Source organism: Pseudoalteromonas sp. NFXS53, assembly GCF_056629255.1.
In genome coordinates, this window is the sequence record NZ_JBWVBR010000001.1 from 576,712 (window position 1) to 634,382 (window position 57,671).

Below are 57,671 nucleotides of genomic sequence, written 5' to 3' on the forward strand. Positions count from 1 at the left end.
AATAGAAGTCATTAATGAACGTGTTATTTCTTCGGTAGGTGCTGAACTATTATATGAAATTTAAGTGTAAAAACTGTCAAGCTATTTTGGGTGAGAATAGTCATTTCTGTCCTTTGTGTGGGCAAAGTACTAAGTCTACAAGGCAACCATTAATCCCGTTTATAAAAGAAGCTGTGCATGAGTTATTGGATATTGATGGTAGACTGTCACGTACACTTAAAACACTGTTAATTAAACCTGGTTTAGCATCACATGAGTATGATCAGGGTATGCGAGCTAAATATACGCCGCCATTAAGGCTTTACTTGGTTGTTAGTTTGATATTCTTTCTACTATTTTCGACATTTCAGAATTTTTTTTTAGATTCTAAAGAGGACTCGTCTTCATCAATAGATCTTTACTCTAAAGCTATGTTTATTTTGTTTCCATTGTTCGCATTTTATATGAAAGCGTTCTACCCACATAGTTATATGGTGAGTAATATTGTGTTCTCTTTGCATATTCATACAGTGAGTTACTTAGCTTTAATTATTATGGGTCCATTCGAGATGTTAGACGAACAATATCCATGGCTTATAATGATTCAAGCACCAATATTGCTGTATTTTATTTGGTATTTTGTTATAGCTGTTAAAACAATGTATCAGGCCTCATGGCCTATAACAATTTTAAAATCAAGCGCTCTTTACTTGGTTTATATCGCAAGTATGGGTTTGATGTTCGATGTGATTTTAGCAAATCTTAATTTCTCTAAGTAATAGTTACTTAATCACTCCGCTCTTTGTTTTTCAGTTAGCTGAAAGGTGTTAGACACTGCTTTATGAATAATGCCCGAGCAAGTATTTTACATTGATTTTCTTTTAGCTATTATCCGGAGGATGTTTTTAACGTCATAAACTAGCCAAATCCCATTCCAAACTTACTTACTGAATAATGTCTATACACAAGTTACTTGAATGATGAAAACCACACCATTTTTTCAGTAATATCGATAAAATCACACTTACAATCTGGGTAAGCTTACAACAAAAGTACTTAAGTCGATGTAATTGAATTCAATACTTTAAGACAATAACTTTGAACTAATTGCATCTCCTTACAATTATTAAAAAAGTAGAATTGTTATAGTTATTAATTGTTAATATGGAATTTTATGATTAGTCATGTAATGGTAGGTTCGAATGATATTGAAAAGTCAAAGTATTTTTATGATGCCATTTTGTCCCAAATTGGTTATCAAGAAGGGGTAATTGATTCAAAGGGGCGGTGTTTGTATTTGGGACAGGACTCTTCTTTTGGTATTACTAATCCAATAAATAAACAACCAGCAACCCATGGTAACGGAATGACAATCGGTTTTAAGGCCAGTAGTTCTCGCGAAGTTGATAAATGGTATGCTGCAGGGTTGCTTCATGGTGGTCACCCATGTAATGAGCCGCCTTCTTCGCATTATAGTTTTGGCAAAGAAATTTACACTGCTTATTTAAAAGATCCCTACGGAAATAAGTTATGTGCTGTTTATATTTCTAAGTACTTTTCGTGATTTTCATGTAAAACCTAAGTGTTGATATTACTGATAGGTGATATAAAAGTAGCTCTATATATTTTTATATGCTTGAGTTTCCATGTTTTAGCAAATGATGATGGTCTGTAACATAGAATTCCTAAAGAGATTGGCAGCGGCATTTTAGCAAAATAAAAAGGCCAGCTTCATTCTTGAAGCTGGCCTTTGTTTTGTAGCACACTTTCTTATGACAATAATTACAGTAGCAAATTTACTTCTTATTTTTTTGTTTCTCAGTACATGGTTTTTTACTTGAAGTACAACAAATGCAACAAGTGCCTTAGATGTACTTTAAGTAGCGCCTTCCTAAAGCGACTTGAACGAACTATCAAAGTTTTTGTAAAACCAGAAATAGATGCAATTTACAATCATTAATAGAATTACAAGACACTAACTATTGGAGTAGTAAAATGATGAAAAAATATTTTTTTCTTGTGATAGCGACACTTTTCCTAAGTTCAGGTGTCAATGCTGAACCAAAATTACTTTATCATCAGAACAATGAGGCGAAGGCTGTAAAAGGATCTGTTAGTAATCTAATTCAAGCGATTAGGTCAGGTAAACAAATCAGAATTTATATGAACTTGGGGTTTGTAGAGCATTCTATGGACGCTGGTTTCATAAGTATTATTGATGATAATGTTTATGCGCAAATAGATGCAATTCAGTCACAGCGGCCAAATAAATCAGATGGAACAATAACACTTCGCCCATATGCGAAACATGTTGGTTTTTACTCTACACTTAGCCCTTATGAAATAAAGTGGTTTGCTCTTAAATAATCATAGTGTTTGATGCTAATAAGGGGGGGCAGCATTAAACACTATATTTATTTTAAATTCAGTTGATAAACAATAACTACTGTAGCTATTTTTTAATAAACTCCAATATTTTTTCTACCACATACTCAGACTTTAATATTCGACTATGCCCTAGCCCTCGAGTAGAAATGAGCTTTGTGTTTATACATGAATTATTTAACTGCAAAGCATTTGTGTAAGAAAGAACTTTGTCTTCTTCATCATGGATAAGAAGCATGGGAGAAGAAACCTGACTCATATGCGCGTCTATTTTTAATTCAGAGTGAGAGAACTTAACTTCTTTTTCCACATTATTTAGAAAAAGATTTCGGCATTTCTTTCCTACACTCAATGTTGTACAAAATTCATTTAAGATATGTTTAAAATCACTCGGTGCTGCTATTGAGATTAGTTTACCTAAATTTGAATTTTTTGAAGCAACATGGAGTATTGCCCCTGCTCCCATTGAGTGTCCTATCGAGGCAACTAATGGTGTCTTTATGTGTGCTAGGCATGATTGTATAGATTGTATGAACTGCCCCGGGTTAGATGACTTACTCAAAGACATCCCATACCCTTTTGGCTGAACTAAATATACTGAATATCCATGTGTAAGTAAGCCTTTTAATATTTGGGAAAACTGATCCCCGCTGCCATCCCAACCATGTACTAATAAGACTGACTGTTCAAGTGTGCCATGCCAATAAGATATTGTAGTCTCATTGTCAACGAATACTGTTGATGTGGGGTGGGGGAGTTTTTTGAAAGGGTAACTGTTTTTTCTCACTGTAAATAAAAGCTTTACTAGTGAGCTTGAACATTTGCTTGGTAATACTCGACTCCAAATTGCAAATACCGATTTCATAGCAACTAGTTTGACGTTCATACAATTCATCTTTGATTAATAGTTGAGTAACACTACAAAAGTAAGAACATTTAAGTGTTGCTAATCGTTCAATATTTATGTGCAAACGTACCTAGATACATTATTTTAGTTTATATTTAAAAGTCTCGCAAAACTTTAGCTTTGTTGGATGTGCTTATAATGGTGATTTCCATTTAGCTTGAGAATCTCAGGCAGACTACCTTATCTCTTCTCAGTGACTTAAAAAATTGTCACTTTTTAATTTTGCCACTCAACTTGAGATTTTTTACTCACTTTGGCACTAAAACTGAGATTTATTTAAATGATTTTAACGAGGCTCTTTTAAAAGTGTTTTAATTGGCGTTGTACTAAATTGGGTGGAGTTACATGTTTGCTGACCAAGGTCAATAGTTTTGGCTCTATTTGCGTTAATTGTTGTTCTGTGAATTTGTACTATAATTAATTGTCCCAAAGCTAGAGAGGTCGGGACATTGAAGAAGAATCAATTTACATTAATTATTGAGTCGTTATCTAAGCTAACACACAACCAGAAGCGATTGCTACATCACCATGTTGTCGAAGACCTCAAACGTGGTGATACTGATAACCTAATCAATGAATGTAAAGGTGACGATGTTATATGCCCTCACTGTGGCAATGAAGAAATTGGTAAATGGGGGATGGCGGCTGGCTTGCAACGGTTCATATGCAAAAGCTCCGTATGTGGCAAAACTTTCAATGCCCTTACCAAAACTCCACTTGCTCGACTTAGAAAGCGTGAGCTTTGGGCTAAAAACCTAGAGTACATGTTAGATGGTTTGCCAATTAAACGAGTGGCTGAACTATTAGAAGTTGCAGAGACTACTGCTTTTCGTTGGCGACACCGATTCTTAAAAGCTCCAGCACAGCGTAAACCATCAGAAGTGGCAGGTATTATTGAAGCCGATGAAATGTTCTTCATGGAGAGCTTTAAAGGTAATCAGACAATATATGACCGAAAACCTAGAAAGCGTGGCGGTATGGGCGATAGAAGAACGGTAGACGATAAGATCCCTGTATTGATCGTAGTTGACAGAAGTGGTGGTTTAACTGACTTTGTACTCGAAGAACACTCAAGCAACGAGATTCATAAAGCAATGAGGCCAATAGTCAATCATGACAGTATATTGTGCTGTGATGGCGCACATGCCTGCCGATCATTTGCGAAGGAAGAGAACATTCAGCACTATCGCACGATTGTAAGCCAAGGTGAGCGTGTGATCGGTGGTCAGTTCCATATACAGAATGTAAATGGCTACATGAGTCGTTTACGGGGCTGGATGCGCAGATTTAATGGTGTTGGCACAGAATACCTCCCAAATTACTTGGGTTGGATGAGAATGATGGATAGCAAGAAAGATAAGTACAAAGAGGTAAGGCTTGCATACTTAATTGACGAAAATCTTGCTTATGGCCTCGTTGCCTAGATTTATATTTATTTGATTATGAAGGCGATTTTGTTACATTAATGTGTACTTACATATTGATAATAAAAATACTAAGGAAGGAAAAAATGAAAAAGAGAATCGCAATATTAAGCTCAATATTAGGGTTGCAGTTTTCTGCTGTAGCTCAAGCTAATAACTATGCTGACGTTAAGCTTACTCACCTAGATCCAGAAAAGTCTGCTGCTACATGGGTTAGAACTAAACAAGTCACTCCTAGATACCCTATGGATCTAGCTATGAAAGGTATAGCTGGTTGTGGTGTCTTTAAGCTGACCGTAGATGAAGACGGTAAATCACAAGATATAGAATTAGTTTCGTCTATTCCTAAGAAAGTTATTTTCAAACCTGCTAAAAAGGTCATAAAAAAGTGGCGCTGGGAGAATGTATCAGGCCAGCCAAACCAAGCTGAAGAAAAGGTAATACGCTTAGATTTTTGTATGGGCGGAAGTTCTGAAGAAGAAGCAAAAGCTAGGTGTGCTGAACAAGCAAAACTTCAATGTGAATAATATTTAAAATACTTTCCAAAATAGCGTGGAAATAATCAGTAATTTCCACGTTTTCCCCCACAAAAGGAATTATTCAACACTTAACGCAAATAGAGCCATAGTTTTTAACATACTTGTGCCTGGCTAATTTAGAGAAAAGGTTAATTAATTAGAGGTTCTTTAATATGTAGTTGTTTCTATCGTTTTTTCTTAAAAGCACTTTTAATGAATAGACAGGTGCTAGAATTAACACAAGGAGCATTCGAGGTTGCTATTTTTTAATTTTACTTCCTCATTAGTTAAGGGGACTGTATGAATATCCTTTTCCTATGCACTGCTAATATCCAACGTAGCAAGACTGCTGAGGAGCTTTTTAGTGCGGCAGATAAATTAAACGTTTATCGCTCAGCAGGACTCAGCAAAAAATATGTAAAAAAAGCCGGCTCAACTCTTTGTACTGAAGAGATGCTGAAATGGGCAGATGAAATCTACGTGTTTGAAGCAATGCATATTGAACGGATTAGGGAATATACTGGTGATATATACCTTCACAAAATAGCTAATCTCGAAATCGAAGACAGTTACCAATATTTTCAGCGCGAATTGGTTTTACTGCTATTAGAGCGGTTGCCTTTTGAACATACGCCGCCCGTATGCCCAAACCTTTCATTACTTCATGAATAAATCCGCGCTACTATAACTGTGCACATGCAACTTTGGTTTCTTCATACTCTAGGTTTTAGTGTTGCATCATTTATAGGTTTTAGTGTTACATCATTTATAAAGATAACTTATCAGCGGTTTTGTCATCTGACACCTTAATAATTGGATTATATTCTATTAAAAAAGTGCCTTGTTTTGTAACTCCCCCCAAAAATGAAACAGTTTGTAAGTAGAATTGTAACTCCCCAAAAAATGAAACAGTTCATAAGTAGAATTTTCCATTAACTAAAATAGGAAAGTTTACGATGAGAAAAAGCAAATTCACTGAAACCCAAATTGTCAGCATGATCAAAGAAGCCGAGTCTGGTGTTCCCGTCCCTGAAGTGTGCCGTAAATATGGTATTGGCCAGAGTAGCTTTTATAAGTGGCGTTCAAAATATGGGGGTATGGAAGCTTCAGATGTTAAACGCCTTAAAGAACTTGAAGAAGAAAATCGTAGGCTAAAAGATATGTTTGCTACGCTGAGCTTAAAGCACTCGATGCTTGAGGATATCATCGCAAAAAAGCTGTAAAAACAAGTAGGCGCAGAGCTTAGGTTGAGCATTTGAGGGCTCAATTTAACGTTAGCGTCGCATTTGCTTGTGAAGTGGCAGGGCTAAGCCGCTCAGTTTTTTATTACAAGCATAAACGGCCGTCAGATGATGAAGTTATCGACGCACTACTTACGTTGGTTGAGCGCCATCAAAGATGGGGGCTGCCCAAGCTATTTAAAAGGCTTCGCAATAAAGGCAAACCATGGAATAAGAAACGTGTTGAGCGAGTTTACAACATGCTAAAACTTAACTTGAGACGTAAGGGAAAGCGCCGTGTACCAACAAGAACACCTGAACCATTAAGTGCACCAAAGCAACATAATGAATCTTGGTCAATGGACTTTATGAGTGATGCATTAAGCTACGGACATCGTTTTAGAACATTGAATGTCCTTGATGACTTCAATCGACAAGCATTAGCGATTGAAGTAGATACCAGTTTAACCGCTGAAAGAGTGATTAGGACATTGCAACAAATCATCGCTTGGCGTTGTAAACCGAAACAAATTAGAGTAGATAACGGTCCTGAGTTTACTTCCACTGCGCTTGAAACTTGGGCGATGGAAAATAACATCAAGTTGGAGTTTATAAAACCTGGCAGCCCTTATCAAAATGGTTTTGTGGAAAGGTTTAACCGAAGTTACCGTGAAGAAGTGCTAGATTTATACTTGTTTGAATCACTACAAGAAGTACGTGAAATCACAGATGAGTGGTTAGATATCTATAATTACGAACGGCCTCATGATTCACTTGGTGATATGACACCAATTAGTTATCTTGAGGCTGCATAAAATTCTACAAAAAGGCTGTACTAAATTGGGTGGAGTTACAGTTTGATTAAAGCAGATCAATATTCAACTTACGCATTTATTCACCCTGCATCCATATTGAGTAATTTCTTTAGCTTATCAATTGTTTATTCTGGCAGATTTGGAGGTAAATTGATTTCAAGGTCTATGCCTAATTGCTCTAATAGATTCAGAACCCGGCCAATTTCCACTGTCTCTTTTCCATTTTCAAATTGGCTAATACAGGTTAAGCCATTTCCTGATAATAGCCCTGCAGTTTTTTGATCGAGCGATTGACTTTGTTTTACAAGCTTAGATACAGCTCCTAGCTGCTTTATATTTCTCACTTTAAATTGAACTTGCATTAGAATTATCTTATTTATGCGAACGCATAAAAAAGGTTTACGATGAAAATAATTCTCAGTATTTATATGAACGCATAAATGTAAAACCCAATGTTTAATTTTAGTGGAATATAGAACGGTAATTTAGGCAATTCGTTTAGGTTGGCTTGATTTTGCCTTTGTAGAGTGAAGGTGAGGTTCTCTAGTGGATTTTGCTTAATTAATTTAGCATTAAATTGGGCATTGTAAGTGATTATGAGAAACCTATTATAGGTTTTTCATAATAGGTTTTTCATAACCAATGCAAAGGGTTGAAAATTATGAATGTTTTACTAATTTAGTCTAGTTGAGAGATGGTTAAACCTTCGAGTTTTCTCTTTCATCAATCAAATTTCCGAGGTTTACAACAGTCGGTCTACCATAATAATTGGTATCAATATGATATGTGTTACCTATCCAAATGGGCATTTGCGTTGAGTTATGTCCATGAATCGAAAAATTAACCCCAATATTGCTTCTGAGATTTAAATAATTCACGGCTCCAAAGTAAAGACTCTACAGTACCCTCTGATTTTTCAGGTGGGGATGACCAGTTCCAACTAGGTGGTAATGTATGTGACAATCCAATCTCTATACCTCTGTATTCCAGTGTATAGAGAGCGAACTGTCTAAAAATAGGTTACAGACTGAGTCTAATTTTGCCTTATCAACATCATGATGCCATGCTCCACCATTTGAATTCCAAAGGCGCATAGCAGTCTCATCCTGAGAGATAATTGATTCGAGCATAAGGTGTTCGTGATTACCTAATATAAAATCGGCATTAATATCTGAAAGATATTGAATCAATTGGATTGACTCACTTCCGAGGTCAATCATATCGCCTAGGCATATGAGGTGGTCAACATGTTCAACAAAGCCTTTTCTACTTAATGCTTTTTGGAGTCCAGATAAACTTCCATCCAAATTACCAACGACAAAGACATTCTTAACTGAGTCAATAGCTAGATTTTTTTGAACTGTAACTTTCTTGATTGAATTAGCACCAATTTTCAACATTTTGTAATGCCCAAAGCCTAAAACAGAAAGCTAATTTTAGCATTATCTCATCAGCAATATTGATATCAGATTCTTTTGCAAAAAAAACACTGTAATAAATGCGTATATGAAAGTTAAAGCTCTTCGAAAGCTGGGGGAGGTACACTAATACTTAATAGTAAAAGACGGAATAGTAATTACATAGCCATCAATGAGTCTTACCTTGAGGGTCTATAGGAGCATCTGCAACCGCGTTAAAGTTTTAAGGTGCATGTAAACATAAACGCAAATAATAGATTTAGGTACGTTTGCGCATAAAAATTGAACGATTGGCAACGCTTAAATGTTTTTACTCTTGTAATGTTACCAGGGTACTTGAAGTAAAGGTTTACTGGCAGGGTTAACAAATGCTTGAGGGTTGGTATGAAAAATACAACACAAAATTATGGCTTAATTGCTAAGGGTCTACATTGGATTTCAGCAGTAGTGGTAATTGGTATGTTTGCATCTGGTTGGTGGATGGTAGAACTGAACTATTACAGTGACTGGTATAGGACTGCGCCATTCATTCACAAAAGTGTAGGTGTACTTTTAATGTTTTTAACCATCGCACGACTATTTTGGAAGGCAAGCAATATTAGCCCAGATGCACTTGGAAACCAGTTTGAACAGATAATAGCAAAATTAGCTCATGTAACCTTATACCTCTTAATTTTAGTGATTTGTACTAGCGGATATTTGATTTCAACAGCAGACGGTCGAGGCATAGAAGTATTTAATTGGTTTGTGTTACCAAGTTTAGGTGAATTATTTAAAGAACAAGCTGATATTGCAGGGCTCGTTCACAAATTTAGTGCTTACGCTTTGATGTCGCTTGTTTTATTGCATGCTTTGGCTGCCCTCAAACATCACTTTATAGATAAAGATACAACACTCAAACGCATGCTTTAATGAATTTTGTCTTAAGTAAGTATTAGTAATCACTTAAGCATATTGAATATTTTTAACAGGAGAGAACGATGAAAAAACTATTAATTACCGCAGCCATCTTAGGTGCGCTATCGACTTCAGCAAACGCCGCAGAGTATATAATTGACACTAAAGGTGCACATGCTTTTATTAATTTTAAAACATCGCATTTAGGCGTATCTTGGTTAACGGGTCGTTTCAATACTTTTGAAGGCTCTTTTAACTACGATGGTAAAAGTTATGACAATGCAAAAATTGAAGTGAATATTGATACTACCAGTATCGACTCAAATCATGCAGAGCGAGATAAGCACCTTCGCAGTGATGACTTTTTAAATGTTGGTAAATTTCCGACTGCGAAATTTGTGAGTAGTAAAATTACTGATAAAGGCAATGGCAAACTAGAAGTAAAAGGTGCATTTACACTGCATGGAACAACGAAGAATATTGTAATTGATGCACAAAAAATTGGTGAAGGAAAAGATCCTTGGGGTGGTTACCGAGCTGGATTTTCTGGTACCACTGAGATCCGTTTAGCTGATTATGGTATGAAAGAAGTGCTTGGTCCAACAACGGTAATGCTTGACTTACATGTTGAAGGAATTCGCAAGTAATCAGGTGAATATTATTGTTAGCGTTCAGTTTTAATCTCAGTGGTGTGTAATGTCTAGAAAGCAAAATGTATTTTTCATCTCTCATGGTGGTGGCCCAATGCCATTATTAGGCGACCCTAGCCATAAAGATATGATAAAAACATTAACTCAATTGGCTGGTAATATTGACAAGCCAAGCGCTATTTTGTTGATAAGCGCCCACTGGGAGGAAGCTGCGCCAACAATTACATCGGCAAAGTTACCAGAGTTAATATATGACTATCGCGGCTTTCCTGAGTCAGCCTATAAAATTGAATACCCTTGCATTGGTTCCCCGAAACTGGCGCTTGAAGTGGCTAATGCGTTAAAGCAAGCCGGCATCGAAAATCACCTTGATGCTCAAAGGGGGGGGGACCACGGTATGTTTATTCCTTAAAAATTATGTTTCCTGAAGCTGATATTCCTTGTGTGCAATTATCTTTGGCGAATAGTTTAGACCCTAGTTTGCATTTACATATTGGAAAAGCTTTACGATTATTACAGTGTGAGAATCTACTAGTCGTTGGTTCAGGGTTTTCTTTCCATAACATGCCAGCTTTTTTTCTCGCAATGTTGAAGCTGTTAATGAAAAAAACTTAGCATTTGAAACTTGGCTGAGAGATATATTAAGTAACAAAGCGCTTGTCGAGACACAGCGCATTGACCAACTTACACAATGGACACTCGCACCTTATGCGAGATTTTGCCATCCAAGAGAAGAACACTTGCTACCCTTGCATGTCTGTTATGGTTTGGCAAATAGTGTTGCTGACGAACAGTTTAGTGTTAAGATTCTGAATCGGCATTCAACTATGTTCGCTTGGTATAAGTGACTGACGAGTTTAGAAGCACTTCTTGTCGTTAGGTACTAGCACCCGATAAATAGATGCAAATACCGAACAAGCTTAAGACCGCATTTTGTAATTATTTCAAACGCTTGCTTACACCTCCCATACTGGATGATTTAGGTTTGTGGTGTAGAATCGTCCCCTGTAATGATGAAACTATTTAGTTATATGGTTTTCTAAATGGTCTAATAAATATTTAGCAAGCGCCTTGGCTGCAGGGGATTGTGCTGTTCTTGAAGGTGTCAGTAAACTCAATTGTGCTCTACCTGAAGTCCACTGAGGAAGAACTCGGATAAGGGTGCCTATATTAATCTCAGCTCTGCAGGTATAGGCTGGTAAACTAACAATCCCAAGTCCTTCAACCGCCGCTTTTTTTAAAGTGCTCATATCATCACTACTAAAGGTTGGAGAAAATGGAACCTCGACTATTTTTCCATTAGTGTTTGTTAAATTCCATTTCTCAAGGCTAGACTGCCACCCTACCTTAAGTCCTTGGAGCATATTTAGATCTTTAGGAGTTTGGGGGACTAAAGTGTTCTTGAAATATGAAGGGCTAGCATATAAACACCATGAAAAAGTTGAAAGGTGTCGTTGAATAATACTCGAGTCTGGAAGGCTTTCCATATGGCCTCTTATTACCATATCCGCACCAGACGAAATTAAGTCTACGTTCTGATTTGAGACATGTTCAATTACTTCAATATTAGGGTGCTTTTTAATAAATTCTATTAAAAGCTCTTTAATGGCGAACTGAGCAACACCAAGTGAGCAACTTATTATTACTTTACCACTTAGGGAGCCTTTTATGTTTGAAATAGCTGTCTCTGTTGCTTCCATTTCATCTAATACAGCTCTTGCATGACTATAAAATACTTTTCCTGTTTCAGTTACACTGAATTGACGTGATGTTCTTTGAATAAGTTTGAGGTCGAGCCTTTCTTCTAGTTTTGATACGTGGCGACTTAAACGGGACTTAGGCATATTTAACGACCTTGAGGCCTGTGTAAACCCTCCCTTTTCAACAACGTGAACAAAATAGTAGTAGTCATTAAGATCTATCATTTTTAATACTCAATCATAAATAATCGTTTCAAATATAGAACGAAGCATTCAATTTTTCGATCTTTTTTAAAAAGATGTGGTGTGTAAAATATGAACAGGTCAAGAGTTCGCAGCCAAAATGAAAAAGTTATTCACGTTAAGGTATATAGTTATAAAAACCTCATCTTGGACAGCGAATAATCCTTAAATATCTATTAGGCTAATTGTTGATTTTGTTGGGGGAGATATGATTCCAAGTAAATTCGAAGCTTATGCGTTTTCATTTGTTATGTCATTTATGATGTCTGGAGTAATGTCACTAACATTATTAGGTTTTAAATTATCTAGCTTGAGCAAGGCACTTCTTGCTTGGCCACAAGCTTGGTTAGTCGCAATGATTGTGGCTTTTCCGTTCAGCTTAATTGTAGTCCCTCTGACTAAATTGTTTATTTCCAAAATAGTTAAGAATGACCTTTAAATTGAAACTCATTTATGTAGTTATCTAGTAAAAATATCTATCAAAGTAAGAGAGGAAGTCTAATGAATCATTTAGAAGAATTTAATAAAGCTTGGGTGTCTAATGAAAATATCCAGATTGAATTAGATCCTATTAATATAAATAAAATCTTGGATGAGAAATATAAAACTGAGCCTAGTTTTAGGATGACAAAATCTCTTTTATGGGACATGGAAGTCAGGAAAGCTGCTAGGCCAGATATTTTCATACCTTCAGTAATTAAAGGTGGTTCTGCTGCGGCATGGAATAGAACAAAGAAAGGAGATATAGAAACATTAATTAGAGTCTCTGAGCAGCGTTTATGGCTGAATGAAGAACAATTTGGGGTTGTAATAGAAAATGTATCTATCGATCATCAAAACCAGATCATTACTTTTATTGGTGAGGTGGCGATCACTTCTGAAGAAGGTGAGCTTTTATCTTCAGGAACTATACAGCCAATTTTTCATGTTCAGCATGGTGTAGTTGGGAATGAAAATGAACCATTAAATACCTGGAAAATTGTACATTTGTCATCACAAGACAAAGAGGCTCTTCAAGAACGATTTGAGATTATGAATAACGATCCATGGTTGCCAGAGTATGTGGAAATCTACATCAAGAAGATTATAGGTGCAAATTTAGAAAGAGTTTACTAAAGTTGAACGCCTTGCAATGAATTGTGTTCAAAATGTGAAAAGAAGCACTCATAAAAAGTGTAGAGTTTTATCAGTAGTTGAGGGTCAACTTTATGAAAAAATTTACAGCATACTTTTTAATTACTTTGGTTTCATGTGGCCTGTGGGGAGCGCTTCGTTTTACAATGCTTTTTGAAGGTTGGCTTCTAACCCCTTGGGCAGAGCATCAGGATTATCATACTTTTTCAAAACGTTTAGAATCAGAAGTAGATAGAAACTTTAAAGGAAATGCAGTTTATGCAATTATTGAAGATGGTGAAATTGTAGGTAAGCACTATGTTTCTAAAGGAAACCCTGTTAATGACAAGTCTGTATTTGGGGTCGCTTCAATAGGCAAGTTGGTCACTTCAATAGCTGTATTACGTCTGGTTGAAAAAGGGGGGATAGACTTGGATACTCCTGTGTCTGAGTATACAGAAAGTTGGACACTACCTGACAGTAAATTTAATAATCAAGTTACGCTGAGAAGGTTGCTCAGTCATACTGCTGGTATTGAAGATGGCTTGGGCCATAACGGCTTTCCTCAAGGTCAGCCTATACAGCCTTTAGTCGAGCACCTTACACTTGCTGCTGATGCAGATCCAGGAGTTCGCGCAAGAGTAGTTGTAACAAATCAGCCAGGCGAGTCATGGTCATATTCTGGCGGTAGTTATAACTTAATACAACTAATAATCGAAGATGTCACACAAACTAGCTTTCAAAATGCATTACATGACTTAGTTTTTGAACCTCTTGAACTAGAAAATACTTATTTCCAAGTTCGCCCTGATGATCCTTTACTTGCTGATTACTTTGGTGAAGGAATGAAGTTAGTAGAATACCCTAATTATACATCTTTGGCTGCAACAGGGTTGTATACAAACTTACAAGATATGCACAAAATTCTTTTAGCAAGTTTGTTCAATCAACCAAACATAACTAGCTCTTATGAGTTCCTAAGCCAAGATAGTCTTGAGGTAATGAGGACACCACAAGCATATGTTAGTGGACAAGCAATTTGGGCTGCGGGGCCGATGTTATTTGCTCCTACTGAAGATGGCTTTATTGTTGGTCATGGTGGAAAATCACCATATTTAAATGCAACGGTTCGTTTTGACCAAAGCAATGGTGATGGTTTTATTATGTTTCAGACAGGTAATGAAGAAGCGTTTTCTTCTGATATGGCAACACAATGGACACTCTGGAAAACAGGTAAACCGGATATCTATTTAGTGAAAAACAGAATTGAGTTAGTCATACGTGATACTCTTTTTGGCTCGATTTTGATTTCATTAATAGTAATTGTTTTTGCTATTGTGAAAGTAAAGTTTGAGAAGAAAAGAAGAGTTAAGTAAATCTAATTGTTCTAATAAAGAAGTCTCTATTATTTCACATTTACCAGTAACTTTGTAAATGTTGAGTTTTTTTGGCTATATTTTATTAATCAGAAAGATGTTGGTTGATTGATATGCCAAGTACTAAAAAAGAGTTTGTGAATACCGTGGTTGATACCGTAATTAATTGTGAATTATCAAAAAACCAAGCGATTGCAGATAATATCAAAGAAAATATATTTAAAGAAAACACTGTTGATTACTTTATCTATTGCTTGAACTCAATTGGTGCTTGTTTTTGGGTTGATGATTATGTGAATAAAAGTATTCACTTTCTTTCGCCAAAATTATTTGAAATATTGGGTTACGATAGTGATGAAGTTCCATCTACTTTTGAAGCTTTTTTTTCAATAATCCACCCAGACGATAGAGACAATGTTACCGAAAAGTTCACTGATTACATAAATGGTCATCGCGAAAATTATGACGCTGAGTTTAGATTAAAAAGGAAAGCTGGAGGTTGGTTATGGACAGAAAGTCTTGGTTTCGTTTCAAAGTCTGAAGATGGAAAGCCGATAGAAATGACAGGTATAACAATTGATATTTCTAAGCGCAAAGAGCTGGAAAATCTTCTACACAAGACAAATAGTGAGTTGGAGAGAAAAAATAAGCTATTGGAGCATTTGTCTTTTACAGATAAGTTAACGGGGTTGTTCAATAGAGCAAAAATAGATTTGGTTCTTGATGAGTTAGTTAACTCTGAAGAAGTTAATAATTTTGGTGTTGCTCTTATAGACATTGATAATTTTAAAGGTATCAATGATAACTTTGGTCATCTAACAGGAGATAATGTACTTAAGCAGTTTGCTCAGATTATTTCTAAAAATGTTCCAAAAGATTCAGTTGTTGGGCGATGGGGAGGAGAAGAGTTCATTGCGATTTTCAACAACTTAAAGAAGGAGGAATTGATTCTGTTCGCTGAAAATTTGAGAGAACAAATATGTGAATCTGAATTTGAGGATGTTGGAAAAGTAACGGTATCCATAGGTTCTTCAATTCATAAAAATAACGAGGAGCTTAGAGAGCTTTTTCACAGAACTGATTTAGCACTCTACGAAGCTAAAAGAAACGGCAAAAACAGGGTAGAGTTCTCCTAGTGAGTATGAATATGTTTATTCTTATAAGGTAGTGATAAGTTACAATCTCGAAATTTCCATTGACTGTATTCTGAAATTACTAGGTACATTTTTTAAAGCTTATAACCTACAAAAATAATATAAATTTTATTTGTTATTCATTCTTTTTATTTATCATAGAGTTAGCGCTTTGGTGAGTAGCTTCACCCTACCTATTCTTGGAGTCGATAACTATGAGTTAGCCATAGAAAAGTTCTAATTGAATTACTCCCTCAAAAATTATAAACCTTATGTTACTGTCAATTGACTTAAGAATTTGGCTCTACTTGTAATCACTATTTTCAAGACTTGTCTCAATTTTTTCACTTTTGCTTGTATACAACAAACAACCACTGAAATTGATTACTTATATTTGTATCTTTTTAAGGTATTCTGAACGATCGGTACAATAGTTTAAACGTTGAGCAAAAATACCTTATCTAAAAGTTGCTACTTTTAATTTAACAAATTAACTAAAAGGTATAAGTCATGAGTACAGAAATCAAAACTATTTTGGTAATTGGAGCTACAGGCAAAACCGGTAGACGAGTATACGAAAAACTTTCTAATCAAGGTTTCGAGGTAAAAGGAGCAAGTAGAAACGGTGAAGTTCATTTTGATTGGAACGCGCCAGATACTTGGAGTGAATCTCTTACTAATGTAGATTCAGTTTATCTGACTTATTATCCTGATTTAGCCTTACCACAAGCCCCAAATGATATTTCACAATTTTGCTCACTTGCTAAGTCAAAAGGAGTAAAACATATAACTTTATTGTCAGGCCGTGGGGAGCCGGCAGCACAAGTCTGTGAAGAGATTGTTCAAAACTCGGGATTGAGTAACACTGTTGTTAGAGCAAGTTGGTTTAATCAAAATTTTAGTGAGGGCATGTTCAGAGAGTTTATCGAAGCAGGCACAATCGCTTTACCTGTTGGCTCTGTAGGTGAACCATTTATTGATGTTGATGACATTAGTGATGTAGTTGTAGCTTCCCTAATAGATGAAAAACATAATGGTAATTTATACGAAGTCACAGGCCCAGAGTTGTTAAGCTTCCAGCAATTAGCAGACCAATTCACAGAGGTTCTAAAAAAGCCTGTAAACTTTATACAAGTCACTTTAGAAGAGTTTGTCGCAACTCTTAGTAACAATAATGTTGACCCAAAGGCAATTGAAATGCTTACTTATTTATTTACTGAAGTATTAGATGGAAGAAATGAGTTCATTTGCAATGGTGTAGATGAAGCCCTTGGTCGACCTGCAAAGTCATTCAAGGAGTTTATTGTAAGTAACATTGATGCATTTCAAGAGGGTTAAGAGATGCCTTCTTCTATTGCTATAGCTGAAGCATTGCTTCAGCTAACGATGATAATCATGATCGGCTTGTACTTTATATTTAGTAATACTGTGATGAATGTATTATCTAATAATAATAACGGAGCTGAGACAATGGTTTCGATAAACAAAGATATTTTAAACCCTACATTTCTTTTATGCTTTGTAATATCTGGTTTGGCAGGGGTGTATTTTTTTTATTTTCATGAAGGTCTGCAATCACTTTCTGGTGGAGTATTTTTTGTAGGAACCACATTAGTCACTATTTTTTTTAATGTTCCGCTAAATGATAAACTTAAAGATGCTGAACCTGAAAAGCTTGATGCTGTTTGGAGTGAGTATCTAAATAAATGGGTCTTTTGGAATCATATCAGGACAGCTAGTGGTGTTTTATCAGGTTTGTTAATGTCTTTTTAGAGTCTTTGTTACATTTTGGAACGTAAACTTTATTGTCAAAAACCATACACTTCGCTAATCTTTATTGAAAGAATGTAAACTTTGGGTAGAGAGTATGGGTTTTGACTATAAAAGCAGAATGTCTACGGTGATTGATGATACCCCTATAGGGAAGCTGTTGGATAACTTGCGCATGGAAAGTGCTTTTTTTACTCAGTCTAGCTTGGCATCACCATGGGGTATCCATATACCAGCTCTTCATTCCTGCATGATGTTTCATATTGTTGTGGACGGACACGCATCTTTCTCAATAGGCAATGATAGAATTGATTTAGAGCCTGGAGATTTCATCCTTTTTCCAAAAGGTGAGGGTCATAAATTAGGCGATGGAGCATGTACACACTTTACTCATCTATCTGATTTACCGATTAAGGCTATAACTTCTAGGTATGAAGTGCTTAACTTTGGTGGAAATGGCGATAAAACCACAATGGTATGCGGTGCTCTTTTGTTTCAACACCCACTTTCTATTAAGCTTTTGGGTATTTTACCCACCTATATATTAATTAAAAAAGCTCAACAACCTACTATAGATATTTTCGATAATCTAAGTGGACTTCTTGAAAGTGAAACTCAAAATGTTGATGTTGGAGCAGAAGCTGTTATTTCTCGTTTAGCTGATATATTGGTTATAAATGCGATGAGACAGTATTTAAAAGGTTTGAATGATGAGCAGATTGGTTGGCTTGGTGCGTTAAGCGATGACCGGATTGGTAAGGCTCTTAACCTGATTCATGAGCAGCCTGAATATCACTGGTCACTTGAAGAGCTAGCACTCAAAGTAGGAATGTCTAGGACTAGTTTCTCTCAATACTTTAAGAAACTAGTTGGAAATACTTTGATGGAATATTTAACTGAATGGAGGATGTCTTTAGCTTATTCTAAACTTCAACTAACAAAAGACTCTTTATTATCTATTTCTTTAGATGTTGGTTATCAGTCAGAAGCTGCATTTTCAAGGGCCTTCAAAAAAGCTATAGGGAAGACTCCTATCGAAGTTAGGAAGTCGTACCAAGGAGTAAGTTAAAAAAATAACTTAGGAATTAAATATATTTTTTAAGAGTTAAAAACCTTTTAGTACACATGATTATAGAACGAAGTTTTAAATAACTTTTTACTACTAAAAGTTTACCGCACTTATACACTGAAGGGTTTCATATCTCTTTTTGTAACAGACTTAACGTTTTGGTGAGTGTTAACTCATCAGGAGCTAATAGAGTTCCATACTGGGAGAAATTCTCTTTTAATGGAATAGATGAAACAATAAAAAAAAGCGTTTCAGTATTTTTGTTGTTAACGAAAGGAATGAGTTTTTCATTTTTTTTGGTTCCAATAGTTAAAGACTCACCAGTTTTTAGTTGATAGTTTGTGTTGTGCTCGGGCTTTATTTCAAGTTCACCTGAAATTACGTAGGCCCAAATATTTTTAGCCGCTTCTTGTTGGAATTTGAAACAGTGGCCTGCATTTAAGGTGACTTCGAGTATATCTAAAGGAAAATAGTGGCACTGTACCCCGTTAAAATTTCTATAACTTCCAAAGATCACTCTTAATCTCAAGCCATCCTCCATGAAGGACGGTATTGATTTTGAAGCTAGATGATAAACACTAGGAGTATGGCCTTTATGTATGTTTGGCGTATTTATGAAAAATTGTATTCCATGTGCTTGTGAGCCTTTATAAGTACTCTCTTTATAAACTAGACCTTTACCTGCCTCAATAAGCAGCACATCACCAGCGGATATGATTACTTTGTTATGAAATGAATCAGAATAGATTTTGCTTGCAGAACTGTCTTCTAGTAATACCGATATTAAAAGCACTCCAGAAGTCATCTTATAATCATATGGGTTTTCGGTAAAAACATAGTGATCTACAAAAACTAATGGATCAAAGCCCATATGAAAGTTGGTATGACGAAATGAGAAAAGTTTATAAGAGTCCCCAATAATGATTTTAGCACCAAAGGTTTTAAAAAAATGTGTAGATTCATTCGTATCTAAAATATCTTTACTCATTTGTAAGTAAACTCTAAGGAAGTGAGTTTGGAATGGTTGTAAAGAATATATTCAAACAAATTCATTTGAATATTAAATTCCATTTTTTGAACTTTATGCAATAACTTTTGTACTTTTAGTGAGCCCTCATAACAAACAAAATTAGTGTACTCAATTTCTGTATCTGTGGATGTTGAAGTCTTAATTTGTCGAAAACATCTTTAACTGCACTATGGGTCATAACAAATGAACGCTCAGATAAGTAACCCCTCTAAATTTAATCGAGAATAACTTTGTAATTTCAAATAATTTTATGTGTGGGGTTAATATGAATAAATTATTGTGTAGCTTGGCTTTTGTTCTAGGTGTTTCTTCTAGTTCAATCGTACTTGCAGAAGATATGTTAGATTCTAGTGCGGTTGAACGAATAGTTTCATTGCAAAAGAGCTCCTCACTTAATCTTAATAACTTGAAAGGCAAATATTTAATAGGAGATAGTGGTGGTCTTCAAATACTTAGGTCTCGTTTTCAAAAACCAGAAAATATATTGCTAGCAACGAGTAATCTTGGTTCGCAAGCTTGGACTAATATTGAAAATTGTGCGAATGAATTTGAGTCATTAAATAAACAGGCTTTAAAAATAAGAAGCCAGCTTTCATCACTATCCAAAGTTTCATTAGATGATGTAAAAGTTTATGCAGTTGTAGGAGCTGGTAATACAGCAGCAACCGCAAGCCCTTCAGGAGTTGTCTTAGCTCTTGAGATGATTTGTCAAAATAAATTACCTTTTGATGACATAAGAAAAGTACTTACTAGCTACATTGCTCATGAACTAGTTCATGTATTGCAATATCGTTTAACGACAAGAAAAAGCTTTGATTTCAATTTACTAGAAATTTCTTTGTTAGAAGGAAGTGCAGACTTCATGGCTGAACTTATCTTAGAGGATGACTATGTTTTAGATGATGAAAGAGTTGCTTATGGTGAAAATCATCGTTCAACACTAGTTAAAGATTTTAAACCTAATATGTTAACAAAGGATTTTAGACCGTGGCTGTATACTCCAGTTTCATCTATGGAAAAAGCGATGCCAATGGATATGGGCTATTGGATAGGATATTTGATTTCTAAAAACTTTATAGGTGAAGGTAAAGAGATCCGTGAGTTATTGACACTTAGCGATGCAGAATCGGTTGCAAATGTTTCGAAGATATTTGACTAAATAATAGTTTGATTAATAACTTTGGTGAGTTCAAAATTTGACAAATAAAGGGGTTATGTATGTTAGTTAATGGTCAGTGGCAAAGTAAATGGGATCCAGTACAGAAAAAAGATAGTGATGGACGCTTTATCCGTCAAAGTAGTGCATATACAGCGCGTATTGAAAATGCTGAGGAGGCGATTAAAAATGGCCTGAGATTGTATGTAGCTTATATTTGCCCTTGGGCTACACGAACGCTAATCGCTAGGTCTTTGCTAGGTTTGGAAAGTGCGGTTGAGTTAAGCGTGGTCGCTCCCCAGTTAAATGACTTCGGCTGGGAGTTCAGTCCTTTTCCTGGAGCCACTCAGAGCGGTATTGAAGGAGTTGATTTTGCTCATCAGCTTTATACTATGACTGATAAAAACTACACAGGCCGAGCCACAGTACCTATTCTCTGGGACATTCAAAATAGCAATATTTTAAATAATGAATCTTCTGATATCTTGAGAATTTTCAACGATGATCTTAGGGGAGTACACGGTTCTTCGCTTAACCTTTACCCTACTGAATTACAGGAAGAAATTGATGAGTTCAATAAGAGTATTTATGATAGTGTAAATAACGGTGTATACCGAGCAGGTTTTGCGTCTAGTCAAAAGGCTTATAATGAAGCAATAGTGACTCTGTTTGATAGACTGGAAGAGTTGGAACTGCATTTTAAAAACCACAAGTATGCTGTAGGTGAACAATTAACTGAAAGCGATATTCGGCTGTTTGTTACGTTGATACGCTTTGATGTTGCATATCATGGATTGTTTAAAACAAACATTAAGCATATTTCTAGCTATCCCGAACTATCCTCATATCTAGAGCGGCTCTTAAGAATAGAAGCATTTGCTAAAAATACCCGTATTGACCATATCAAGACTGGCTATTATTCGATTAAGGCCTTAAACCCTTCACAAATTATTCCACAGGGTCCAAGCTTGAATTGGTTCAAGTATCTTCCTCATGAAATTTGATAGTGACATTTTTGTTTTAGCAAACAGTAAAAATGTCCTTCCAAGTGTCGCCTTTACTACAAATAGCATTTATTTCAAAAATTTGTAGTAAAGGGTTATTAAAATAACTGGTAGCTAAAAAGTGGTACGTCAATAGATATGGTTTAGCTTAAATTTTTTCGGGGAGGTATTCTGGTATAAAACTCTGGCATGGAATCACAAATAAACTCTTGTAGTATTCAACTTTTTGGCCTCTTGTAGGTATTTCCAATACTATTTTTCTTTTTATGTAGGCGAGTTCAGCTATAGTTTTGATAATATTCTTAACGTTTCTATCTGCTCACGAGATTTAGTGTTATCTCGTTAGGTTGTTATATTCTTAAAGAAGTTCTTGGTGTCCACAAAGTATTAAAGCTTCTAAAAAACGCTTCATTTCCAAATTATCCAAGTATTTTCAACGAAGAGATAAGTTTTGTTCATACCATATCGCCATGTTAACTACCTAAACAATTTACTTATGTAATAAAAGTTTTGGTTGCTAATTAACATAACTTTTTTGTTTTTTTACGGCTTTCAGAAGTTATACCTAGTGCTTTTACTATAACTCATTATGAGGTTTTCGGTTTTCCTGTATCAGCCTGAAATCGCAATGTAGGAAACAGCATTTTATTCTTTAAATTTAATTAACTGTAAGGATATTATAGAGCTTTAAAATGAGGTATATGGTGTAGTTATCAATGGATGTTGATATAGAGATTAAGCTATTTAAAAATATCTATTTGTACTTTTTCACTTTTAGATTAAGTGGTTTAGCTTTGATTTTTTAGTTCATCTATATAATGTTCTTTAAATTTAGACCAACACTTCTAAAGAGGGCTTTAAATATTCCACAAGGCAGACAGACTGAGCTTACTTTTTATTTTCACAATAAAGTCTTATATATTTTAACCATTGCAAAATTCTAGCTTTCATGATGACCAAATATTGAAAAGGTGAGTGTGAATTTCGTAAGTTAACAACCACACATGTAACAAGTATTCTACTCTTTGCTTTTAGAGTTATTTAAATCTACAACTTTTCCTTCACGCTTTGTAAGGTTACGATTTTCATCTTCAAGCTCTAATATACGGAATGCCATACTTACATTCTCTCTAATAAGTGGATCTAAGCTAGCCTTAATTTCATCCCTACTATTTCGATAATTCAGCTTTAACTTTTCAGCTTTAGCTACTCGCTCTCTAAGCTGCTTAATTTTATGAATGTTCTTTTTCTCAGCATCATTAGCAACTAGTGTGGTTTGATCTTGATGTTTTTCTATAGCAGCTTTAGCTCTTTTCAGAAAGTCTTTGTAATAGTAAATATTTCTTTTTGAAAGCTGGGCTTCATCGTTAATTCTTGAAATATTAATTTTGCCATCATTCTTTGTATGAAGAGGTTTACCTTTTAAGAGTCTCTGTAGGGCTGCTTCCAAGCGTAATTCAGTATCATTTACATTCATAGTTTATTCTCGAGTTCCTGATATTTTTACAACTTTGCTCTGTATTTAGTTGTTATGAAAGTGTTAAATGCTTTGTGTCATGAACAATGGCTTTGCCTTAATTTGTTCATTGAATGGTTCCACCTCGATGCCATGCTTAGCAAGAGTAACCTCTATAGCTTCTATTTTCATCGAGATATCTTTAAGGAGCCCATAAGTCACATATTGTCCAGTGTTTGTCTCCCTAAAACGCTTCTTAAGTTCTTCAAGCTTTGGTAGCTGTTCCAATGCTTTCTCATGTGTTACAACCTCGTCCGAACATGTGAATGAGCTTAGTTCGTTATTGCAAATTCTGTCACAAGATGGGTTCAAGCAGTAAGAAAATGGATGCTCTACAACTGAAATTACACCAGCTTTAACCATTTTCTCTAGCTCTTCCAAAGTGTAGATAGGTGAACCGCCATTAGCTTTCTTAGCCTTTGCAATCTGCTCGCCCTCGGTGCCGGAGAGCGTCTTTGAATTATGTATATTGAATAACAATTTAGCTGTTACATGGATATTGATAGCTTCAACTTCAGACGCCAATTCTTCATCAAATTTAAGGTCCAGAGCTGCGGCCAAGCTGGCATTATTTGTATACCATTGGCTCATTGCTAAGTTTAGATGCTTTAATTGATGTTTGACATCAATTAAGCTCCCAATACCAGAGCGACAAAGAAATACAGCAAATGTCCGCCTAAAGGTGTGGCTTGAAAACTTTGGGGCTTCACCGACCGTAAATTCACCTGCTCGAGTTGGGTTGATCAAATCAAATTCTGATATGTCTTCAGCGGATGGATAAATAGTATTATTGGAACAAAACGTTTTATTGTTTTTTGAAATATCTGAATAAATATAGTGCACTGATGATTCTTTAAGGTTAAGTTTTCTAACCGCTGCTTTAATAAAACAAGTTGAAGCATCTACGCCTGCTGAAAGCCATCTCTTTCTCGACCACTGAGATGCGTCATATGACAACTCGAGAGCCTTTTTGATTATAGGATGCGTTATCCAATTTGAGACTTCAGGTTTCCCACTGTTTGTCTTGTACGTAAAACCTTCTAGATATGGTATAACCTCGCCATTAATCTTCTTTTCGCGATATGAATCTTTTCTAAAACTACAAGCTTCTTGAAATCTAGTTCCAGTTAGCATCATCGTTAATTGCATGCAATTCAAAACAACAATTTTATGCAGTTCTGCAAAATTATTTATCTTGTGTGATTTTCCTCCTATTAAAATAATGCGCGAATGCTTTTTTTGCCTCAAGGTATCCAGAGAATACCCTTCTTTAAACCGTTTCTGGTCATAAGTGAATTTCTCCTCATATGCATCTGATATAGCGTGCCTATGGGGATGATAAGTTTCAACAAAATTAATTAATCGATTAAGATATCTGCTTGCAAATAATTCAGGTAAACAAATATGTTGTTTTGTTGTCCTACCTATTTTCTTTGCTAGCGTTTTGCAGTCTTTTGTGTATCGTTCACAGATGCCTACTGAATGCATTTTGTTGACTACGTTAAGGTACCTTTCAACTGTGCCTACAGAGTAATCCTTTATTGACATTTCGCTGATGAATTTTCGAAAGTAAAAATCAGAACTAAGAAGGCTGAAATCTGTACTCCCAATCATCAAGGATATAGTGTTGAGTGTAGATGCATATAGCGTTGCTGTCTTTACAGGAACTACCTCGGACTCATCGCGAATCATCAAAAAAACAGCAATTTGAATCGCCTGTTTTAGGCTAGCATAAGAGGTGAAATTCAATTTGGCACATGTACCAAGGTGAGGCTGAGTCATTGAAAAATCCCAGACATCATCAAAAACGAAAGATAGTGGTTCTCCCATTGTATTAAACGTTACTGGTGTGTCTGAGTATCGATGTAATTCTATGTTGAAGCAAGTTTCAATTGAGTTGATGTCAGGCATGGTGTTTATCTCACAAAATCGGATAGGTCTATTGAACTTAAATAAGCTGGGTGCGGTTTGTTATTGTTTTTATCGACAGCCTTGTTAAATGTTGATTTATCTTTTTCTTTTAATGCTGCTAAGGCATTACTAACCTTGATTAAAAGGTTGTCTAGGCGCTCAGTCGGTGAAGAGTTAGCAGACGGCCTGGACAAACTTTCTATAATGCTGTCCTTAAATGATAGTAGAAGCCATATTTGCTCGACATCAGCAACCAGAGCGTGAAAAGGACATTCAAAGCATTCAAGGTAATCGATACAGGGCGCATCATTAGATGAGTTAAGACTTCTATATGGACGAAGAGATTTACTAGCTTTTTCTCCAAATGGAGACTTACATTTGACTCCAGACGGAGTATTAATAGATGTTAGGGATTCTTTTCTATGCTTCCATTCTTCATGAGTAAAAATATCATCAACTATTTGGGAGTGCTCGTCGATAGACTGTTTTCTTGGACGCCCTTGTGCTGTATCGACAATCACGCGAAAGCCTGCTGTAATTTTCAGCTCACTTGAATTCTTGTTTGCGTTCAGATAATGGCGCTTAGCAGTTTTTATACTGTGACTACCTGCATCGGCAGTAATTCGGACATCGTCATAAGCACGCTGTACTAATTGCTGTCGACTTGCACGGAAAAAACGTGTATTTATTGGTACGAAGCCTCTTTCTTCAAGAGGCTTTTTGAAATGTATGTGGGGCATTTTATGATAAAATGTATTGTCTTTGAATTTACCATCCTTCCCCCTGAATGCGAAAACAGAATCGGAGCTTTCATTTAAACTTTCTGAAAGTACGAGCCAACCATTGAAGAACTCAAATGCCCGCTTTGATATACCAATTGTGATCTGCTGTTCTTGGTGAGATGCTCTTAGTTTCATCTGTGTTAGTTTGTAACCACCTTTCTCCGCTCTCGAAATGCTAATGCAACTTCGTTTCAAAGAAATGCATGTTGTTAATGGTGAGCCAGTGAAACCTGAAAATATCAGTAAAGCCAACGCATTTAATAGGTTCTCAATTTGATGTGCTTTCATAGAGCGCCGTAAATACTTTCTGCGTTTCATGCTTAACTCCAAGCCATCATAACACGGGCATATTTCAGGCCTTGTATTGGCAAGGTAATGTTTACTGTAAACATCATAAATGCGAAGCAACTCTTTCAGAACAGATGCAAACTCTTTTGGTGCAGCTCCAACTGTACCATCACTTTGGGCTCTCTTGACGACTGTAAAACATCTTCGGGCTCTTCCTGTGAGATTCAGCAGTTCGAGTACCTTCCTTAGCGAACACTTGATTGTAGAAGCGGTTGGTCTCTCAATCGTCCCTGTTTGATAGAGCCTATCTATGTGCTTGTTGTACTCCTTTAAAGCTTCTTCCGGAAACCAATCACCGTCGCTAACATCAATATTTTTTCTGCCATCAACCCAGCCAATATATCTAGCTAATTCCAGAAAATAACCGTATCCAGAAAGCGTCTTGCTATCTAATATAGTGAATGCTGAATATACCTCCCGTACCCACCTTTCTCTTGAGGCTCTTTTGGCGTTTTTGATTTCTGAGAGTTTAGGTGCGTTAAGAAATAATAACCTTTGGAAGTTGGCTTTTGATCCCTTGAAATCTATTACCAGTTCACTTTCTTTAAGAGGGGAAACCGTGCTTTGCTCAGGCAGCTTAAACTCCCCTTTTAACTTTACCCTACGCTTTTTTCCTGTACCAATCCCCATTATTAAACCCTATCTATTTGGAAGTTAATAGCTTCTTCGGCTAAACCATAAGCGTCTAATGTGCCATCTATTTGGGACAGATACTTCTCTGTTGTGGATAAATCTTCATGGCCCATCTTCAACTGAATGTGAAGAAGTGCTTTTTGGGTAGAGATAGGCTTGATGCCTGACTTATTTGGAGGAGTAATCAGATCTCTTAATCTCATTGTTCCATATGTTGCGCGAAGATTATGTGGCTTGTGCTCAAAAGGTAAGGAGTATCGCTCTTGAATATATCGTCTAATTTCACCCCACCGAGCATTGACGGAACCGTCATTCATTTTGTCGCCATTGCGATTTAGAAATAATGGTATGTAATTGGTATTTGGATTTTTATCTAAATATTTAAAAAGCCTTTTTTTGTAGCGTTCGGATGTTTTGTATTTGTATAGGTCATTTAATAACCCTTTCGGTATTTCTATATCTCTAGATTTTTTGTTTTTAATATCCATTCCAAGAACTGTTGTAATATGTAAATCAATATAACCTAAATCATCGGGTTGTTTATTAAATAAACTAGAGGGAATTGTAAGAGCTTCTTTCCGCCTCAGTCCTGTGTACCTCATTAGCAAAAATAAATACGAAAATTCGATTGCTATGCCTACCTCAACAAAGTTCCCTTGATTAAGCCTTAAACCACACCTATTTACTCTTAAGGTATGGTCTACCAGTTTCCATTCTTGATCACTTAATGCACGCAAATGATTGGGAATGCTTGTCCTTGGTTCATTGATTTTTAACCTCAAATTTGTTGTTGGAATTAAAATTCTTCGACCTGAGCTTATACTTTCATGACTCGCTTCAACTTCTATATTCACTATGTCGCATTCAAACGGCGGATAATCAAATGAACGACGGTTTAAGTAAAACTTATAAAATCTGATCACTTCCCTCATGTAGGCTTTTGCAGTACTAGCACGAAGCTGTTTCTGATGATACATCTCAACGAGGAAGGAGCGAAAAGAATAGGTAGGCTTGTGTGCATTTCGTGGGCCAAAACTATCCCATTTTAGGTTATGATCTTTTAGGAATTCACAATAACAAAGTAAAGCCTTTGCTGCTTGCCTTGTATCTTTTGCTAAACCATTAATACTTCTGTGCATCAGATATGCATTAACGTGTTGTATACCCTTTAGTTCAATGATCTTGTTGGTATTTTCGCAGCGATATAATTCAAATAAAAACAAACTGTCAGGCACCTTACTAGCTGTGCCAACATATCCCTTTATTGAATAACTTGGCTTGCCATATTCATCCATACTAATAGCAAGTTCAGGTGTTCTGTAATCAAATGCAGATAATGAATACGATATGATTTCCATGTTCATTCCTTGAAGTAATATAATTTAAGCTTAGTATTTCACCTTTTTTTGTCAAACAATTGTGGGGGTAAAAATTCACATATGGATTGTGGGGGTAGAAAGCAGAACGTGTGAAACGTGCGCAAATTCTAGAATCTGAAGGTGATAGACAAGCGGCCATTAATGTTGCCGAAGGTAAAAAGCAAGCACAAGTTCTTGCAGCTGAAGCAGATAAAGCTGAGCAAATTTTACAGGCCGAAGGTGAAGCAAAAGCAATTTTAGCCGTTGCTGAAGCACAAGCAGATGCACTTCGAAAAGTCGGTGAAGCGGCAAATACAGAGCAAGGTCAAAAAGCCATTCAGCTCGATTTAGCAACCAAGGCGATCAGTGCCAAAGAAGCGATTGCTAAAGAGTCATCCGTTGTGCTTTTACCAGACAGCAGCACTGACGCAAGCTCTTTGGTTGCACAAGGAATGTCGATTATCAACTCGTTAAATCAAAAACAAAAAGGCTAGCCTATGGAATTTTTGACAGAAAATATTGCACAAACACTCCTTATATTGGGTGTGATAGCACTGATTATTGAAGTGGCGGTGCTTGGCTTTGCTACTTTTGTGCTGTTCTTTGTCGGCCTTTCATTGGTGTTCAGTGGTGCCTTGATGTATGCAGGGTTACTCGATGCAAGTTGGATAACCGCCCTTTGGGTGAATGCCATCATTACTGCGGGTTTGGCAGCGCTACTTTGGAAGCCGCTTAAAAGGTTGCAAGAAAGTCGTGAGTCAACTGATGTGCACAGTGACTTTGCAGAGCTTGCTTTCACCTTAGAACATGACGTTGATGAGCATAACGGTTATAAATATGCTTATTCAGGCATAGAGTGGTTAGTTAAGAGTAAACAACCTCTTAGCAAAGGCAGCCAAGTCAAGGTCGTGAAAAAAGACGTTGGTGTATTTTGGGTTGAGCTTCAATAAAGAGCGAGATAACCGGCATTGTTAACTTTATAAAAGCAGGCGAAAGCCTGCTTTTTGTCATAATAGCTATTGAAGATGCTTTATTAGTGAGAGCAGGCTCAAGGAAATAAAAAGTCTAATGATAGCTTTATTCATTGTTATATCCCTACAACCCTTGCTCAACCATTGCTTTAACTTTGACAGCTTTTTCGAAGTGATCTAACTGATGCGTTTGTATCCACCAAGTGGCCGCTTCCATCAGTTGCTCTGGATCGTCGTTTTTATTAGCAAAAAAAGCATAAAACGACACACCGACGGTCTCTCCCTTTTTCGCTATCTTTTGCTCACACACAGAGATGATTTTATTTCTTAAACTTTGACGCATTGATATTCCTTGCAGTAACTCTAAGCACTAACTCTAAATTGAAGTTGCATATTAACTGAGAGGTGTATGTTTATGAAAGCAATAAAGTTTATAAAAGGTGGAAAGAAACATAAAGTACACAACGAAAGGTTAAAAATAACCGGCTCAACATCCTGTAAAGCCGGCCATGACGCATCTAATTTTTTATTGTTGTTATGACTCTGCATTATTGCAGAAGGTATTTTATATCAAGTGATTATGAATTGATTATGGAGGGAATATGGATTTAAAAGGTGTTACCTTCTTTTAAACGATGTTATTTAAGAGATAATTTTTGAGAATTTAATGAAAAGGGTAATCTAAAACTTTTTTGTGATAGTATCACGTTTTTGGTGCCGTGTTTAAAGTCGAGTTGACTTACAAGTGAGAGGATAGAAAGTGGAACCTATTATTGTTGTCGTTGGTTTTCTTGGGGCGGGAAAAACCACGTTATTAAAACGCTTGGTCACTGAATACGGCAAAGCGAATTGGTCACCTTTTGTGGTTTTAAACGATTATGAAAATGCCAATTTAGATGCGCAGCAGTTTTTAGATATGCTTGATGAGAAAAGTCTAAAAGCACTGAATGGTAGCTGTATTTGTTGTAGTGGTATTGGCGAGCTCAGAGAGTCGGTTAATCGAATTCCTGAGCGAGCAAATGGTATAACACTTATTGAAGCAAATGGCACAACTGATGCGTGTGCCTTAATGGGGTTTCTTGGGGTGGGCATCGAAGCGCGTTTTATGCCTCCGGTACAAATTTCTGTGGTTGATGTTAAAAATTGGCAATTAAGAGATATCCATAACGAGCTAGAAGCGAATCAAATACAAGTCTCGTCTTTGATCACACTCTCGCATACTGACTCTGTAAGCGAAGCACGTTTAGCTCAAGTGAAAAGCGATATTCGAGCAATTAACCCAACTGCTGAGATCATGCTTTGTGAAGAGCTAGAAATTAATAAACTTCCAGAGCTGTTGCCATCGAGTAATAGTGTAGAAAAGCTTGCGCACCATAAGTCACATTGGTCTTCGTGTTCAGTTGATTTACCTAATTTACCAGACCCTATTTGTATTAAAGAAATCTGTGATGCGATCCCAAGCAGCGTGATCCGAATTAAGGGGTGTACGGTTTTAGGCACTGAGCCTGGTTATACTTATTTTGAACGTTGCCCTGATGGTGAAATTTATGTCAGGCCTTACCGCGGCAAGCCGACGACAGGGGCGAAGTTACTCACTGTCGGGCCTGGCAGTGATAAGTTATTGCTTGAATCGGCTATTCAAGATAGTTTGGAAGCAGCCAAATTACGACAAGCCAAATAGGTTAGAGTGAGCCATACAGTCTAATTGCTAGCTATCTTGTGTAGCTAGCAATGATGGTAACTTGATTGACTGAGGTTTCGAAAAACTGCTGTTTTGCTAGTTGGTATTCATCGTTATCAAAAAACGCATCTTTACTCTGTTCATCAGAAAAACGAATAGTGAATACTCTATTTATTTCTGTGTTTTCTTCGCTTTTCAGTACTTCAGACACTTTAAAATCATAACCAAATTCACCGCCAAAACGATTTAGAATAGGCTTTATAGCAGCACGGTATTGGTTATATATTTCATCATTACTGATACCAATCCTCAATAACACTTAATCATTTTGAGGGATTAAACCTGATGATAGCTGCGTTAAAGATTTCTCATTTAGAACAACTAAATAACGAAATATTTGCCTTGCTACCAACAAGGTTTTCTTGCCTCAAAATAGACCACTTAGTTAAACTGATTGGTATGAATTCCTGACCCACTAACATTTCAAACATTGCTATCTCTATATTTTGTTAATGATTAATTCAGACTGTGCTCGTAAGTTATATCTAAAACAGCGCTTTTGATAGTGAATAGATGTAAGGGAATATTTTGATTTTGAAGTTTCGATTTCGATAAATTGTTTTTCGGTTTCGAAAATAATATTTCTATATTTGCATAGTGGTTTATTAAAATCTATATTTTTCATGCTCTTATGTTTTGGCATGGCACTTGATTTAACTACTGTACTAAAGATTAAAAACAGTATGAGATCGAGTTATGGATGTGGTCGTAAAGCCCAAAAAAAACATCAAACGGCATCTAAGCATTTTAGCGTTTGTGTGCTTGCTACTAGCTGCATGTATTTGGCTATTTTTGCAACCAAGTCATGCGCAGCAAATAAAAGCCAACGAGATTTGGTCGGCGAAGGTCGAGCAGGGTTCATTAAACTTAGAAGTTTCAGGCTTTGGCCGTTTAAAGTCGAAAAAGCCGCGTTTGCTCACCGCGAAAAGTCAGGCAACGGTTGATGAAATTGTTTTAAAACCGGGTGCTGAAGTAACCCCTGAGAGTGTTATTTTAAGACTTTCAGATCCGAACATTACTCAATCGGTGCGCGATGCAAAGCGTGCATACATTGACAGTCAAAATCAACGTATTCAAACGGATATAAACCAAAAACGCGAATTGCTTGCTCAACAGGCAGAGTTAGCTCGCATTCAAGCTGATCTCGAAAGTGCCGAACTGGAAGCGAACGCACAGAGTCAATTGGTCAGCAAAGGTATCGTCTCTAATATCGACTACCAGCGTACTAAGTTACAGGTCAGGCAGTTAACTCGACGTTTAGAAATTGAAACCGCCCGTATTACCCAGCTTGAAGCCCTGCATGCTGCCAATTTAAAAATTGCCGACTCAAATATTTTGGCGCAGCAAGAGGCTTTAGATTTAGTACAACAGCAACTCGACAGTCTAACGGTTAAAGCGGGCATTTATGGTGTGGTGCAATCGCTTAGTGTAGAACTCGGCCAAGTGGTGAATTTAGGTGAGCAATTGGCTTTAGTCGGCAGTACCACCGACCTTTATGCTTTGCTGAACGTGCCACAGTCAAAAATGCAGTCTATTCAACTGGCGCAAGCGGTAAGCATCAATACTCGTCGTGGAAAGATCTCAGGGGAAGTGATCCGCATCGACCCGGTTATAAACAACGGCAATATTCAGGTTGAAGTGGCGTTAAACGGCGCCTTAACCGACAACGCCCGACCAGAGCTTAACATCGAAGGCACAATTGCCGTGGGTCAATTAGCAAACGCTCTGTTTATTAAAAAACCCGTCAACGTAAAAGCTTTTTCAAATTCTACCTTATTTAAATTAACCGATAACGGCTCGGCCATTGCTACTTCTATTCAGTTTGGTGCGGCAACAGACGAGCAAATTCAAATACTTGCTGGCGCACAAGCACACGAGCAGTTTATCCTTAACGATATGACTCGCTGGCAAGCACATACCCACATTGCCATTGTGAAGTAAGCCAGGCAATCGCGATATAAAAAGGAAAGACCATGAGTAATAACAAAATAAAGCTAACCAATATCACGAAAAAGTTTGTCACCAGCGAGATGGAAACCCACGCACTGCGCGGCGTTGATTTAGAAATTAATGAAGGCGATTATGTGTCGATTTCAGGCCCATCTGGCTGTGGTAAATCAACCCTGTTATCGATATTGGGATTATTAGACACCGCGTCGGACGGTGAATATATGTTAGCCGGGCACGATGTCAGTAATCTTAGCGTTAATCAAAGAGCGAGTATGCGCAATGAGCATATTGGTTTTGTATTTCAGTCGTTTAATTTGATTGATGAATTGTCTGTTTTCGACAATATAGCGCTGCCATTACGCTATCGTGAAAATGCATTATCGCAAGAAGAAGTTAAGCAAAAAGTAGAGGCGTGCTTGGCTAAGGTCGAAATGACACACAGAGCGGGTCATAAACCGAATCAGTTGTCAGGCGGTCAGCAGCAGCGCGTTGCGATTGCCAGAGCCTTAGTAAACGACCCTGCAATTTTACTGGTTGATGAACCAACCGGTAACCTCGATTCTAAAAATGGTGATGCGGTCATGATGATGTTGGCTGAACTAAACCGACAAGGCACCACCATTTGTATGGTAACCCACGACCCAAGATATGCCGATATGGCAAAGCGCAAATTACATTTACTTGATGGTGTGATGGCCGATGAGTTTAAGATGGAGTTGGCGGTATGAGCATCATCAAAGAAGAATTTAAACTCGCAGTCAGCAGTTTATTACGATTACCGGGGTTTAGTTTAACGGTGATCATCACCCTAGCTGTGACATTAGCGGCGCTTGCTGTGGTACTGAATATCAATTATTTAGTACTGACTAAGCCTTTACCATACCCGAACGCCGATAAAATCGTCGTTACCGACCAAAGCGAAACCATCAATGGCGAGACGCAATACGGCTTTCAGATTTTGTCGGCGCAGTACCATATTTACAAAGACGAACAATACATCGAACAAATGGCACTCATGAGTTTGTATAGTGCAAAATTAAGAGATTTGCCCGATACACCTTATCTTGATGGTGTTCGTGTAACACCTGAGTATTTTACTATGCTTGATGTGCCTATGCATTTGGGTCGTGCTTTTAATCAACAAGAAACCATTAATGATAAGCAAAGAGTCTTGGTACTGAGTTTTGAGGCTTGGCAAACGCACTTTGGTGCTGACCCAAAAGTGATTGGTACTTATACAACTATCGCTAATGATAAATATAAGATCATCGGTGTAACAGCGAGTCATTTTAATGCGCCAGAAGTATTTGGTAATTTTTCTATGCATGCTTGGTTTAGCTTTGACCAAGAAATTAGCCGCACTAGTAGCTGGGGAAGTATTACCGGTGGAGTAAATGGTATAGCAATTCTCAAAAATGGTGTATCAATTGAGCAAGCAAATAGCGCACTTGGTGAGCAAATTAACGAGTTGTATCAAAGTCGTGATGATGTCGCTGCTAATACCGCAATTGGCGCACGCTTCGTACCCATAAAACAGAAAATAGTCGCAGATAGTGGCGAAATGGCATTGTTGCTATTGGCAGGTGTGATTACCTTGTTATTTATTGCTGTCACTAACATTTGTAATTTATTTTTATCTCGCGCGGTGCAGAAAAAGCGCGTGATGGCCATTCAAGCGGCATTGGGGGCGAAAACACAACATATCTTTTTAGGCATGTTCAGCGAAGCGCTGCTGCTATCTATGCTTGCCTGTATTTTTGGCTTGCTAATTGCCGGCTGGTCAATGGTCTGGTTAGCCAGCGACTTGCAGTATATGTTCCCTAGAATGCAGCATCTGACCCTAGATCCTGTGACAATTTCGGCAAGTGTTATTGTCAGTGTATTTATTAGTATCGTCATGGCGAAGCTTGCCAGTCAGCAGGTGCCTTACAAACAGCTTAATCAAACCCTGCAAAGCAGTGGTAAAGGTACGGGAGCACAGATATCTAGCCTGACCAGAAATGTTCTGGTTGCCTTACAAGTTGGACTAGCTACAGCCTTGTTACTTGGCGCGACAACCGTGTTATCTCCTGCGATTAATAAATTGGTTAAAGATGTCGGGTTCAATGCCAATAATGTAAATTATCTTCGCGTCGATACGGGTAACTTGAATGAAGGTTTTCATGATGTTGCGCAACAAGTCAAAAGCCAGCTTAAATCGTTACCGCAAGTTGAAGATGTTGCTCTGACGCGCGCTTCACCTTTGCAAATGGGTTGGGAAAATTATTTATACGATGAAAGTAATGAGATGCTAGGTATTGTCAGTGTCGGCTTCTTTGACGAAAACAGCTTTGCCTTACTCGGTATGCCGATGCTGGAAGGGCGCAGTTTTAGTGCTTTACAAGATGCTGACAGCGCACCGCAAGAAATTATTATTAGTAAAGCACTCGCAGAGCGTTTGTTTAAGTCAGAATCTGCAATTGGCAAAACATTGCAAGCAGCACCGAATGAGCCACTCACTGTTGTGGGCGTAGTTGATAATGTTTATGTGCCGGATAACCGTGATAGCTATGCAGAAGAGCGTTATTATTTACCGTTTACAGCTGGTGCTCGTTTCGCTATCACTTTCAAAAGCAATAGCCAAGTCGATAGAGCACAATTACTCGAAGCTCTAAAAGAGGTTAACCCGCAACTGAGTATTGCTTACTTTGAAACGCTAGACAATATGCTAACGGCTCGATTAAGAGCCTCAAAGTTGGTTGCGATTTTAACAATGAGTTTAATTGTATTAGCGCTAAGTCTGGCTGCTGCGGGTATTTATGGGGTGTTGAGCTATAGCGTACAAATGCGTCGGTACGAGCTGGGCATTCATCTATCACTTGGTGCGCATACTGGACAAGTCATCAAAATGGTATTAAAGCAAAGTATGCAGCCTGTTGTATTTGGTGTGATTCTAGGCGGCGTACTAGCGGGAATAGGCTATTTAATTGGCACGCGATTACTGGCCATGCAAATCACGGGAGAATTCACAGTGTTATTATTGGCAATCCCGGTTATGGTGGCGATTTCTGTATTGGCCTGCTACTTACCGGTACGTTCTGTGGTGAGCTCAGATCCTTTAAAAGCGCTGCGTAATGAATAACCTTGAATGGGTTTTCTGAAACTTCGCTGAGCATTAACCTAGTCTTCTTAATGAGGTCTAGGTTAAACTCGTTTTAGAGCTTACGCTTTAAGCGAATAACTAAAAAAATAATAACATTCAAGGAGCAGTATGGGCATGCCAGCAGCAAAGCAGCATATTTTGATTGTAGAAGACAGGGCCGATGTAAGGCTTAGCCTTCGTTTTTTGCTAAACAATCATGGTTATGAGGTGCTTGAAGCTGAGAGTCCTACTGTTGCCAGCGAGGTTTTACACTCGCATCATATTGACTTAATTTTGCTTGATATGAACTTTGAGTTTGATACTACATCGGGCGAAGAAGGTTTGGCGTTTTTGCGTACACAACAAAAAATAAGCTCTTCACCTATTCTGGCGATGACCGCTTGGTCTAGTGTCTCTTTGGCTGTTGAAGCCATGCAACTTGGCGCGAAAGATTTTTTTGCTAAACCTTGGGATAATCATGCGGTTGTGATGATGGTCAAAAAGCACCTTGCTTTAGCACAGATTGATCATCAAAAAGCGATTTCTGAGCAACAAGAACCAACTCAGTTGGGCAATAGCGAAATTTCATCAAACCACAATACAAATTCTATTTTGTGGCATAGCCCACAAATGCAAAAGTTAAAAGCGCAGTTAGAGCGTGTTGCTAAAACCGATGCGACGATATTTTTGCGTGGTGAAAATGGCACGGGTAAAAGCTGTATCGCAGGATATGTGCACGCTTACTCAGCACGCACCGGTGAGTTTGTTTCGGTAAACATGGGCGCCATTCCAGAAAGTTTGTTTGAAAGCGAGTTATTTGGCCACAAAAAAGGCGCATTTACCGATGCTAAACAAGATAGAGCGGGGCGCTTTGAGCTTGCCAATAATGGTACATTGTTTTTAGATGAAGTCGCGACAATGGGGCCCAATCAACAAGCTAAACTGCTGCGAGTGCTCGAGTCGAAACAGTTTGAGCGAGTCGGTGATACGCTGACTCAACAGGCGAGTTGTCGCATTATCGCGGCATCTAACGCTGACTTTGAGTCCATGCTTGCAAGTGGTGAGTTTAGAACCGATTTATATTTTAGATTGAACACCATAGAGCTCACTATTCCTCCTCTAAGTGCACGGCCCGAAGACATCATTGTGTTGGCAAAGCACTTTATTGAATTACATGCCAAACAATATCAACTAACTCCGTTACCATTGAGCAAAGTAGCCGAACAGGCTTTGCTTGATTATGCATGGCCGGGTAACGTACGAGAGCTCAGTCATATGATGGCAAGAGCGGTTTTAATGGCTGAAGGTGACTGTATAAATGTGCAAGATCTTGAATTTAAAGTGCTGAATATTTCATCGAAGAATGCATCTTCAAAAGATGACATTCCCTTAATGACCCTCGAAGATGCTGAGAAAAAACTCCTTAAAATGGCATTAGCGCAAACCCAAAATAATGTAGAACAAGCAGGCGAATTACTTGGCATAAGTAAAAGTGCCATTTACCGCCGATTAGAAAAGTTTGGCATGTCGACCAAGTAAGTTGCTAACCAAAAAATAATGAGCCAGCAGATGTTCAATCTAATAAATAAACTCACAGAGCAACTAGAGTTACGCTCCATCGAAAGCATCCTGACACTGTTTATTGGCAGTTGCTTGCTGGTTTTATCGGGGGTAACGGGCTTTATGCTTTGGTATAGCTCGGCAAGTATCTTAGTAGTTTGCACCGTATTGGTATTATTTCTTTGCCCGTTTGCGCTGCTATGTTGGTATGTCAGGCGTACTTTGCTCAACCCTTATTACCGTTTTTCAGCAGTTCTTGAAGCGATAAGAAATGAAGACTATTCACTGCGCGCCAACCCTAAATTTAATCAAGGCGCTGTAAAGTTGTTGGCAGATGAAATCACCACCATGTCGGCAGACTTACAAAGCAGAAAGTCGCAATATGACCAACAGGCGGTGTTAGTACTTCGACTCATTGAACAGCTTGCCACTCCCATTGTGGTTTTAAATAAAGAGCATAAATTACATCATGCCAATGAGGCTTTTTCTAATTGGCGCAAGCAGCCATGGCAGGCCCTTAGGCATACAAACGCGGACGATTTAGGCTTCAAGTTAGCCGACAATAAATGGCAATTAAGTGATGAGTCTCATATCGAAAAATGGCAGTTACGTCATAGCCAATTCACCATGCACGAGCAAAGCTATCAGTTGTTGGTACTAACTAACATAGAGCAGGTGGTGTATCACACTGAGCAAGTAGCTTGGCAAAAAATGACCCGCGTATTGAGCCATGAAATCAATAATTCGTTGTCACCCATTAAGTCTTTAGCACAAACACTACAAGATATGCTTAAAGGCAATGATGACTTTGCGAATTTAGATCCTGCTTTACAAGTTATTGTTGAGCGCAGTGATGGTTTAATGCAATTTGTAAATCGTTATGCGAATTTAAGCAAACAATTCGATGTTCATATAGAGCAGTGCGAAATCGCGCCGTTATTTCAGTCGGTGAGTAATTTGTTTGATTATCCCATTGAGATTAAATGCGATGCGCTTTATGTGCTTGCTGATAAAGTATTGCTTGAGCAAGTGCTGGTTAATTTAGTGAAAAACGCCATTGAGGCGAGCAAATCGCAACAACTTATTGAGTTAAATGCTTACAAGCAGGGCAAACAAGTTGTGGTTGAAGTTAAAGACTTTGGGTCGGGTATTCAGAATACCGACAATTTGTTTGTGCCGTTTTATACCACCAAAGCGCAAGGTAAAGGCATTGGTCTTAACTTGTGTAGAAACATGATTGAACAACAAGGTGCAAAGCTAACGTTAAGCAACCGCGAAGACAAAACAGGCGCAATTGCTCAGTGTTGGTTTAGCATTTAGATATTAACGAATACCAAACAGGTTATCGTCAGAAAATACTTTTAAGAGCTTCACTGGGGCACTTAAGCCATCAATCATATTGCCTTTAACTGCTGCATCGAGTAAATCTCGTAAAACGTGATATTTACTATCATGCTCCTCATCAAGGTTGATCATATTCATGGTCCAACGAGAGAAAGTGCGGCTTTTGGCGGGTTCTAGATAAAGCACCTTGGCTTGCATGTGCCTGTCGTCATTTTCAATTTTTCTATATAAGTCTTGAATAACAGGTAAGTCACCTTCTAAAACCTGCAAAAACCAGCCGCCGTTATAGAACAAGCTGCCGGTTACGCGAAGATTGATGTTGTTTTCGCGCGCTACTTTTAAAAGATTTAAAAAGTCTACGCTGTCGAGCTGTCGACTCGCTTTGCTGAGATAGATGAGTTGGTGCAGTGACATAAATAATCCCGTATTTGGAAGCTAATTCTATATATAGAATCGAACTGTTCAAAAGGCAAAACATGAAAGCAAATAAAGTGATAAAAAAGATGTGAAAACTTAATCGATCTTTTTTATAGGCTGTGACGTAAAAACTGCCATGTAGAGTTTTTAGGTCTTATTTATGCAATTACCCGTTTTTCCACTACCTGTATTTTTGCTTCCTGAAGGGGTAACACGCCTTCGTATTTTCGAGCCGAGATATAAAAAACTGGTATCTATTGCAACCAAAGAGCAAGGCTTTGCACTCACCATTTACAAGCCAGATGCCGAGTTTGAAGTATCTGAATGGGCAGCTTGGGTTGACATAATCGACTTCTTTGAAGAAAAAGGCATGTTGCATATTGATGTAAAAGCAAAATCGTTAGTAACGCTTAGTGATGTTTATTTTGACGAAGACAATTTACGCTTTGCTAAATGTGAGTCTATCCCGCACTGGGCTCAAGCTAACACGAGTGAAAATCACATTGCGTTAGCCGATAAACTCGAAGAGATATTCTCTTTACACCCAGACATTCAAAGTCTTTACCCATTACCAAAGTTTGATAACCCAAATTGGGTCTGTGCGCGTTACTTAGAACTATTACCGCTTTCTATGGAGCAAAAAGAAGTGTTTGTTGATCAATACAGTTTTGATAAAGCGCAAAACTTCTTACACACCATAATGTTAGGTTAAATTTGTAGAGTGTCCTACAATTAATAAAACTAACTAATCTAAGTGATCCGAATCTGTTTTCAAACGTATGTAATACGAAATGCAATTAACGGGTTTAGTCATGGTGAGCACAGAAAATAGGAACTCCCATCCTTCGATGAGCACAACAAAACAGTCTCAAACTATGCCTGCTGAAGTAGATGGCAAAATGTTGTCATCTTGGTTAATCAGCGTGGCTCAAGAGCGTGATAGACGTGCCTTTGCTAACTTATTCAAATGGTTTTCTCCAAAAATCATTGGTTTTGGGCGCAAACAATTCAATAACCCTGTAATGGCGAATGAGCTATTACAAGAAACCATGACCAATGTGTGGCGTAAAGCACATCTCTACAACATAGAGAAAGGTGCAGCGACTACTTGGATTTATACGGTTATGCGTAATATCAGTTTTGATATGTTACGTAAAATTCAATCTAATCAAGAAGACACCATCAGTGAAGAAATTTGGCCGCTGGCCGAAGCGCAAAATAGTGATGACCACATGTTTGCCGATCATTTAATGGACAAGCAACTTGCGCAATACCTCAATAAGCTGCCCGAAAATCAGAAACAAGTCGTTCACGGCGTTTATTTTCAAGAGCTTTCTCAAGAGCAATTATCAAAGCAGCTTAACATTCCACTTGGTACTGTGAAATCACGTTTAAGACTCGCACTGACTAAACTCAAACAACACATAGGAGCAGACTATGATTAAGCACCACCCTAAATTAGAACTGCTCGAAAGCTATGTGGCTGGGGAGTTACCTGCTTCAGTGAGTGTGATGATTGCAGCGCACTTAGAGATGTGTCCTAAATGCCAACATCAGATCACAGAATTGACAGCTAAAGCGGCCGACAACTGTTTTGAAGAAGACACGTTTGCTTTTGATGAATCAGAAATACAGTTCGACTTTGATGCTTTTATTGATGACGTAACAGGAGACACTGGTATCGATGAGTTTGTCGAGCCAGAGCCTCAAGAAGTGAAAGTAGCAGATACGCCATATTGCTTACCCCAGGTTTTGTGCAACCTAGAGCGCTCTAACTGGATGAACTTAGGTAAACTGTCACGTTCACGTATCGAGCTTGAAGATGGCGACCTTCGCATGAGTTTGTTACACATAGACGCTGAAGGGTCTGTGCCTAATCATACACACAATGGCTTTGAAATAACTTTGTTAGTTGATGGCAGTTTTGAAGACGAAATGGGCACTTACAATCGTGGTGATTTCATTTGGCTTGATGGTAAAAATACCCACACGCCTTTTACTAAAGAAGGGTGTTTGTGCTTAACTGTATCTAGTGACTCGCTTCACTTTACTCAAGGACTTAGCAAATTGCTTAACCCAATAGGTAAGTTTATTTACTAGGAGATAGCTATGAATGAGTTTAATCCTGAATTTTCTTCGCCAATAAAAATTGGTATTAGTGCTTGTCTAACGGGCGATCAGGTCCGTTTTGACAAGAGTCATAAAAAATCTGATTTCTGTATGAATCAGTTAGGCAAACATGTTGAATATGAAAAGTTCTGCCCTGAAGTGGCGGTCGGTCTGCCTATTCCAAGACCGACTATTAGACAAATTAAATATGATGACTTGATTGCGGTTTCTCGACCTGACGGCTCAATGGATGTCACTGAGAAAATGACCGAGTTCGGTCAAAAAGTAGCATCTCGCATTGACCATTTGAGTGGTTTTGTGTTTATGAAAGGCAGCCCTAGTTGCGGCATGGAACGTGTAAAGGTTTATTACGAGCACGGTAAAGGCTGTGAGCACAACGGTATCGGCTTGTTCGCCAAACAAATTCTTGACGCACACCCAAACTTACCTTGTGAGGAAAATGGCCGTTTAAACGATGCCGTGTTACGTGAAAATTTTGTTATGCGCGTATTTACTTACAAGAAATGGCAAGAGCTGGTGGCGTCGGGTCTCACTAAACACAAATTGATTGATTTCCACAGCCAAAACAAATATTTGGTGATGAGTCATAACCTCGAAATGTATCGCAAAATTGGCAACATGCTCGGGCAATCGAAAGAGCCATTGGAAGAGCTTGCTGAGCAATATATCTCGATGTTGATGTCCGCGTTGAAAAAACCTGCATCACGTCGTAACCACACGAATACCTTGCAGCACTTACAGGGTTACTTCAAAAAAGTACTCGATAAAACAAAGAAAGAAGAGTTAACAGAACAAGTCATGGCGTATCGTCAAGGCTTAGTACCACTACTTGTGCCTTTGACTTTGATTAATCACTACTTGCGTGATTACCCGAACGAGTATCTGTCAAAGCAAGCGTACTTAAACCCTTACCCTGCAGATTTAAAACTAAGGTATAGCCTATAATGAGTGCCCTTTATTGGATAAGGAAAGACTTTAGACTCGACGACAACCCCGCATTAATTCAAGCCCTAGCGCAAGGATGCAAACAGGCAATTTTCATTTCTACTCCTCATACTTGGCAACGCCATAATGTTGCACCTATTCAGGTCGATTTTATGGCACGTCACTTGGCGTGGTTTGAGCAACAGCTTAACGCGCAGGGCGTCGAGCTGACTGTGATAAACGGCAGTGATTTTAATGCTCAAATCGATCAGTTATTGAGTTTCTGTTCTGAACATCAAATTACACGAGTGTTCGCAAATAGCCAGCTAGAAATAGATGAAGTAGACAGAGACAAACAAGTTTCTGAACGTATTGAGCTTAACCTATTCGAAGCCGATGTAATGTTGTCAAAAGGCTCTGTGCGCAACAAGCAGGGTGAAATGTTCAAGGTCTACACGCCGTTTAAAAAGGCCTGGCTGCAAGCGGTTAAACAAAGCGGGTTTGAGCAAAGTTATTTAGGCAACTTAGCGGCAGTTGAAGCTGAGGTTGATGAGCATAAATTTAGTTTCAATTACCCTAAAGTTGAGTCGTCTAAATGGCCGTTGGCAGATACTGCGCTAAGACAAGTATTGCCACGCTTTTTAGCTGAAAAACACGATGACTATGAGTTATATAGAGACAGACCTGATTTAAAAGCAACCAGCGGTTTATCACCTTATTTAGCCATCGGTGCTATCAGTCCAAAGCGTGTTTTTATTGAACTTATCAACCATGCTCCGAACGTGCTTGAAGATATGAAAGCGCCACAATTTTGCTGGTTGAATGAGTTGATCTGGCGAGAGTTTTATCGCCATCTTTTAGATTCGTTCCCGAGTTTAAGTAAAAACAAAGATTTTCAAGAAAAGTTCCATGGCTTCAAATGGCCTGATCATCAAGCAAAATTTGAACTTTGGTGTAATGCACAAACCGGATTCCCAATCGTAGATGCTGCAATGAAACAGCTTAAACAAACCGGTTGGATGCACAATCGTTTACGTATGATAGTTGCCAGCTTTTTAACTAAGCATTTGCTGGTGGATTGGCGCAAAGGCGAAGCGTTTTTTATGCAGCATCTTATCGATGGTGATTTGGCCGCTAATAATGGTGGATGGCAATGGGCGGCGGGCACAGGGTGTGATGCACAGCCGTATTTTAGGATCTTTAACCCACTCACACAGAGTGAGAAGTTTGATCCCAGCGGAGATTTTATCCGTAAGTATCTACCAGAATTAGAAAATGTGCCGACCAAACATATTCACGCACCGCAAGCTTATTTATTTGCAACAGGTCAAAGTGATGTGTATCCCGATGCTATCGTTGATTTAAAAGAAGCAAGAAATCAGGCACTAGAATATTACAAGAGTGAGTTATCTTAAGTATGTCGAAAAATGCCTTGATATCAGATTTTTTGAAGCTGTATAACCAATTAGACAAGTCGAATCTCGAATTACTCGGTGAAGTCTACAGTGACCATATTGTGTTTGAAGATCCGCTTCACAGAATAGAAGGTTTGCCTGCGCTTACCGACTATTTTGCAAATATGTATGAGAATCTGAACCAAGGTCAGTTTGATATTCACACTTCGTTTGAGCAAGACAACAAAGCCAGCGTGTATTGGGTGATGACTTTTTCGCACAAAAAGATAAAACAGGGCCAGCCACTTAAAGTGAATGGTAACACTTACCTTGAATTCGAAAATGGTAAGGTTGTTTATCACCGCGATTATTTTGATGCAGGTGAAATGATCTATCAGCACCTGCCCGTGTTTGGCACTGTGATTAACTTAATCAAACGCAGGACTGCAGCATGAGTACCCAATCAAAGGTAGTTGTCATTACAGGTGCTTCTTCGGGTATTGGCGAAGCCTTGGCGCTTGAATATGCACAACAAGGTTTTGCTGTATATGCGTGTGGAAGAAATCAAGAAAAGTTAGACGTGCTACGTGAGAAATCAACAAACATCACACCGTGTATTTTCGATTTAAATGACAAAAACGCACTTAAAAGTGCTTTGCCAAAAGACTTAGCCATTGACCATTTAATTCTCAATGCAGGCACTTGTGAGTACATAGATAATCCTAAACAGTTCGATGGCGCATTATTTGAAAGAGTCATTCAAACCAATTTAATTGCTGTAGGTTATTGCTTAGAAGCTTGGTTAAAGCAAATGAAGTTTGGTGGTCAGGTTGGCTTGATGAGTTCAAGTGCCGCCTATGTGCCATTGACGCGCGCTGAAGCCTATGGCGCATCAAAAGCGGGTATTACATATTTGGCTAAAACCCTCAGTGTAGACCTAGAGCCACAAGAGATTGGAATTAGTGTTATTCACCCAGGGTTTGTAAAAACACCGCTTACAGACAAAAATGACTTCGATATGCCGGGCATTATTGAAGCCGATGATGCGGCTAAAGCCATCTTCAAAGGCATGAGCAAAAGTACATTCGATATTCATTTTCCTAAAGGCTTTACGTGGACGCTTAAAGTCTTATCTCTTTTACCCTTTAGACTCTGGCGTCCGCTCGCTAAAAGGATGATAAAAACATGAAGAAAGTTGCCATCATAGGTAGTGGTATTTCTGGTTTAACCTGCGCTTACTTGTTATCAAAAAAATACGATATCAAGTTATTTGAAAAGAACGATTATATTGGTGGCCACACGGCCACCGTTGATGTCGAGGTCGATGGTAAAGAGTACGCTATCGATACCGGCTTTATTGTTTGTAATAACAAAACCTATCCAAATTTTTTAAAACTACTTAGCCAAATTGGTGTTGACTATAAAGACACTGAGATGAGTTTTAGTGTCCATAATGTTCAATCGGGCTTAGAGTACAATGGCAATAATTTAAATTCGTTATTTGCGCAGAGGCGCAACATTTTGAACCCTAAATTTTGGGGGCTAATTAGAGAAATATTGCGCTTTAACAAGGCGTGTAAGGCGTTACATGCTCAACAAATTGCCCCTCATTTAACACTAGGCGATTTTTTAGACGAGCAGCATTTTACAGACTACTTCAGCCAACACTATATTTTGCCAATGGGCGCAGCCATTTGGTCAACCAGCTTGCAAGAAATGCGCGACTTTGAGCTACGTTTCTTTGTGCAGTTTTTCTATAACCATGGTTTGTTAAATATCAGTGACCGCCCGCAGTGGCATGTGATTAAAGGTGGCTCTCGTGAATATGTGAAGCCTTTAACGCGTGAGTTTGCAGACAAGATTTGTCTCAATAGCAATATAAGCTCTGTAACGCGTACCGACGATAATGTCGTGGTAAAGCTCGCCGATGGCAGTGAAGAGTTATTTGATGAAGTGGTGTTTGCATGCCATTCAGACCAAGCCCTTGCATTATTGGCAGATGCGAACGAACAAGAGCAGCAAGTACTTGGCGCTATACCTTACAGTGAAAACCAAGTGGTGCTTCATACCGATACCAACATGCTACCAAAGCGTCCACTTGCTTGGGCTAGCTGGAACTACCGTTTAGACAATACCAATATGCGCCCAGCTGCGGTGACCTACAATATGAATATATTGCAGGGTTTGCAAAGCGACACCACATTTTGTGTGACATTGAATCAAACGGCCATCATAGATAAATCTAAAATATTAAGAGAATTCACCTATCACCATCCGGTGTTCAACAAGCAAAGTATGGCAGCGCAACAGCGTCGCTCTGACATCTGCGGAAAAAATCGCACCCACTTCTGTGGCGCATACTGGTATAACGGCTTCCATGAAGATGGCGTGCGTTCGGCATTAGACGTGTGTAAGCGATTTGAGTGTGAGCTGTAGTTATGAATAGCGCGATTTATCAGGGCCAAGTTAGACACAGACGTTTTAGTCCTAAAAGTCATGAGTTTAACTATACCATGACGCAACTCGCGCTAGATTTAGATGAAGTTGAAGAATTAGCTGCAGCTCATTCAGTATTTAGCTTGAAAAAGTTTGCGCCTATGAGTTTTTTTCAAGCTGATTATGTAAAAAATGAACCGGGTAATTTAAAACAACGTATAGCAAGTAAAGTTTCCCAATTGGGTGGGAAATGGGATGGCGAAAAAGTCACGTTAATGGGCCAGTGCCGATGCTTCGGTTTTTATTTTAGCCCAGCAAACTTCTATTTTTGTTATCAAAATGACGGTGAGTGTCGCTACATGCTGGTTGAGGTAAGTAACACACCTTGGCTTGAGCGTCATTACTATTTGGTCGATTTACAAGGCGATATGAAAACTCAAAAAGACTTTCATGTGTCTCCATTTATGGACTTAGACATGCAATATCATTGGCGGGTAAAGCCGCCAGCAGAGCAGGTTTTGGTTCATATTGAAAATCACAAAGACCATAAGCAATTTGATGCCACGCTTGCGATGAAAAAGCGTGAAATAACAAAAAGCAGTTTGTTCAAAGCGTGGCTGTCGGCACCACTAATGCCAATTAAAGTGGTTGCTGGTATTTATTGGCAAGCTGCTAAATTGTTTGCCAAACGTATCCCGTTTATTGCGCACCCTGAGACTAGAGGTTAATAATGGAACAGTCATCTACCAATGTCACCGCAACAACGAATCTAGAGCAACTTTCTTGGTTTGAAAATAAATGTCGTAACCTAGTTTTATCGTTACTCGATAAACTAGAAAAAGCCAGTTTAGAAATAGAAGAAGCTGGGCAGATAACTCGTTTAGGTAATGTGGACGCTAAGCTATGCGGCAAGATCATCGTGCAGGATGCGTCTATGTATGTCGACTTCGTAAAAGGTGGCAGCATTGCAGCGGCAGAAGCCTACATCGCGAAAAAATGGACGACACCAAACTTAACCGAAGTTATCCAAGTATTTGCCCGTTGCCAAGAACAGCTTGATGAAATCGAGAAGCAGGGCGCGTGGTTTACCCAACTGAAAAATAAGATTTTTCATCGTAAAAATGCCAATACTCAAAGCGGATCAAAAAATAACATCTTGGCACATTACGACTTGGGCAATGAGTTATACACCCGCTTTTTAGACAGTACCATGATGTACTCAAGTGCCATTTATAGCGATACTGCAACCGAGCTTCATGAAGCGCAGCTCAACAAACTTAAAACAATCTGCGACAAATTAGATTTAAAGCCGACAGACCATTTAATCGAAATTGGCACTGGTTGGGGTGGCTTGGCAATTTTTGCTGCCGAAAACTATGGCTGTCAGGTGACAACAACGACAATTTCAGATGCGCAATACGAATTTGCAGTTGATAAAGTGAAAGCAAAGGGACTTGAAGATAAGATCACTTTGCTTAAAAAAGACTATCGCTTGCTCGAAGGTAAATACGATAAGCTAGTTTCAATTGAAATGATTGAAGCCGTTGGGCATGAATTTATGGCGGAGTTTTTTGCTAAGTGTAATAGCTTGCTTAAAGACGACGGCCTAATGCTAGTTCAAGCAATTACCATTTTAGATTCGCGTTACGATCATTACCGTACTAACGTTGACTTTATTCAGCGCTACATCTTCCCTGGTGGATGTTTGCCATCGATTGCAGTTATGAGCAAACACGTTGCCGAGCAAACCAATATGATGCTCGACAATATTCAAGATATCGGTTTGCATTACGCAAGAACACTGGCTGATTGGCGTAAAGGCTTTGATGCAAATTGGCAAGCGCTTACTGAGTTTGGCTTCGACGAGCAGTTTAAACGATTATGGCACTTTTATTTGGCGTACTGCGAAGGCGCGTTTTTAGAGCGTGTGATAAGCACTCATCACTTAGTGCTTCGTAAGCCTAGCTATCGTAGCGATACCGATGAACAAATTTGCCGTTATTAACTTCTTCCTATTCCAGCTTGTATGGTTTACTTGTGCTTTGTTAACCGAACATGCAAGCTGGCTTTTATTGCCCCTAATTGCTCTACACTTCGCAGTATTTAAGCATCGTTCCCGAGATTTCAAGCTGCTACCGATTGCTTCTGTTGGTATTGTATTCGACTTTCTAATGTTTAAGCTGGGTATTTTGACCTTCAATGAAGGCTTTTTTCCCGCTTGGCTATGTTTGCTTTGGCTGATGTTTGTGCTTAGCCTCAATTATTCTTTTGATTGGATGAATAAACTCAATGTGTTTATTAACGCATTGATAGGCTGCATCTTTGGTCCGCTGAGTTATTTTGCTGCGGTTAAATTTGGTGCGCTGGGTATGGGCGTTGCGCAGACACAATTCTTATTCATTTATGCCCTTGGTTGGGCGTTAATTATGCCATTGCTGATCTATTTAAATAACAGACCGTATTACAAGTTAAGCTAAATCAACAGGAACACGTCATGCGTGTGATTTTTTTAATTTGTTTTTTATTTTCTTTTAATGGCTTTGCCTCACCAGTACAAGACCTCACAAAATACGGAGAGGGTCAAATGTCTGTGATGTTTTGGGATCTGTATAAAGCAGAATTGTTCGGACAAACCTCCAGTTACCAAGCCAATGCTACTCCAATCGCGCTGAAAATCACTTACCTTAGAGATATAGACAAAGAAGACTTGATAGAAGCTACGTTAGATCAATGGGTTCACATTGGTTATGAAAATGAAGCTATTCCAAATTGGGCAACGCGACTTGAGCAGATCTGGCCAGATATCAAAGAAGGAAGCCAACTTATTATTCGTGTTCACACCGATGGCGTGTCGGATTTTTATGATGCAACGAGCAAAATAGGCAGTATGACAGATCCGCAATTTGGTAAAGCTTTTCTCGCGATTTGGCTCAGTGAAAAAACCTCGGAGCCGAAACTGCGTGCGCAACTTATTGGAGAGAAAAAATGATCAGAGTACTAACACTCGTTTTAGGATTCATGTTTTCAGTTGGATGTTCAAGTAACCATATTGATGATTACGTTGGCAAAACACCTGAACTAAAATTAGAGGAATTTTTTCAGGGCGAACTTAAAGCTCATGGTGTTGTGCTTGACAGAAGTGGTGCATTTCAGCGTAGTTTTACCGTGAAGTTAATCGGCACCTGGCAGCAAGAAAATGGCCAGCTAAAAGGCAAACTAGATGAGTGGTTTATTTATGATGATGGTGAAAAAGACACGCGTACTTGGCTGATAACAAAAACCGCAGACGGAGAATATACGGGCACTGCAAATGATGTAATTGGTCAAGCAAACGGTCAGGCCCGTGGCAATGCTTTATATTGGCGTTATGACCTAGAAATTCAATACAAAGGCGACCCTCTGGTCGTTACCCTTGATGATTGGATGTATTTGGTGGATGAAAACCGCCTAATTAACCGTACAGAGATAATTAAGTTTGGTTTTAAAGTGGGTGAAGTGTTGTTAAGTATTGAGAAGGTGTAAGCCACCTTCTCAATAACTATCCATTGGAAATTACAATATTCAATTTTTATGGGATTTCACGTTGCTTAAAGCATTTTGCTCAAAGGCTGACCTTCACCCCGATAAAGACTGAATGGCGTCAGGTACACTTCATTACTTTCCTTGCTCAATTTATAGTAATTTTCGGAACACTCAAATGAAAATGCATCATCGGCTCTTAAGGTTAGGCGTCGCTTAGGTTCGTCATTTATTTGCGCAAAAACCTGCCTATTTTCTTGTGAGATAGTCATAACTTGTCGGTCAGTAAATTGATATTTTCCAACTAAGTCTTCAGCGAAATCTTTATTAAAGTCACTTACTGGCGCAGGTGATAACTTTAATTGTTTTGCAATCATGTCTAGTACTAATGGACCCGGGTGCTTTGCGTCATTATTGCTAAATGCCACAGCATAGAGGTCGTTCTCGGGTAGGTAAATTGACCATGTCATAAAACCAGGGATCCAGCCTTCGTGGTTAATGGTCATTTTGCCGCTAATTGGGTAGTTGTATAGGCCAAATCCGTAAGGCGAAGCTTCTCCATTATTTAAAAGCGCTGGGGTAATCATTTTTTGATAACTTGCCTTCGAAATGACTCGGCCACTAATGAGTGCTTGATGCCAGCGACTCATATCTTCAAGCGTGGAAGCAATCGCACCAGATGCATGCACCCAGCTTCTGTCTACTTTGAAAGGTGGATCACTAGCGCTGGTATAGCCTGTTACACCTATATTGCCTTCACCGCGTTCTATGACGAATGAGCTGTTCATTTTTGTAGGCTTGAAAATATGTGTTTTGAGATAGCCAGCGTATGTTAAACCCGAAGCGACTTCGATGACTTTGCCAAGCAATACATAACCTGTGTTGGAGTAGTGAAATAGTTCTCCAGATTTAGCTATAACAGGCTGTTTTACAATCTTTTTTATGATGTCATCTAAGTTTGTGTAAACATGCCATCTATTTCTGACGCTGACATCGTTATTGTAGTTTGGTAAACCTGAAGTATGGCTAAGCACACGTTCAACGGTGACTTGTGCATAGTCTTTTGGCAGGCCTTCAATGAAATCTCCAAGTGTATTCGAGAGCTTTAATTTACCGCGCTCAGCAAGCTGTAAAATGGCTGCAGCAGTAAATTGTTTTGAGACTGAGCCAATTTGAAAAACGTCATCAAGTTTCAGTTGTTGTTTGTTTTGTATATTTGCAAGACCAGCTACACCACTGTAAATCACCTTTCCAGATTGCTCTAACCTGACAGCTATTCCTGGGGTTGAATCAGAGGTATGGCAGGCGAGCGTTTCGTCAAAATTATTATCATATGCGAGAGTAGAGAAACTGAACAAAGTTGAGAGTAATACCGCTGTCCTGAGCATAGGTTTTCCTGCTTTTGAGTGTTGTAATGACCGTCTTGCTATTTTTGTAAGCATAATACAGCTAAGTTATTAATTTATAACGTAACTGAAGCAAGTCCATATTAGTAAACGCTTTAAACTTAACCTTGGATGAACCATGTTAGAACAAGTCTATTTCGCTATCACCGCTACCGCTGGTTGATTCAAAATGTTTTTTCTGCTCAGCCAGTTCATCCATTAGATTAACGAGCTGCTTACTGGCAGCTTCAGCTTTTGCAAATTCTTGTTGAATATGAGTTTGAAATTCTAGGTTCGTTTGCCAATCAGTGTTTAACAGTGCAATGGCATTGTGAACATGCTCATGAACCGCTTTGTGTGGTGTATTAATTTGCGCGTAGCAGGGTAAATGGGAGTACTCTTGTTGCCCTTCACCTTGGTGATACCATTGTCCGAAGCGACAGTTATGATGGTCAACGAGAATAGACTGTGCATTGTCACCGTGCGCTTCATTGCGTTCTACTGCCCAATAGGCCCTTTGCATATAAAGGGTGTGATCAACTTTGGTTAAAGTGACATTACAGATTGCATGAACATTAGAAACTAACTCAAATACCTCTTGAGACGCACGCATGACGCTTTCAAAGCCCCCACCAAAAGACTCTATTAAGCCTTTTGATTCGGTCGAGGCGGTTGCCATATGTTGTGAGTTTTCAAGCACACTATTTAATGCAGTGGCAAAGCGCTCAGCAATTTCGCCTATACTGCTTGCTGTTTCTTTGGTGGTTTCTGCAAGATTTTTTACTTCATCAGCAACAACTGAAAACCCTCTGCCATGCTCACCGGCTCTTGCAGCTTCTATTGCTGCATTGAGTGCAAGTAGGTTAGTTTGATCAGCTACTTTTACTATGGTGCTGACCATTTCAGTAATTTGTTTGCCCGCCGTTGATAATTCAACGGTAGTTTCTGACAGCTCGTGCGTTTGGGACGCGAATGATTCTATGGTATTGAATAGCACACCTACATTTTCATTGTTATACATGGTGATATTTAATGAGTCCTGAGACAAGGTTTGAATATTGGTCATGTCTATTGCTATTTTATTTAGGTCTCTTTGTGTGGCGCTAAGGTTATCAATTAAATTGTCGGCTTTATTGTTAGAAAGCTCGCTCAATGTGTGATCCTTTTGAGCTCGCCAATGTGACACTTTCATAGACTCAATTGATTTGTCGATAATCGACAAGTTTGCATGAAAACCGGGCTTTAGACCTTGTTGTAGTGTTTTGCGATAAAACCGTGAATCATTTGCTGCTTTAAAGCAGGCCTGCATTTCACGCATTGACGCTTCTACTTGGTCAATTGCAGCATTGAGATTCCATGCGAGCTCACTGTAATTGGAGTGCTCAGAAATGCCTGTGATCCTCACTTCGAGATTGCCATCAGAAAATGCTCGACTTGCATCGAGTATAGTTTGGTATAAAGGATCGTCATGACTTGGCTTTTTTTTGTTATTGAAGAGTAGTGCCAAGCTTAACCAAACGAGTGGTGCCATTAACCAAATAATTTCACCAGTTTTCAGATAAATACTAATAACTAAAATAAAAATTAGTACCAGTGACATTAAGTTAGTTGGCTTTTTGATTAAACTGTAGAAGTGTTGCCACATAATCTTCCCCAAGCCCATCAAGTTGTGATTCTAGAAATTGCCAAGAAGATTGCATTGCATCTTGTTTGTTTGATGTTTTAGCTTCCACTTCTAGCATATGGGAATAAATCGGTTCAATAAGTTGAATGAGTGCAGGGCTAGGTTTTCGTCTTACAGAGTAATACCCCATTACTTGACCGTTGACGTCGTAGCTTGCTGTGATGTTGGCGAACGCCCAGTAAAAATCGCCATTTTTGCACCGGTTTTTCACCAACCCAAAGAACTCATCTTCAGCGCCAATGGTGTTCCAAAGCGATAAATAAACGGATTTAGGCATATCTGGATGACGAATAATATTATGAGGTTGGCCTAGTAGTTCTTGTTCTGTGTAGCCCGAAATTTCAATGAAGAGCTTGTTGCAATAAGTAATGTGACTGTGTGTATCAGTTTTTGAAACTATTATCTCATTTTCAGGAAGTATGATTTCAGCCATGGGAAAATTTAACTTATTACCGTACTCTTATGTTTAGTCGAGGCTGGGCTTAAGTTCAATTAATTGATGCATTTTTTAAAGTAATCAGAAATGTTTGACGAAGATAAGTTGTATAACACTATGTTGTTAGAAGGATGAGGGCTGTACTATTAAACTCAGTGAAATGAAGGCCTAGAGATACTTTCTCCCTAGGCCTTGATATGGTTAGTCTACTTTTCTAAGTAAAACTTCAACTGCTTTTTCGATTTGTTTATCACGACCTTGCTCAACTGATTGAGGGTCATTCTTAACAAGGTGATCTGGCATGGTTTGGTTGTTTTCTAGGTATTCACCTCTGGTGTTCTTAATGCCCACTTGTGGCACACCAGCGCGGAAGTCGCCTGAAATCCCCATTTCCCACCAAACTGCGGTCATTGTACCTGGCACCGGCATACCCACCATTTCACCTAAATCTAATTGATCGTAAGTGTAAGAGAATGCATGGGCATCACTGTAGTTACCTTCGTTGATAAGCAGAACTGATGGCTTGTTCCATTGATCGAGCGGATCGCCGTGATACTTACGGCCGCGAACATGCATGGTGAAGTACTCTTCGCCACTCAGTAGTTTTGCAAGATCGTTGTGTAACCAGCCGCCGCCATTAAAGCGGGTGTCAACAACAATGGCTTTCTTATCAAAATGTTTACCTAATAGACGAGAGTAAACGGCTCTAAAGCTTGGATCGTTCATGCCACGCACATGCACATAGCCAAGTTGACCGCCTGATAATTCTTCTACCAGAGCTTCTCTTGATAACACCCAGCGATCGTACAGTAAGTTATTAATAGTGCGGCTGTTTGTTGGTTTGATGACTTCATCAAAAAGCGCACCATCAATATCTGCAAAAGTGAAACGTACACGTTGACCTGCAGTGTGGTTTAACAACTTGAATAAGTTTTGTGACTCGCTTAATTCAACGCCGTTTACAGCTTTAAGCGTTACCCCAGGTTTTACCTTGCTGCTGGCTTTATCAAATGGACCTTTAGCCAGTACCTCTTCAACCATAAATGGGTTTACATCATTGAAAAACAAACCTAAACGGCCAGTAGCATCATCTGTTGGCTGAGGGGCTGGGCGGTAAGATGAACCAATATGTGATGCATTTAGCTCGCCAGTCATTTCAGCAAATAGATTCGCGAAGTCACGGCCATGGCCCACTGATGCAACTTTTGCACGGTAAGATTGGCCAACTTTATCCCAGTCGATACCATGATAATCATCGCGATAGAATTTATCATCAATGATGCGCCAGCTGTGATCGAACATAAATTCACGCTCTTTAGCAGCTTGTAGTTGCATCACAGGCTTGGTCGAAATTGGTTTAAGCGCAATTTTGTTGCCTACTTTACCTTGACGAAGCGTGCCATCGGCAAGAATAACAATGTTCTTTTCATCTTCGCTAAACGTCATGCTTGCTCTGCGTGCATTTAGTTTTGCAACCAACTCTGTTTTTCTATCGCGAATTGAATGACGCCATAAGTCATAGCCTTTTTCAAAACGCGCAAAGTAGTAAAGTGCCTTGGTGTCTTTTGTTAAATATGCTTGACCAAGATCTGATGCATGAATAGTCAAACGCGCTGTGCGCTGTTCGATATTATCCCACTCAATCTCAAGCTTTTCAGCTTTCTCCTCAGTGCTCTTATCGTCTTGCTTCTCTGCTTTTGAGGCTTTTTTCTCTAACTCTTTATGCAGTGCATATTCTTCTTTAGAGAATCTAAAACGGTCATAACTATCTTGCGTTAAGAAAGCGGCCATAACGTCGAATTCTCTGCCCCAACTACCGTGATCACGTTGGCCATAACGGGCACTGGCCCAAAGCACAGCTTCACCATCGGTATGCCAAGAAGGTGAGGTATCGTTATAACCCGACAAGCTGATATCGCGAGGTTGCTGTGAACCATCTGATGGGAAAACGCCGATATTTGTAACAAACAGTCGACTTCTTGGTGCGAAGTCCGCTGTCATCCAATAACTATCAGGTGCCCATGCAAAAGTGATATCGCCATCTGCATACGAGTAGTTATGTTCTTTACCCAATGCAACGTTTACTTTTTTAGATTCACGATCGATAACTTGAATTTCATCGCGAGCAGATAAAAACGCAATTTTTTTACCATCTGGTGAGTAAATAGGTTGGAAGCTATCTGTATCTGCTTGATGAACTACTTCTTCTTTTAATTTAGTCGCGGCAAAGAAATAAGGCTCTGACTCATCGGCAATCGATGTTTCATATAACCCCCAGCTGTTGCCTCGTTCTGCAGCGTATAACAGGGTTCTGCCATCTTTATGGAATGACACTGAACGCTCTTGTTGCGGCGTATTGGTGATTGCGCGTGTCGTACCGAATTCTGTGCTAGCAACAAACACTTCTCCACGCGCCACAAATGCCACTTCTTTACCATCTGGCGAGACAGAATATTCGGTGATTTTGCCACCTAGCATGGTTGGCATCATATCGTCTTCTTGCACGTCATTAGCGATATTGATCTTTACATGCTTAGGCTTACCACCTTTTGACGTGTAAACACTACCATGGTGTACAAATGCCAGCGTGCCATTGTCGCTGATAGACAAGCTGCGAACAGGAAATTGCTCAAAGTCAGTGATTTGCTTTTTGTTATCGCCATCTAAATCGGCGCGCCATACGTTAAATGCACCCGACTGTTCTTCAGACGTATAATAGTAAGTATTGTTATCAGCCCAAACCGGGTTGTGATCGCCACCCGCAAAAGTTGTCAGCTGAGTGTGTTTGCCTGACACTAAATCTTGTAGCCAAACATCACGGGCAAACGCAGATACATCGTGCTTTCTAAATTCGTTTTCGTAAGCCTTTTCATCACGATAAAGTACTTTCTTGCCATCAGGAGAGAACTGTAATTCAGATGCTGGAATGGTTGATAGCATCTTAGGAGTGCCACCATTTAATGACACCGTATAACTTTCAGTTAATCGTGCAGTAGGAAAAATCGTAGAGTCTTTAGAATCTTGGCGTGCTGATGTGAAAAGTACTGCTTTGTCATTTTTGGCAAAATCTTGAGGCACATCATTGGCTGAATGGTAGGTAAGTCGCTTAGCCTTACCGCCCGATGATGGCATAAGGTACACATCTAGGTTACCGTTTCTATCACTAGCAAAAGCGATATGCTTACCATCATTAGACCAAACAGGGTGACCATCCCAATCACTGTGTAAAGTCAGGGGGCGAGCTGTACCACCTTTAGTTGGAACGGTATAAATATCACCCTTATAAGAGAAAGCTATTTGCTTACCGTTTGGAGAAATGCTGCTGTGTAGAAACCACTCTTCGCTTTTAGAGGCATGTGCTTGAGCAGTTAAAACAGCTAATGCACAAAGCGTATACTTGGCTGATGGCATTGATGTTTTCCTTTTCGTCTGAGTTATTTTTATCAATTATATTTTACCGTTACATAGTAACAACGCATTGACATAAAGTACCAAAACAATAGACAAGTGAGCATATAAATACGTCAAAAGACAATTCTGTGTCTTTTAAGAATTAATAGTGAACTTTGTAGTTAATCTGAGCGTAATTATTTGTCGATTCGTATATAGGTCAAGCAAATTGAGGATGCGATTTTGAAGTTAAGTAAATTAGAGAAGTACTTCTATGTTGATAAGATTATCTACCATTCACTAGATTTAGCTTTATACAATGTTAGTGTTGTCATTGATGGAAAAGAGCACATGGTGACTGACGAAAAAGGGCAGCGTTTGAAAAGTCATAACTTCGTTGCTTTACAAAAACAATTAAAAAACGTTAAAGCTGAATGTCAGGTGATGCGCCAGTCGAGCGCCTACGATGAAATGGTTGGCGGACCGTGTAAAATTAACAACGAACTCGAAGTCCCATTGGGTGACAACAAGCTTTACTAAATCACTTAAAGCATTCCTTTATAGAATTTTAAAAGTACATTACTTGCACGTAATGGTGCTTAAGTTCCTCTATCGTCCTCTAAAAGCATTAAATTTCGCGCTTTCCTTGTTTTTGTTAAGTTTTTTAAAATTTTCTGATCGTTTAGAAATTACCCACCGTAACTCTGTATGAACTTTAAACACAAGAGGAATGTAGAGGTGGTTAAATCAATCAAACTTGGAGCAGCATTGAGTCTTTCATTGTTGCTAGCAGGCTGTAATGACGATGACAATAAAATAGAAATACAGCCCCCAGTACCAGAGCCAAATACCGTTTACGATGTAGCCGCAGCTAGCGGTGATTTCAAAACATTGGTTTCATTGCTTGAAGCAAC

56 protein-coding genes and 3 pseudogenes (1 of these 59 running past the window's edge) are annotated in these 57,671 nt (G+C 38.6%); 42 read left to right on the forward strand and 17 right to left on the reverse strand.

Translation table 11 applies throughout. The features are described 5' to 3' along the window. Window positions 1–53: 53 nt before the first annotated feature. The 3 genes from AC1HJP_RS02315 (at window position 54) to AC1HJP_RS02325 (ending at window position 2,346) form a co-directional block, all read left to right on the forward strand. Window positions 54–758, forward strand: a complete 705-nt coding sequence (locus AC1HJP_RS02315; RefSeq protein WP_480360097.1) for a DUF3667 domain-containing protein — start codon at window positions 54–56, stop codon at window positions 756–758. 395 nt (window positions 759–1,153) lie between these two features. After that, window positions 1,154–1,543, forward strand: a complete 390-nt coding sequence (locus AC1HJP_RS02320) for a VOC family protein (RefSeq protein WP_480360099.1) — start codon at window positions 1,154–1,156, stop codon at window positions 1,541–1,543. 431 nt (window positions 1,544–1,974) lie between these two features. Continuing rightward, window positions 1,975–2,346, forward strand: coding sequence for a hypothetical protein (locus AC1HJP_RS02325; RefSeq protein WP_480360101.1), 372 nt, complete (start codon window positions 1,975–1,977; stop codon window positions 2,344–2,346). A gap of 85 nt (window positions 2,347–2,431) precedes the next feature. Here the strand turns inward: AC1HJP_RS02325 and AC1HJP_RS02330 are convergent, their stop codons facing one another. Next, window positions 2,432–3,250, reverse strand: coding sequence for an alpha/beta hydrolase family protein (locus AC1HJP_RS02330; protein WP_480360103.1), 819 nt, complete (start codon window positions 3,248–3,250; stop codon window positions 2,432–2,434). Window positions 3,251–3,720: 470 nt separating this feature from the next. Here AC1HJP_RS02330 and AC1HJP_RS02335 point away from each other — a divergent pair, with 470 nt between their 5' ends. The 4 genes and pseudogenes from AC1HJP_RS02335 (at window position 3,721) to AC1HJP_RS02350 (ending at window position 7,248) form a co-directional block, all read left to right on the forward strand. Continuing rightward, window positions 3,721–4,695 (forward strand): IS1595 family transposase, encoded by a 975-nt coding sequence (locus AC1HJP_RS02335; RefSeq protein ID WP_480360105.1) that lies wholly within the window; start codon window positions 3,721–3,723, stop codon window positions 4,693–4,695. A gap of 86 nt (window positions 4,696–4,781) precedes the next feature. Then, on the forward strand, window positions 4,782–5,222 hold the full coding sequence (locus tag AC1HJP_RS02340; RefSeq protein ID WP_480360107.1) for an energy transducer TonB: 441 nt from the start codon (window positions 4,782–4,784) through the stop codon (window positions 5,220–5,222). Between the two features lie 291 nt (window positions 5,223–5,513). Then, window positions 5,514–5,885 (forward strand): low molecular weight phosphatase family protein, encoded by a 372-nt coding sequence (locus AC1HJP_RS02345; protein WP_480360109.1) that lies wholly within the window; start codon window positions 5,514–5,516, stop codon window positions 5,883–5,885. 284 nt (window positions 5,886–6,169) lie between these two features. Beyond that, a pseudogene (locus tag AC1HJP_RS02350) lies at window positions 6,170–7,248 on the forward strand (IS3 family transposase). A gap of 125 nt (window positions 7,249–7,373) precedes the next feature. Here the strand turns inward: AC1HJP_RS02350 and AC1HJP_RS02355 are convergent. Further along, window positions 7,374–7,610, reverse strand: a complete 237-nt coding sequence (locus AC1HJP_RS02355) for a helix-turn-helix domain-containing protein (protein WP_480360111.1) — start codon at window positions 7,608–7,610, stop codon at window positions 7,374–7,376. 609 nt (window positions 7,611–8,219) lie between these two features. Beyond that, on the reverse strand, window positions 8,220–8,648 hold the full coding sequence (locus AC1HJP_RS02360) for a metallophosphoesterase (protein ID WP_480360113.1): 429 nt from the start codon (window positions 8,646–8,648) through the stop codon (window positions 8,220–8,222). 402 nt (window positions 8,649–9,050) lie between these two features. Between AC1HJP_RS02360 and AC1HJP_RS02365 the strand changes: the two genes are divergently transcribed. From AC1HJP_RS02365 to AC1HJP_RS02375, 3 genes are all read left to right on the forward strand, one after another. Further along, a complete protein-coding gene (locus AC1HJP_RS02365; protein ID WP_480360115.1) occupies window positions 9,051–9,578 on the forward strand; it encodes a cytochrome b in 528 nt (175 codons plus the stop codon). Between the two features lie 68 nt (window positions 9,579–9,646). Further along, the gene (locus AC1HJP_RS02370) at window positions 9,647–10,210 is read left to right on the forward strand and encodes a YceI family protein (protein WP_480360117.1); all 564 of its coding nucleotides are present in this window, start codon (window positions 9,647–9,649) and stop codon (window positions 10,208–10,210) included. Window positions 10,211–10,259: 49 nt separating this feature from the next. Next, complete coding sequence (locus AC1HJP_RS02375; protein WP_480360119.1) at window positions 10,260–10,625, forward strand: DODA-type extradiol aromatic ring-opening family dioxygenase; 366 nt, start codon at window positions 10,260–10,262, stop codon at window positions 10,623–10,625. Window positions 10,626–11,232: 607 nt separating this feature from the next. Here the strand turns inward: AC1HJP_RS02375 and AC1HJP_RS02380 are convergent. Continuing rightward, window positions 11,233–12,138, reverse strand: a complete 906-nt coding sequence (locus AC1HJP_RS02380) for a LysR substrate-binding domain-containing protein (protein WP_480360121.1) — start codon at window positions 12,136–12,138, stop codon at window positions 11,233–11,235. A gap of 226 nt (window positions 12,139–12,364) precedes the next feature. Between AC1HJP_RS02380 and AC1HJP_RS02385 the strand changes: the two genes are divergently transcribed. The 7 genes from AC1HJP_RS02385 (at window position 12,365) to AC1HJP_RS02415 (ending at window position 18,617) form a co-directional block, all read left to right on the forward strand. Continuing rightward, on the forward strand, window positions 12,365–12,595 hold the full coding sequence (locus AC1HJP_RS02385; protein ID WP_480360123.1) for a DUF2798 domain-containing protein: 231 nt from the start codon (window positions 12,365–12,367) through the stop codon (window positions 12,593–12,595). A gap of 62 nt (window positions 12,596–12,657) precedes the next feature. Next, window positions 12,658–13,272 (forward strand): hypothetical protein, encoded by a 615-nt coding sequence (locus tag AC1HJP_RS02390; protein ID WP_480360125.1) that lies wholly within the window; start codon window positions 12,658–12,660, stop codon window positions 13,270–13,272. A gap of 92 nt (window positions 13,273–13,364) precedes the next feature. Further along, window positions 13,365–14,645, forward strand: coding sequence for a serine hydrolase domain-containing protein (locus AC1HJP_RS02395; protein ID WP_480360126.1), 1,281 nt, complete (start codon window positions 13,365–13,367; stop codon window positions 14,643–14,645). Between the two features lie 113 nt (window positions 14,646–14,758). Then, window positions 14,759–15,781, forward strand: coding sequence for a sensor domain-containing diguanylate cyclase (locus AC1HJP_RS02400; protein ID WP_480360128.1), 1,023 nt, complete (start codon window positions 14,759–14,761; stop codon window positions 15,779–15,781). 507 nt (window positions 15,782–16,288) lie between these two features. Further along, on the forward strand, window positions 16,289–17,116 hold the full coding sequence (locus tag AC1HJP_RS02405) for an NmrA family NAD(P)-binding protein (RefSeq protein WP_480360130.1): 828 nt from the start codon (window positions 16,289–16,291) through the stop codon (window positions 17,114–17,116). 3 nt (window positions 17,117–17,119) lie between these two features. Further along, entirely contained in the window at window positions 17,120–17,551 is a 432-nt protein-coding gene (locus AC1HJP_RS02410; RefSeq protein WP_480360132.1) for an anthrone oxygenase family protein, read from the forward strand. 94 nt (window positions 17,552–17,645) lie between these two features. Then, window positions 17,646–18,617 (forward strand): AraC family transcriptional regulator, encoded by a 972-nt coding sequence (locus AC1HJP_RS02415; protein WP_480360133.1) that lies wholly within the window; start codon window positions 17,646–17,648, stop codon window positions 18,615–18,617. 127 nt (window positions 18,618–18,744) lie between these two features. Here the strand turns inward: AC1HJP_RS02415 and AC1HJP_RS02420 are convergent, their stop codons facing one another. Further along, window positions 18,745–19,605, reverse strand: a complete 861-nt coding sequence (locus AC1HJP_RS02420) for a pirin family protein (protein ID WP_480360136.1) — start codon at window positions 19,603–19,605, stop codon at window positions 18,745–18,747. Window positions 19,606–19,912: 307 nt separating this feature from the next. Between AC1HJP_RS02420 and AC1HJP_RS02425 the strand changes: the two genes are divergently transcribed. Together AC1HJP_RS02425 and AC1HJP_RS02430 are read left to right on the forward strand one after the other, a co-directional pair. Continuing rightward, entirely contained in the window at window positions 19,913–20,806 is an 894-nt protein-coding gene (locus tag AC1HJP_RS02425; RefSeq protein WP_480360138.1) for a DUF2268 domain-containing putative Zn-dependent protease, read from the forward strand. A gap of 59 nt (window positions 20,807–20,865) precedes the next feature. Next, complete coding sequence (locus AC1HJP_RS02430) at window positions 20,866–21,807, forward strand: glutathione S-transferase family protein (protein WP_480360140.1); 942 nt, start codon at window positions 20,866–20,868, stop codon at window positions 21,805–21,807. Window positions 21,808–22,825: 1,018 nt separating this feature from the next. Here AC1HJP_RS02430 and AC1HJP_RS02435 read toward each other — a convergent pair. The 4 genes from AC1HJP_RS02435 to AC1HJP_RS02450 form a co-directional block, all read right to left on the reverse strand. After that, window positions 22,826–23,284, reverse strand: a complete 459-nt coding sequence (locus tag AC1HJP_RS02435) for a hypothetical protein (RefSeq protein WP_480360142.1) — start codon at window positions 23,282–23,284, stop codon at window positions 22,826–22,828. A gap of 63 nt (window positions 23,285–23,347) precedes the next feature. Further along, window positions 23,348–25,234, reverse strand: a complete 1,887-nt coding sequence (locus tag AC1HJP_RS02440; RefSeq protein WP_480360144.1) for a site-specific integrase — start codon at window positions 25,232–25,234, stop codon at window positions 23,348–23,350. Window positions 25,235–25,239: 5 nt separating this feature from the next. Beyond that, the gene (locus tag AC1HJP_RS02445; RefSeq protein ID WP_480360146.1) at window positions 25,240–26,994 is read right to left on the reverse strand and encodes a hypothetical protein; all 1,755 of its coding nucleotides are present in this window, start codon (window positions 26,992–26,994) and stop codon (window positions 25,240–25,242) included. Window positions 26,995–26,996: 2 nt separating this feature from the next. After that, window positions 26,997–28,355: a tyrosine-type recombinase/integrase gene (locus AC1HJP_RS02450; protein WP_480360148.1), complete on the reverse strand. Its 1,359-nt coding sequence runs from the start codon at window positions 28,353–28,355 to the stop codon at window positions 26,997–26,999. A 98-nt stretch (window positions 28,356–28,453) separates the two neighbouring features. On the opposite strand from AC1HJP_RS02450, the pseudogene AC1HJP_RS02455 reads away from it, so the two are divergent. Both AC1HJP_RS02455 and AC1HJP_RS02460 read left to right on the forward strand, forming a co-directional pair. Next, window positions 28,454–28,849 (forward strand): annotated as a pseudogene (locus AC1HJP_RS02455) (SPFH domain-containing protein); the annotation flags it as partial. Between the two features lie 3 nt (window positions 28,850–28,852). Next, on the forward strand, window positions 28,853–29,305 hold the full coding sequence (locus tag AC1HJP_RS02460) for an NfeD family protein (RefSeq protein ID WP_480360150.1): 453 nt from the start codon (window positions 28,853–28,855) through the stop codon (window positions 29,303–29,305). Window positions 29,306–29,450: 145 nt separating this feature from the next. Here the strand turns inward: AC1HJP_RS02460 and AC1HJP_RS02465 are convergent, their stop codons facing one another. Then, complete coding sequence (locus AC1HJP_RS02465) at window positions 29,451–29,669, reverse strand: DUF6500 family protein (protein WP_480360152.1); 219 nt, start codon at window positions 29,667–29,669, stop codon at window positions 29,451–29,453. 417 nt (window positions 29,670–30,086) lie between these two features. Between AC1HJP_RS02465 and AC1HJP_RS02470 the strand changes: the two genes are divergently transcribed. Beyond that, window positions 30,087–31,007 carry a GTP-binding protein gene (locus AC1HJP_RS02470; RefSeq protein ID WP_480360154.1) on the forward strand — a complete coding sequence of 307 codons (921 nt, stop codon included), beginning with the start codon at window positions 30,087–30,089 and terminating at the stop codon, window positions 31,005–31,007. A 31-nt stretch (window positions 31,008–31,038) separates the two neighbouring features. On the opposite strand, the gene AC1HJP_RS02475 is transcribed toward AC1HJP_RS02470, so the two are convergent. Next, on the reverse strand, window positions 31,039–31,326 hold the full coding sequence (locus AC1HJP_RS02475) for a DUF1330 domain-containing protein (RefSeq protein WP_480360156.1): 288 nt from the start codon (window positions 31,324–31,326) through the stop codon (window positions 31,039–31,041). A gap of 437 nt (window positions 31,327–31,763) precedes the next feature. Between AC1HJP_RS02475 and AC1HJP_RS02480 the strand changes: the two genes are divergently transcribed. From AC1HJP_RS02480 to AC1HJP_RS02500, 5 genes are all read left to right on the forward strand, one after another. Further along, window positions 31,764–33,008 (forward strand): HlyD family secretion protein, encoded by a 1,245-nt coding sequence (locus tag AC1HJP_RS02480; RefSeq protein ID WP_480360158.1) that lies wholly within the window; start codon window positions 31,764–31,766, stop codon window positions 33,006–33,008. 32 nt (window positions 33,009–33,040) lie between these two features. Continuing rightward, the gene (locus AC1HJP_RS02485) at window positions 33,041–33,745 is read left to right on the forward strand and encodes an ABC transporter ATP-binding protein (protein ID WP_480360160.1); all 705 of its coding nucleotides are present in this window, start codon (window positions 33,041–33,043) and stop codon (window positions 33,743–33,745) included. Then, window positions 33,742–36,138 (forward strand): ABC transporter permease, encoded by a 2,397-nt coding sequence (locus AC1HJP_RS02490; protein WP_480360162.1) that lies wholly within the window; start codon window positions 33,742–33,744, stop codon window positions 36,136–36,138. Before AC1HJP_RS02485 ends, AC1HJP_RS02490 begins: the two co-directional genes overlap by 4 nt. Window positions 36,139–36,273: 135 nt before the next feature. Continuing rightward, entirely contained in the window at window positions 36,274–37,677 is a 1,404-nt protein-coding gene (locus AC1HJP_RS02495) for a sigma-54-dependent transcriptional regulator (RefSeq protein ID WP_480360253.1), read from the forward strand. 30 nt (window positions 37,678–37,707) lie between these two features. Continuing rightward, a complete protein-coding gene (locus AC1HJP_RS02500) occupies window positions 37,708–39,018 on the forward strand; it encodes a sensor histidine kinase (protein ID WP_480360164.1) in 1,311 nt (436 codons plus the stop codon). A gap of 3 nt (window positions 39,019–39,021) precedes the next feature. Here AC1HJP_RS02500 and AC1HJP_RS02505 read toward each other — a convergent pair whose 3' ends face one another. Then, entirely contained in the window at window positions 39,022–39,456 is a 435-nt protein-coding gene (locus AC1HJP_RS02505) for a BLUF domain-containing protein (protein WP_480360166.1), read from the reverse strand. Window positions 39,457–39,619: 163 nt separating this feature from the next. Here AC1HJP_RS02505 and AC1HJP_RS02510 point away from each other — a divergent pair, with 163 nt between their 5' ends. The 13 genes from AC1HJP_RS02510 to AC1HJP_RS02570 all read left to right on the forward strand — a co-directional run bounded on the left by AC1HJP_RS02510 (window position 39,620) and on the right by AC1HJP_RS02570 (window position 49,865). Beyond that, window positions 39,620–40,171 carry an LON peptidase substrate-binding domain-containing protein gene (locus AC1HJP_RS02510; RefSeq protein WP_480360168.1) on the forward strand — a complete coding sequence of 184 codons (552 nt, stop codon included), beginning with the start codon at window positions 39,620–39,622 and terminating at the stop codon, window positions 40,169–40,171. A gap of 136 nt (window positions 40,172–40,307) precedes the next feature. After that, complete coding sequence (locus AC1HJP_RS02515) at window positions 40,308–40,904, forward strand: sigma-70 family RNA polymerase sigma factor (RefSeq protein WP_421964582.1); 597 nt, start codon at window positions 40,308–40,310, stop codon at window positions 40,902–40,904. Further along, on the forward strand, window positions 40,897–41,559 hold the full coding sequence (locus AC1HJP_RS02520; RefSeq protein WP_480360171.1) for a ChrR family anti-sigma-E factor: 663 nt from the start codon (window positions 40,897–40,899) through the stop codon (window positions 41,557–41,559). The genes AC1HJP_RS02515 and AC1HJP_RS02520 overlap by 8 nt, the downstream gene beginning before the upstream one ends. A 9-nt stretch (window positions 41,560–41,568) precedes the next feature. Then, window positions 41,569–42,534 (forward strand): YbgA family protein, encoded by a 966-nt coding sequence (locus tag AC1HJP_RS02525; protein ID WP_480360173.1) that lies wholly within the window; start codon window positions 41,569–41,571, stop codon window positions 42,532–42,534. Next, window positions 42,534–43,928 (forward strand): deoxyribodipyrimidine photo-lyase, encoded by a 1,395-nt coding sequence (gene phrB, locus AC1HJP_RS02530; RefSeq protein WP_480360175.1) that lies wholly within the window; start codon window positions 42,534–42,536, stop codon window positions 43,926–43,928. The genes AC1HJP_RS02525 and phrB overlap by 1 nt, the downstream gene beginning before the upstream one ends. A gap of 2 nt (window positions 43,929–43,930) precedes the next feature. Continuing rightward, on the forward strand, window positions 43,931–44,362 hold the full coding sequence (locus AC1HJP_RS02535; RefSeq protein WP_480360177.1) for a nuclear transport factor 2 family protein: 432 nt from the start codon (window positions 43,931–43,933) through the stop codon (window positions 44,360–44,362). Further along, complete coding sequence (locus AC1HJP_RS02540) at window positions 44,359–45,096, forward strand: SDR family NAD(P)-dependent oxidoreductase (protein WP_480360179.1); 738 nt, start codon at window positions 44,359–44,361, stop codon at window positions 45,094–45,096. The genes AC1HJP_RS02535 and AC1HJP_RS02540 overlap by 4 nt, the downstream gene beginning before the upstream one ends. After that, the gene (locus AC1HJP_RS02545; protein ID WP_480360181.1) at window positions 45,093–46,343 is read left to right on the forward strand and encodes an NAD(P)/FAD-dependent oxidoreductase; all 1,251 of its coding nucleotides are present in this window, start codon (window positions 45,093–45,095) and stop codon (window positions 46,341–46,343) included. Before AC1HJP_RS02540 ends, AC1HJP_RS02545 begins: the two co-directional genes overlap by 4 nt. Window positions 46,344–46,345: 2 nt before the next feature. Beyond that, window positions 46,346–47,071, forward strand: coding sequence for a DUF1365 domain-containing protein (locus AC1HJP_RS02550; protein ID WP_480360182.1), 726 nt, complete (start codon window positions 46,346–46,348; stop codon window positions 47,069–47,071). A gap of 2 nt (window positions 47,072–47,073) precedes the next feature. Continuing rightward, window positions 47,074–48,348, forward strand: a complete 1,275-nt coding sequence (locus AC1HJP_RS02555; RefSeq protein ID WP_480360184.1) for a class I SAM-dependent methyltransferase — start codon at window positions 47,074–47,076, stop codon at window positions 48,346–48,348. Further along, window positions 48,326–48,820, forward strand: coding sequence for a DUF2878 domain-containing protein (locus AC1HJP_RS02560; RefSeq protein ID WP_480360186.1), 495 nt, complete (start codon window positions 48,326–48,328; stop codon window positions 48,818–48,820). The genes AC1HJP_RS02555 and AC1HJP_RS02560 overlap by 23 nt, the downstream gene beginning before the upstream one ends. A gap of 17 nt (window positions 48,821–48,837) precedes the next feature. Then, on the forward strand, window positions 48,838–49,332 hold the full coding sequence (locus AC1HJP_RS02565) for a chalcone isomerase family protein (protein ID WP_480360188.1): 495 nt from the start codon (window positions 48,838–48,840) through the stop codon (window positions 49,330–49,332). Further along, window positions 49,329–49,865, forward strand: a complete 537-nt coding sequence (locus AC1HJP_RS02570; protein ID WP_480360190.1) for a DUF3833 domain-containing protein — start codon at window positions 49,329–49,331, stop codon at window positions 49,863–49,865. Before AC1HJP_RS02565 ends, AC1HJP_RS02570 begins: the two co-directional genes overlap by 4 nt. Window positions 49,866–49,930: 65 nt before the next feature. On the opposite strand, the gene AC1HJP_RS02575 is transcribed toward AC1HJP_RS02570, so the two are convergent. The 5 genes and pseudogenes from AC1HJP_RS02575 to AC1HJP_RS02595 form a co-directional block, all read right to left on the reverse strand. Continuing rightward, window positions 49,931–51,250, reverse strand: coding sequence for a serine hydrolase domain-containing protein (locus AC1HJP_RS02575; protein ID WP_480360192.1), 1,320 nt, complete (start codon window positions 51,248–51,250; stop codon window positions 49,931–49,933). A 139-nt stretch (window positions 51,251–51,389) separates the two neighbouring features. Then, window positions 51,390–51,860 carry a CZB domain-containing protein gene (locus AC1HJP_RS02580; protein WP_480360255.1) on the reverse strand — a complete coding sequence of 157 codons (471 nt, stop codon included), beginning with the start codon at window positions 51,858–51,860 and terminating at the stop codon, window positions 51,390–51,392. A 9-nt stretch (window positions 51,861–51,869) separates the two neighbouring features. Further along, window positions 51,870–52,910, reverse strand: a pseudogene (locus AC1HJP_RS02585) (methyl-accepting chemotaxis protein); the annotation flags it as partial. Next, window positions 52,852–53,364 carry a PAS domain-containing protein gene (locus AC1HJP_RS02590; protein WP_480360193.1) on the reverse strand — a complete coding sequence of 171 codons (513 nt, stop codon included), beginning with the start codon at window positions 53,362–53,364 and terminating at the stop codon, window positions 52,852–52,854. The pseudogene AC1HJP_RS02585 and the gene AC1HJP_RS02590, both read right to left, overlap by 59 nt. A gap of 204 nt (window positions 53,365–53,568) precedes the next feature. After that, the gene (locus tag AC1HJP_RS02595; RefSeq protein WP_480360194.1) at window positions 53,569–56,778 is read right to left on the reverse strand and encodes a S41 family peptidase; all 3,210 of its coding nucleotides are present in this window, start codon (window positions 56,776–56,778) and stop codon (window positions 53,569–53,571) included. Between the two features lie 222 nt (window positions 56,779–57,000). On the opposite strand from AC1HJP_RS02595, the gene AC1HJP_RS02600 reads away from it, so the two are divergent. Continuing rightward, window positions 57,001–57,297 carry a DUF6482 family protein gene (locus tag AC1HJP_RS02600; RefSeq protein ID WP_480360196.1) on the forward strand — a complete coding sequence of 99 codons (297 nt, stop codon included), beginning with the start codon at window positions 57,001–57,003 and terminating at the stop codon, window positions 57,295–57,297. Window positions 57,298–57,495: 198 nt separating this feature from the next. After that, window positions 57,496–57,671 carry the start of a fasciclin domain-containing protein gene (locus tag AC1HJP_RS02605; RefSeq protein WP_480360198.1) on the forward strand. 2,005 nt of this gene lie beyond the right edge of the window, so 176 of the gene's 2,181 nt are visible here — the first part of the coding sequence; its start codon is at window positions 57,496–57,498; the stop codon falls past the right edge of the window.

Bases quoted from the DNA above. Each gene is read 5' to 3' on its own strand.
- AC1HJP_RS02430 (WP_480360140.1), top strand. From the start codon at position 20,866: ATGTTAGTTAATGGTCAGTGGCAAAGTAAATGGGATCCAGTACAGAAA.
- AC1HJP_RS02340 (WP_480360107.1), top strand. From the start codon at position 4,782: ATGAAAAAGAGAATCGCAATATTAAGCTCAATATTAGGGTTGCAGTTT.
- AC1HJP_RS02315 (WP_480360097.1), top strand. From the start codon at position 54: ATGAAATTTAAGTGTAAAAACTGTCAAGCTATTTTGGGTGAGAATAGT.
- AC1HJP_RS02590 (WP_480360193.1), bottom strand. From the start codon at position 53,364: ATGGCTGAAATCATACTTCCTGAAAATGAGATAATAGTTTCAAAAACT.
- AC1HJP_RS02535 (WP_480360177.1), top strand. From the start codon at position 43,931: ATGTCGAAAAATGCCTTGATATCAGATTTTTTGAAGCTGTATAACCAA.
- AC1HJP_RS02580 (WP_480360255.1), bottom strand. From the start codon at position 51,860: ATGCGTGCGTCTCAAGAGGTATTTGAGTTAGTTTCTAATGTTCATGCA.
- AC1HJP_RS02445 (WP_480360146.1), bottom strand. From the start codon at position 26,994: ATGGGGATTGGTACAGGAAAAAAGCGTAGGGTAAAGTTAAAAGGGGAG.
- AC1HJP_RS02385 (WP_480360123.1), top strand. From the start codon at position 12,365: ATGATTCCAAGTAAATTCGAAGCTTATGCGTTTTCATTTGTTATGTCA.
- AC1HJP_RS02460 (WP_480360150.1), top strand. From the start codon at position 28,853: ATGGAATTTTTGACAGAAAATATTGCACAAACACTCCTTATATTGGGT.
- AC1HJP_RS02410 (WP_480360132.1), top strand. From the start codon at position 17,120: ATGCCTTCTTCTATTGCTATAGCTGAAGCATTGCTTCAGCTAACGATG.
- AC1HJP_RS02515 (WP_421964582.1), top strand. From the start codon at position 40,308: ATGAGCACAACAAAACAGTCTCAAACTATGCCTGCTGAAGTAGATGGC.
- AC1HJP_RS02320 (WP_480360099.1), top strand. From the start codon at position 1,154: ATGATTAGTCATGTAATGGTAGGTTCGAATGATATTGAAAAGTCAAAG.
- AC1HJP_RS02495 (WP_480360253.1), top strand. From the start codon at position 36,274: ATGCCAGCAGCAAAGCAGCATATTTTGATTGTAGAAGACAGGGCCGAT.
- AC1HJP_RS02575 (WP_480360192.1), bottom strand. From the start codon at position 51,250: ATGCTCAGGACAGCGGTATTACTCTCAACTTTGTTCAGTTTCTCTACT.
- AC1HJP_RS02450 (WP_480360148.1), bottom strand. From the start codon at position 28,355: ATGGAAATCATATCGTATTCATTATCTGCATTTGATTACAGAACACCT.
- AC1HJP_RS02365 (WP_480360115.1), top strand. From the start codon at position 9,051: ATGAAAAATACAACACAAAATTATGGCTTAATTGCTAAGGGTCTACAT.
- AC1HJP_RS02595 (WP_480360194.1), bottom strand. From the start codon at position 56,778: ATGCCATCAGCCAAGTATACGCTTTGTGCATTAGCTGTTTTAACTGCT.
- AC1HJP_RS02370 (WP_480360117.1), top strand. From the start codon at position 9,647: ATGAAAAAACTATTAATTACCGCAGCCATCTTAGGTGCGCTATCGACT.
- AC1HJP_RS02560 (WP_480360186.1), top strand. From the start codon at position 48,326: ATGAACAAATTTGCCGTTATTAACTTCTTCCTATTCCAGCTTGTATGG.
- AC1HJP_RS02555 (WP_480360184.1), top strand. From the start codon at position 47,074: ATGGAACAGTCATCTACCAATGTCACCGCAACAACGAATCTAGAGCAA.
- AC1HJP_RS02525 (WP_480360173.1), top strand. From the start codon at position 41,569: ATGAATGAGTTTAATCCTGAATTTTCTTCGCCAATAAAAATTGGTATT.
- AC1HJP_RS02465 (WP_480360152.1), bottom strand. From the start codon at position 29,669: ATGCGTCAAAGTTTAAGAAATAAAATCATCTCTGTGTGTGAGCAAAAG.
- AC1HJP_RS02405 (WP_480360130.1), top strand. From the start codon at position 16,289: ATGAGTACAGAAATCAAAACTATTTTGGTAATTGGAGCTACAGGCAAA.
- AC1HJP_RS02355 (WP_480360111.1), bottom strand. From the start codon at position 7,610: ATGCAAGTTCAATTTAAAGTGAGAAATATAAAGCAGCTAGGAGCTGTA.
- AC1HJP_RS02570 (WP_480360190.1), top strand. From the start codon at position 49,329: ATGATCAGAGTACTAACACTCGTTTTAGGATTCATGTTTTCAGTTGGA.
- AC1HJP_RS02420 (WP_480360136.1), bottom strand. From the start codon at position 19,605: ATGAGTAAAGATATTTTAGATACGAATGAATCTACACATTTTTTTAAA.
- AC1HJP_RS02550 (WP_480360182.1), top strand. From the start codon at position 46,346: ATGAATAGCGCGATTTATCAGGGCCAAGTTAGACACAGACGTTTTAGT.
- AC1HJP_RS02510 (WP_480360168.1), top strand. From the start codon at position 39,620: ATGCAATTACCCGTTTTTCCACTACCTGTATTTTTGCTTCCTGAAGGG.
- AC1HJP_RS02545 (WP_480360181.1), top strand. From the start codon at position 45,093: ATGAAGAAAGTTGCCATCATAGGTAGTGGTATTTCTGGTTTAACCTGC.
- AC1HJP_RS02480 (WP_480360158.1), top strand. From the start codon at position 31,764: ATGGATGTGGTCGTAAAGCCCAAAAAAAACATCAAACGGCATCTAAGC.
- AC1HJP_RS02505 (WP_480360166.1), bottom strand. From the start codon at position 39,456: ATGTCACTGCACCAACTCATCTATCTCAGCAAAGCGAGTCGACAGCTC.
- AC1HJP_RS02395 (WP_480360126.1), top strand. From the start codon at position 13,365: ATGAAAAAATTTACAGCATACTTTTTAATTACTTTGGTTTCATGTGGC.
- AC1HJP_RS02375 (WP_480360119.1), top strand. From the start codon at position 10,260: ATGTCTAGAAAGCAAAATGTATTTTTCATCTCTCATGGTGGTGGCCCA.
- AC1HJP_RS02425 (WP_480360138.1), top strand. From the start codon at position 19,913: ATGAATAAATTATTGTGTAGCTTGGCTTTTGTTCTAGGTGTTTCTTCT.
- AC1HJP_RS02520 (WP_480360171.1), top strand. From the start codon at position 40,897: ATGATTAAGCACCACCCTAAATTAGAACTGCTCGAAAGCTATGTGGCT.
- AC1HJP_RS02380 (WP_480360121.1), bottom strand. From the start codon at position 12,138: ATGATAGATCTTAATGACTACTACTATTTTGTTCACGTTGTTGAAAAG.
- AC1HJP_RS02485 (WP_480360160.1), top strand. From the start codon at position 33,041: ATGAGTAATAACAAAATAAAGCTAACCAATATCACGAAAAAGTTTGTC.
- AC1HJP_RS02440 (WP_480360144.1), bottom strand. From the start codon at position 25,234: ATGCCTGACATCAACTCAATTGAAACTTGCTTCAACATAGAATTACAT.
- AC1HJP_RS02565 (WP_480360188.1), top strand. From the start codon at position 48,838: ATGCGTGTGATTTTTTTAATTTGTTTTTTATTTTCTTTTAATGGCTTT.
- AC1HJP_RS02390 (WP_480360125.1), top strand. From the start codon at position 12,658: ATGAATCATTTAGAAGAATTTAATAAAGCTTGGGTGTCTAATGAAAAT.
- phrB (WP_480360175.1), top strand. From the start codon at position 42,534: ATGAGTGCCCTTTATTGGATAAGGAAAGACTTTAGACTCGACGACAAC.
- AC1HJP_RS02435 (WP_480360142.1), bottom strand. From the start codon at position 23,284: ATGAATGTAAATGATACTGAATTACGCTTGGAAGCAGCCCTACAGAGA.
- AC1HJP_RS02325 (WP_480360101.1), top strand. From the start codon at position 1,975: ATGATGAAAAAATATTTTTTTCTTGTGATAGCGACACTTTTCCTAAGT.
- AC1HJP_RS02500 (WP_480360164.1), top strand. From the start codon at position 37,708: ATGTTCAATCTAATAAATAAACTCACAGAGCAACTAGAGTTACGCTCC.
- AC1HJP_RS02540 (WP_480360179.1), top strand. From the start codon at position 44,359: ATGAGTACCCAATCAAAGGTAGTTGTCATTACAGGTGCTTCTTCGGGT.
- AC1HJP_RS02400 (WP_480360128.1), top strand. From the start codon at position 14,759: ATGCCAAGTACTAAAAAAGAGTTTGTGAATACCGTGGTTGATACCGTA.
- AC1HJP_RS02415 (WP_480360133.1), top strand. From the start codon at position 17,646: ATGGGTTTTGACTATAAAAGCAGAATGTCTACGGTGATTGATGATACC.
- AC1HJP_RS02360 (WP_480360113.1), bottom strand. From the start codon at position 8,648: ATGTTGAAAATTGGTGCTAATTCAATCAAGAAAGTTACAGTTCAAAAA.
- AC1HJP_RS02345 (WP_480360109.1), top strand. From the start codon at position 5,514: ATGAATATCCTTTTCCTATGCACTGCTAATATCCAACGTAGCAAGACT.
- AC1HJP_RS02490 (WP_480360162.1), top strand. From the start codon at position 33,742: ATGAGCATCATCAAAGAAGAATTTAAACTCGCAGTCAGCAGTTTATTA.
- AC1HJP_RS02330 (WP_480360103.1), bottom strand. From the start codon at position 3,250: ATGAACGTCAAACTAGTTGCTATGAAATCGGTATTTGCAATTTGGAGT.